Raw genomic sequence first — 57,671 nt, forward strand, 5'->3', positions numbered from 1 at the left:
ATTATTTATATTTTATTAATATATCTTTTGTAATCTATTTACTCTTAATAACTACTGATTTAAATCAGTTTAAATGCTATAATTCACATAAAAAAAGGGTAATAATGGTTAATTTATTAATAGGAATATTTGGTGTATATGTTTTTATTAAAATAATTTTAGAAATTAAAGAAGTTTTATATATAAAAAATGTATTTGGTTTAGGTGCAGTTTTAATGGATATAGATACATATAAAGACGCAGCTATATATTCTATATATAAACATACACTTAATATTTTTAATGCTTTAATTTCACTATTTTTAGTTGTTTTTTGGCTTAGTGGTGGCCTGTTTATTATTAATTTCTTACTATACAAAAGTAATTCTTTGCTTAGTGAGCTTGAAATACTTTTAGCTTTTTTTACTATTAATTATATTTTGACTTTACCAATAAATATTTGGGAAAAGCATATAGATAAAAGATTTGGGTTTAATGTGGCACCTTGGCGTATGTTTTTTGTTGATGAAATTAAAAAAATATTTATTTTTCTAATTTTTGGGGGTGCATTTTTTGCAGGACTTATATATTTTATTGAGAATTTTCAAAACTGGTGGTTATACGGATTTGTATTTACATTCGGTGTAGTAATAATGATTAATCTTTTATATCCCTTTTTTGCACAGATGTTTAACAAATTTACTCCTCTTGAAGATGAAGAGCTTAAAGATGCCATTGAAGAGATGATGGCTAAAGTCGGGTTTAAAAGCAGCGGTATATATGTAATGGACGCAAGTAAAAGGGATACGAGGTTAAATGCTTATTTTGCAGGGTTTGGTAATACTAAAAGGGTAGTGCTTTTTGATACGCTTCTTAAAAAACTTACAAAAGATGAAATTTTGGCAGTTTTAGGTCATGAGCTTGGCCATTTCAAACACAAAGATATATTCAAAAACATTGCAGTTGTGGGAGTGATGCTTTTTGTCCTGTTTGCAATATTTGGAAATCTGCCCGATACTCTTTTTAAAGAACTTATGGTACCTAAAATTGGAGCTAATATAATTATTTTGGCATTGCTTTTCAGTGAAGTGATTTTCTTTGTATTGCAGCCGTTTGTAAATCTTATCAGCAGACACAACGAATTTGCTGCCGATGAAATGGGAAGTGAGCTTGTAAGCAAAAAAGACCTTGCAAGCGCACTTAAAAAACTTGTAAGCGAAAACAAACACTTTCCAAGAGTCAGCAAACTATATTCGTTTATTTACTATTCACATCCTCCTATTTTAGAAAGACTTGAAAAGCTGGAGAATGAGAAATGAAAGTATTGATTACAGGAATTAGCAGAGGGATAGGATACGGACTTGCGAAGTATTATATTGAAAACGGGAATGAAGTTTATGCAATAGGCAGAAAAAATCCCTTTGACGATGCTCTTAGGTTTTACAGGCTAGATGTAAGTGCATTTGAAAAGATACCTCATGCCGTAGCATCTCTTGAAATAGAAGAGCTTGATTTGGCTATTTTAAATGCGGGAATATCGGGTGAGATTAAAGAGATGAAGTATTGGAGTGTTAAAGAGCTTCAAAATATATTTGATATTAATGTGTGGGCTAATAAGGTTTTGATAGACGAACTTGCTCCTTTTACCGAAAAAATAGTGGTAATGAGTAGCGGGGCGGCTGTAAACGGAAATCCTGGCTGGGGAGGATATTCTTTAAGCAAATGTGCGGTAAATATGATGGTAAGTATTTATTCCAAAGAGATTGATTCTAAAATTTACGCTTTAGCTCCGGGAGTTATTGATACGGATATGGTAGATAAGGTAATAAGCGGTGATCATTCCAAATTTCCAAGCCTTGACAGGGTTGAAGCCGGACGTGTAAGTTTGGAAGAAGGAGTTGAAAGAATTGTAAATACTATTGATAAACTTGACGAATTTGAAAATGGCAGTTTTGTGGATGTGAGGCTGGTTTGAAAATAAAAGATTTTTTAAAAAATCCTAACGGAAGCTATATACTTGAAAAAATTTTAAATAAAGATAAAACCTGGCTGTTTTTACATGATGATCTGGAAGTGCCAAAAGATGCAACTCAGATTTTGCGAAAAGTAAAATCAGGGTATCCGATTGAATATATATTTGAGGAAGTCTGGTTTTACGGAGATAGGTTTTATATAAAAGAGGGTGTGCTTATTCCAAGGGATGATACGGAAGTGGTGGTGGAAAGAGCGATAGAGTTAATAAATGAAAAATGTAAAGCGAAAAGTGAAAAGTGTAAAGTAGTGGATTGTTGCACGGGGAGCGGAGTTATAGCAATAGAAATTGCCAAGCATACAAATGCTAAAGTTATTGCAACGGATATAAGCGATACTGCGATAGAAGTTTGTCAAAAAAATATTATATTAAATGGTATGGATAATAAAGTTAAAGTTGTAAAAGCGAATTTGTTTTCAATAAAAAGCAGTGTAAATCAAGAGGAAATAGAGCAGAATGAGATAATAAATATAAATGAAATTGAAAAATTCGGATTTGTAGTTGAAGATAATTTTATAAAAGCCGATATTTTGGTCTCAAACCCGCCGTATGTGGAAAACAGCTGGAAAAAACCTAATGAATTTGAACCGGATCTGGCGTTTTACGGAGGAGATGACGGGCTTGATATTGTAAAAGATCTAATTATTAAAGCAAAAGATCTGAAATACAAAGCTGCGGTAATAGAGATAGGGTATAACCAAAAAGATCTTTTAAGTAAATTTTTAAAAGATAAGGCTGAAAGTTTTGAATTTTTTAACGATTTGGCGGGGAATGTGAGAGGGGTTGAGATTATTTTTTGAGTCTGTTTATAAAAAATATTGAAACAAGCGTTAATACAACCGTAATTTCAAATGTTTTAAATAGACCAATTTTTTCCCCCACAAGTCCTACAAGATAGACTATAATGGAGCTTACTCCGAAATTTATTCCCATGTAAATACTGTTGATAAAAGTCGGTTTGTCTGTTTTGAGATCGTGCACAAACGCCAGCAGAACCGGTGAGGAAGTAAAAAGGAAAAATCCAAGAGGTGCGAGTAAAATCCAAAGTGCGTTTTTGAAAAAAAGTAAAAAGAGAATCAGAAAAAGAGCCGAGCCGATACTTGAGATTATAAGCATATTTACCCTTCCAATTTTATCCGAAAACCTTCCGGCAAAAAAGGCTCCCAAAATTCCGAATCCCTGAAGTACTCCAAAAGCGATACTCGCACTCTCCACACTGTAGCCGTTATGTGTGAGAAACAAAGGAAGGTAAAGAGATATTGCGTATTTTGAAGTGTAGTTGAAAAGAATAAAAATCGTAAGTATTGTAAAAAAGGGCTTTACTTTGTTTAAAACGCTTTTGATTTCACCTTTTTCAAACTTTTTGGCATTAAAAGTTGTTTTGTAGTTTTTGAGTTTAATGTATAGAAAAATGCTTGAGAGTATTCCAAGAGGTGTAAGTTTCCAGATACCCTCAAGTCCCCAGACGGATATTACCCCGGCTGCCAAAATTGGCCCAACGGTTCTTGCACTTTCACCCCCGACCATAAAATAGCTCATTCCCTTACCACTCTCTTTGCCTGAGAATTCTTTTATCATAGTGGGGCTTGGAATATGAAAAAATGCTGCGCTTATTCCTGCGATAAAAAGTAAAAATAAAGCAACCGCGTAAGAAGAGGTAAGGCTCAAAAGCCCCATTGATATCGCGGTAATTGAAGGTGTGAGGATTACAAAATATTTGGCGTCGTTTCTTTCGGCGATAAGACCTAAAAGAGGGTTGAATAGTGAAGGTATTTTTCTTGCGATATCCAAAAAAGACGCCTGTGTAAGGCTGATACCGAGTCTCTCAATAAGAAGCGGCAGAATAGGGGCTAAAAGGGCTGAGAAAATATCGTGTGTAAAATGTGCAAATGTTATTAAAAGGACTTTTGATTTTTGAAACTGTTTCATTTCAGTTTCTCGTTCATTTTAATGTATTCGGGTTTTGTTTCGATACACTGCATGGCGGGTGCGGCTTTTGGATCGTCTCTGAAGACTACTACGCAGTGCATTCTCGGATACCCCTGTGTGTCAAACTCATATACCCTCGGATTGATTCCGCTTGTTTCTATTGTGTAGCTTAGGGTGTTGACAGTTTTTTTAAATACTCCTACTAAACTGTTCCAGTTAAAAGCAAATGAAAAAGTTGCAATAATTGCAAAAATGATCAGTTTTTTCATAACTTCCCCTTAAAAATGTAAATATTTGGCAATTCCGTCAAGCAGCATCTGGACGGAGAGTGAAATTAAAAGCATTCCCATGAGTTTTTCAATCGCACTGAAAACGCGGTTTGGGATTATTTTGGAAAATTTGAGTGAAATTATAATGATTAACGCACTTAATGTCCATGATAAGAAAGAAGCACCTAAAACAGCGCCAATATTATATTGGGATGCGAATAAAATAAGTGTAGCCAAAAGTGAAGGCCCTGCAATCATAGGAATTGCAATAGGGACAAGATAAAGTTCGTTTTCTTTGCCAAACATAGGCTCATTGCTTGGAAAAATCATTTTAAGTGCAATTAAAAAAAGAATTATTCCTCCGGCAATTGAAACGGACTCTTCCCTGAGTCCCAAAAAGTTCATAATGTTTTTGCCGAAGAATATAAAAATAAAAATAACCACAAACGCAAAAATAAGCTCTCTTATGATAATCTGTAGTTTTTCTTTGTCGTTATAGTCTTTAAGTAGTGAGAGTATTATCGGAAAATTTCCAAACGGATCCATAATAAGAAAAAGTGTTACGGCAATATGCAAAATATCCATAATCCGCCTTTAAAATTAGTGTATAATTATACACAAAAAAGGCTGGCATGGACATTAATAAACTCCTCGCTTCAAAAAAGCTCTTAACTGAAATATATTTTGATCTGCAAAAATATTACGACTTAATTTATCCAAATGCCGTTGTATTGATGGAAGTCGGAACATTTTTTGAAACATATGAGGCTGAAGGGGTCGGAAAAGCTAGGGAAATTGCAAATGTGCTAAACATACAGCTCACTAAGAAAAATAAATCAATACCCGATATTGACGTTAAAAACCCTCTGATGGCCGGGTTTCCGAATCATGCTCTTGATCGTTATCTTGAAAAACTGATTGAAGAGAACAAATACACAATCATACTTATAAAACAAAAAGGAACGCCTCCGAATGTAAAAAGGTATCTTAGTGAAATAATATCTCCGGGGGTCAATCTCGAATACAATAAAACACCTGAAAATTACGTAACTTCTATAATTATTGAGAAATATTCGGCATATCATGTGGGGTTTGCGAATGTGGACGTTACGACGGGGAAAAGCTACGTATATGAAAACTACTCCACAAAAGACGATCCTACTTTTGCTTTGGATGAGCTTTTCAGGCTGCTTCAGACGTATAAGTCAAATGAAATTATCCTCACACTTAAAAACGTAGAGTGTGACGAGATTGTAAATTATCTGGAACTTGATGGTAAAAATATTATAATAAACCGCACTAGAATGGATATAAGTTATCAGAATGAAATATTCAAAAGGGTTTACAACATTCAGAGTCTGCTCAGTCCCATTGAAGTTATGAATTTTGAAAAGTTTCCTTTAGTGACGGAGTCTCTGGGGATACTACTTGAATTTGTAATAGCACATAATAAAGAGCTTCTTACAAAACTAAAAGAGCCTGTTTTGATTGAAGATGAAAAGTTCGTCTATCTCGGTAACAATCCGATAAAACAGCTTGAAATTTATAAAGTTTTAAAACTTATAGACAAAACAAAAACTGCAATGGGAAAAAGGCTTATAAAAGAGAGGCTTTTTAACCCGGTGCGTGATGAAAACGAGCTTGAAAAGCGGTATAAATCTGTTAGCTTTATGCTTAACCGTTATAAAGAGTTCGAACCGCTTTTAAGGGATATTTACGACCTTGAAAAGATTGACAGGAAAATAAAACTTAAAAAACTACATCCGTTTGAACTTAGTTTCCTGCTGACATCCCTTGAGGCGATAAGCGAAATTTACATCAAACTCAAAAAAAGAACAACAAAAATAGACAATTTCAGCGATTATATAAAAAGAAATTTTGAGCTTGATAAAATAAACGTAAAACTTGAAGATATTAAAGAGAGCTTTTTTAAACGGGGTGTGGATAAGACGCTTGACGAGCTTATTGATGAAAAAGAGAAATATTATAAAAACCTTTTAAGCATTAAGAAAAAAATCGAAAGCCTGGGGGATGTAAAAGTTGAGATAAACCAGCTTGATAAGGAAGGGTTTTATTTTACCCTTACAAAAAACAGATTCAATATGATAAAAGACAAACTTCATGAAACGTTTATAGATATAGACGGGGAGAAACTCTTTTTTGACGATTTGAGGATTAAACAGCTTACCAACAGCGTGAAAATAAACGGTGATAAAATTGAAGAGATCAGCGATAAAATAATCGCACTTCAAAACAAAATCATAAAAAAAACAACCAAACTTTTTATTAAAAAACTTGAGGAGATTGAAAGGGAGTTTGATTTACTCAATTCCCTTTCCGATGAAATCGCAAAAATAGACGTGGCGGTCAGCAGTGCAAAGGTCGCAAAAGAGTTCAACTACACAAAACCTAAAATCAAAAACGTAAAAGCGAGATTTAAAGACTTAAGGCATCCGCTTATTGAAATAAACCAGGAAAACGGCGTTTATGTTCCTAATGATATCGATTTTAACGAATACGACGGAATGCTTTTATACGGAATCAACAGCTCCGGTAAAAGCTCACTTATGAAGAGTGTCGGAATTGCGGTGTTTTTGGCTCAGGCGGGCTTTTTCGTGCCTGCAAGCGAGATGGAGTTCAGTCCGTATAATGCGATCTTTACAAGAATAGAGGCGAGTGATAATTTAAGCAAGGGGCTTTCAACCTTTGCGGTTGAGATGCTTGAGCTTAAAAACATATTCAACCGAGCAAACGAGAACTCTTTAGTACTTGGTGACGAAATAGCACACGGAACTGAAACCACTTCAGCCCTTGCTATTGTGGCGAGTGCCGTTATCAAACTTGCAAAAAGAAAAATAAACTTTCTCTTTGCCACACACCTGCATCAGCTTATGGATATAGATGAGGTTAAAAACCTCTCAAACGTTGTGGCAAAACACCTTGAAGTGTGGTTTGACGGGGAAAAACTCGTATACGACAGGAAACTGAAAGATGGAAGTGGAAGCAGTGTTTACGGGCTTGAGTTTGCAAAATCGATCTATATGGATAAAGAGTTTATTAAACTTGCTGAAAACATACGTAAAAAACTCACGGATGAATACAGCGAAATAGAGCTTCTTTTGAAAAAGAAAAAAAGCAGATACAACAAAAACCTTTTTGTCACCACATGTGCGATATGCGGCAAGCCGGTGGAAGACGTGCATCATATAAAAGAAAAAGAAAAGGCGAAAGAAGGCTTTATTAATCATATGCCTGTTCATCACAAATACAACCTCATACCTTTATGCAAAAAACACCACAAAATGGTTCATGAAGGAAAAATTATTATAAGGGGATTTGTAACTACCAGTAAAGGAATTGAGCTTCATTATGATGAAGTATAGAAAATTTTTAGTTTTTTTAATCATTTTATTGTTTACTGGGTGTGTTAAAACACCGAATAAACAAGAAAGTTTTAATCTGGAAATAATACACCTCAATGATACGCATTCACACATCGAACCTACAAAAATTAAAATAAAAATAAATAATAAAAACACCTACGTTTTTGCAGGAGGATACGCAAAAATAGCAAATTTTATTATTCATAAGAAAAAATCCAATACATTGGTTTTACATGCAGGTGATGCATTGCAGGGAAGCTTGTATTATATGCTTTTTAAAGGGAAAGCCGATATAGAGATTCTAAATAAAATGAGACTCGATGCTTTTACAATAGGAAATCATGAATTTGATAATGGTGCTTATGAATTTGCCAAAAATTTTGTAATGAAGGCTGATTTTCCGATTTTGGCTTGTGATATAAACGCTAAGAAAAACAAATATTTAAAAAATATTATACAACCTTTCATAATTAAAAAAATAAACGGGGAAAAAGTTGCAATTGTTGGTGATACCATAAATTCTTCGGTTATATCAAAGCCTGGAAAAAGTGTATTATTTAATAATTATCTTTTATCAGCCATGAAAAGTGTTGAAAAATTAAAAAAAATGGGAATCAATAAAATTATTTTTTTGACGCATTTAGGAATAGAAAAAGATAAAATATTAGCCAAAAAAATACCTGACATTGATGTAATAGTCGGAGGGCATTCCCATACGTTACTTGGTGATTTCAGTAATTTGGGATTGCAATCTTATGGTAAATATCCAATGGTCATAGAACATAACAAAACTAAAACGTTGATTGTTACGGCTTGGAAATGGGGGCTTGTTGTTGGGGATTTGAACGTTTCTTTTAATAAAAAAGGTGAAATTGTCTCTTTTAACGGAACACCGGTAATGCTTGTAGATAACAGATTTTTAAGAAAAATTTCTGATAAAAAAGTTGAAATTAAAAGCCCTTCAATATATAAATATATTAAAAAAGCTCAAAATATAAAAATAGAAACAAATAATAATAAAATAGAGGAAATTATAAAAAAATATAAACCAAAAATAGATATTTTAATGAATAAGGTTATTGCAAAATCTAAAACCGATCTTTCAAATCAAAGAGTTCCTAATCACCGCTCTTTTTCAGCTGTTGCCCAGTATGTGGCGTTTGCTTTTTATAATAAAACCAAAAATTTAACTGATTTTGCCCTGATAAATGCCGGTGATATCAGAGGAGAAATACCGCAGGGCAATATTACGCTCGGACAGATTTATAACATTCTTCCATTTAAAAATTCCTTAGTAATATTAGAAATAAAAGGTAAAATCTTAAAAACTACACTTCAAAACGCAGTAAGCAGGGCTATGAAAGGAAACAGCGGTGCTTTTCCTTATTTAGCAAACGCCGAAATGAAAATAAAAAATTCTAAAATAGTGGAATTAAAAATAAATGGGAAACCTATAAAAGATGAAAAAATATATAAATTTGTAACCATATCCTATATTGCAAACGGCGGTGATTATTACAAAGAATTTAAAAACCTCAAAAAAGAAGACACAGGATTTATTGAAGATGAAGTTTTTATTGAGTTTATTAAAAACAAAACATTAAAACCAATTAAAAGTTCTGTTTTAGTTTACTAGACTATATCTTTTACTTCTATTTTGAATTTATTAAACCTGAATTCCGCTTCTTTAAGGTAGTAAAAAAATTTATCTTTTTTTATGCCTTTGAATTTTGTAATAAAATTTTCAAAATATTCCCAAAACATAGGAATATTGATGTTTTGTTTGATTTTGATTATATGGCTTTGGCGAAGCAGTTTTTTGATTTCTTCCGGGTCCATGTTTTCATATACTTTCATATCGTTAAGTAATATGTTGTATATTTTGCCTCCGTAATCTATTGTAAGAAAGTTTTGGGCTTTATATATTGATTTTATGTCTTTTTTGTTGGTTTTTGGGATATATAGATATTCGTCAAATTCGGTTATTTCGTTTTTTTTCAAAAACTCGTCTTCGCAGATCTTTGCCATAACCTCTCTGATATGCTGTATTTCTTTTACAACGCTGGCGTATGCGAAGCCGTATTTTTCGGCAATTTGACTCGGGGTGTATTCCAATAAGAATGCATGCAGTATTTTTGCTTTTCTGTCAATTTTTTTAGGCGAGAATTTTCTTTTGCATTTGGCGCATTTGTAATAGCCGTCTTTTAATTTATACAGGATGTAATGGTCGCAGTAAACACAGCTCATTTTATTCCTTTTAAGTTTTGTTCTAAAATTATATAAGAAAAATTAAAATTTAAGAAAAATTTAAGTTTTTGTGCTATCATTTCAGTGACCCTTTTAGAAAATCCCTCTCTTTGGAGTTATCACATGAAAAAACTTGTTTTGTTAATAGTTGCGATAATTTTAAATGCGAAAGTTATTACCGATTCGTTAAACAGAATTGTAAATATTCCTGATAATGTTAAAAAGGTTGTAGCCGTAGGGCCGGGGGCGTTGAGGCTGGTGGTTTATCTTCGCTCACAAGATAAAGTTGCTGGAATTGAAAAAAGAGAAAAAAAATTTATTTTCGCACGTCCTTACATACTCACACATAAAGAGCTGCTTAAACTGCCTGTGGTCGGAATGGGCGGTCCTAATGTGCAGATTAACTTTGAAAAAATCATTTCATTAAAACCCGACGTAATAATCGCCGGATATATTTCAAAAAGCAAAGCCGATATGATAACGGCAAAAACAGGTATTCCGGTTGTGGTGATAAGTTACGGGAAGCTTGGGACGTTTGCCAATGAAAAACTTTTTAATTCGATTAAAATATTAGGAGAAGTGTTTAATAAACAAAAAAGAGCCGAGGATGTAACAAAGTATATTAAAAATCTTGATAAAGATATCAAAAAAAGAAAATTCAAAACCGATAAAAAGATCTATATCGGTGCCGTGGCATTCAAAGGACTTCACGGTATAACTTCAACCATGCCTAAATTTCCTCCTTTTGAGATGCTGGGTATTAAAAACGTAATAAATTCAGACGCCAAATCACAGATTTTTATAAATAAAGAAACGCTTTTTAAGCTTAATCCGGATGTGATTTTTATAGACGAAAGCGGAATGAAGTTTATTAAAGATAGTTTTATAAAACACCTCAAAGCATATAAAACACACGAAATTTACGGGATACTGCCGTATAATAATTATATGACCAATATAGGAACGGCTTACGCGGATACGTATTATATCGGCAAAGTTCTTGCGCCCGGAAAATTCAAAGATATCGATATTAAACAAAAAACGGATGAGATTTATAAGTTTTTGGTGGGCAAACCTTGTTATAATTCTATGGCCGAATTTTTCGGAGGATTTAAAAGACTATTTTAAAGGGTTTGTTTGCAGGAATATATAAAACTTTTACAGAAAAATATTTTTTTGACGCTGTTTGCATTTATTGTGCTTATTGTTATTTTTATTTTTTCAGTTAAAACAGGAGAAGGTAATTATACTTTTTTCTCTATAATTGACGCTTTTTTTAATAAAAACGACGAATATTTTATAATATATGAAATAAGAATACCAAGAAGCCTTGCTGCAGTGTTTGTCGGGGCATCTTTGGGTGTTGCAGGGCTTGTTATGCAGTATATTTTAAAAAACCCTTTAGCTTCACCTTTTACTCTCGGTATTTCGCATGGGGCTCTGTTTGGAGCGAGTTTAAGTATAGTGTTTTTTAATTCGTTTTATCTTGCTTTGTTTGCTTTTATCGGCGCTAATGTCGTTACTTTTATAATACTTTTTCTTAGTAGACTCAGAGGCTTTACTCCCGAAGTTTTGATTTTAAGCGGTGTAGCTATCAGTGCGCTTTTTGGAAGCGGAAGTATGTTTTTGCAGTATTTTGCCGATGATTTGGAACTTAGCAATATAATTAACTGGAGTTTCGGCGATTTGAGCAAGGCGGAATATTTCAGTATCGGTGTGCTTTTTGCCGTTTTTATGCTTGGATTAATCTATTTTTATATAAAAAAATGGGATTTTAACGCACTTGATATAGTTGAGAGTGAAAACGTGGGGGTAAACGTCAAGCGTTTAAGACTGGTATCTCTTTTAATAGCCACGCTTCTTAGCGCCGTAAGTGTTGCATATTTCGGAATAATCGGCTTTATAGGGCTTATCGCTCCTCATTTTGCGAGGCTTTTAAGCGGGGATTTCAGGTTTTTGCTGCCTCTTAGCGCAATAATAGGCGCGGGGCTTTTACTGCTTTCGGATATTGCTTCAAGAGTTCTTTTATCGCCGGTAGAACTGCCTGTCGGGATTCTTACATCTTTTATCGGAGCGCCTCTTTTTTTGATACTTCTTATTAAAATATATAGGAAATAATATGAGGTTTGTTGTAGATAATTTAAGGTTTTGCTATAAAAGCGATAAAATACTTGATGATATAAGTTTCGAGCTTAAAAGAGGCGAGGTGGTTGCTATATTGGGTGTAAACGGAGCCGGAAAATCAACACTATTAAAAACGATTGCAAAAGTCATTAAGCCAAAAAAAGGAACTGTTTATCTCGGAGAAGAGGATATCCATAAACTTGATTTTTCCGAACTTGGCAAAAAAATAGGATATGTGAATCAAAAAAGTGAGGGAGGATATTTAAACGTTTTTGATACTTTACTTCTTGGTAGAAAGATTTATTTTAAGAGCTCACCTAAAAAAGAGGATTTAAAACGGGTTGAGGATATTTTGGATAAACTTGATTTAAAAAACAAAGCTTTTACGCCTACGAATGAATTAAGCGGGGGAGAACTGCAAAAAGTGGTAATCGCAAGGGCACTTTTGCAGGAGAGTGAGGTTCTGCTTTTGGATGAACCTACAAATAACCTTGATATAAAAAATCAGGTTGAGGTTCTTAAACTTGTAAGAGAATTTTCAAAAGAAAAAAAAATATTAAGTATTCTTGTAATGCATGATATAAATCTTGCGCTTCGTTTTTGTGATAAGTTTATTTTTATGAAAGGTGGTAAAATTGAAGCGGAAGGCGGCAGGGAAATAATTACTGCCGAGCTGATAAAAAAAATATATAATATTGATGTGGATATTTGCAGTTACAGAGGCATTGATGTCGTGGTTTTTAAAAATTAAGTTAATGAATAATCATTTAATCTAAGTTTAAGGTTTCTGTTATAAAATTTCAATAAGCCTTTTAAAAAGTTTCTTCAAGAAGGAAGTTTTCCTTCTTAATTCTCATATAAGTGTCTGGCACCAGAAAGCTATTTGTGTGAAATTCCTTGTTTACTTTTCATTATTTTATATAGATAACGTAGTTGTATTTGTTAGTGTATATGTTAGACGTGATATTGTTATATTGTATGTATGGTGTATCAACTCTAAAACTATTTTTGATGCTTAAATACAAACGGTTTGTTTTATAAATAAAATAGTTAATACATAAATGAATTGCAAATTAAATTATTGTATTTTGTGATGTATGTCGCTGTATATGTTAACTTAAGGTTGTTTTTTGATACTTTTTCAATATTTAATTTAAGTTTTGGTTGTTCTAAGTTTGTATTCTGCATTATAAGTTTAGTGTTTAGATAATCTTAAAAATTTTGTGCTTTGAATGGTAAAAGATAGGAAATATGATTATTGTGAAAAAGAAACAGATTCAATTTTTATTACTTGTATATAAATAGGACTAAAACTTAATTAATTAACCTCAATTTAAGTTCTAAAAATATATAAGAATATAAAAATTTTAAGTTTTCCTTAAAAAACTGAGTTACAATTCATTGTAAAAAAATTTAAAGGAGAAAAAATGCATATTCCTGACGGATACATTTCACCTGTAACTTGTGCGGTAACGTATGCCGTAGCGGCACCATTGTGGTATTACGGGTTTAAAAAACTTAAAGAAAAATTAAACGAAGAGACTCTTCCGACTCTTGCGGCACTGAGTGCTTTAAGTTTTATAATTATGATGTTTAACATTCCTATTCCAGGAGGAACGTCTGCCCATGCAGTTGGTGCTGTAGCGATTGCAATTCTGTTCGGTCCCTGGGTGGGGTTTGTTTCGGTTTCACTTGTGCTATTAATTCAGGCGGTGGTGTTTGGAGATGGAGGAATAAGTGCCTGGGCAATTAATTCTTTATCAATGGGATTTGTTGGAAGTTTTGTAGGTTATTACGTATTTAACGCACTTAAAAAATATAAATTCGCACCTTTCATAGCCGGGTATGTAGGTATTTTGGCTTCTGCACTGGTTGTTGGAATTGTTCTTGGAATTCAGCCTATATTTTGGGTTTCAAACGGGCATCCTGAATATTTCCCGTTCGGGCTAAAAGTTGCAATTCCTGCAATGCTGAGTGCTCATCTAATTATCGGGTTTGCAGAAGGAATACTTACTCAAATAGTATATAAACTTGTTGGCGAAAAAACTATTCAAAGGATTGCGGCATGAAAAAGAAACTTTATATAATGCTTGGGGTTTTAATTGCGCTTGTTCCATTAGGGCTATTGACAGACGCACCTGCATGGGGGGAGTGGGATTGCAGTTATTTTGAAAAAGTATTAGGTTTTATGCCTCAGGGAATTGAGAAAATTGAAAACTCTATTCATATGAAATATATTTTGCCTGACTATTCGCTTCCCGGAGCGAGTGATGTATTGGGCTATTATATAAGTGCGATCGTGGGTGCGGTGCTTGTATTCGCAATTTATTATTTTATTTATCTAATGGTTAAAAGGAAAAAAGCGTGAGAATATTTTTTATTGCTTTTTTCTTTCTTTTTTTATATTTGAAAAATATTGAAGCAATACTCCTTGGAGTTTTGGTTTTATTGGTGATTGATTATAAAAAAATGCTAAAAAGAAGCAAAAGGGTTATTGTTTCAATATTTTTATTTAATTTAGGTGTGAGTGTCGGTTATGTTTTGATGGGATATATTGAAGGTTTTAATCCTTGTGATTATGTGACATATATAAATCTCAAAGTTTTTTTAATGACGTATTTTGTTTTCTGGTTTTTTGAAAGGGTAAATGTTGTTGAATTTTTTTCTTTTTCAAAAGATCTAAGTTATTTGATGACAATGACATTATCACAGATCTTTTCATATAAAAAAACCTTTGAAGATTTCAGGATGGCTTTTAGATCAAGAGTTATTAGTTTAAAGGATAAAGAAAAAGATTTCATAGCAAATACGTTTAAGTTTTTTTTCAAAAAGGCTATGAGAGATTCTAAAGAAAAAGCGCTTGCCATGAGGGCGAGAGGGTTTTTTGAGAGTGAAAAGTGAAAAATTAAAAATGAAAAGTGAAGAAGATGAAAGAAATTATGAGTATTAAAAACGGATATTTTTATTATGAGGATAATTTAGCGCTTGAAAATATAAATTTAGAGGTTAAGGAAAAAGAAAAACTTGTTCTTTTGGGAAACAATGGAAGCGGTAAGTCGACTCTTTTAAGGGTAATCGCAGGACTCTATTTTTTAAACAGGGGTGAATATTATTTTGAAAACGTCCTTATTAAAAAAAGAAAAGTAAAAAAGGAATTCAGAAGCAAGGTAGGCATTCTTTTTCAAAATCCAGACGCTATGATATTTAATCCGACTGTTTATGATGAAATAGCGTTTTCTCTTAAAGAATTCAGATTTGATAATATTGATGATAGGGTTATAGAGATAGCTAAAGAATTCAATATAGAAAAACTGCTTAAGAAGTCTCCGCTTGAACTAAGCGGAGGGGAAAAACAAAAGGTGATGCTTGCTTCCATTATGGTGTATGAACCAAAACTCTTGCTTCTTGATGAGCCGACAGCAGCTATGGATCCGAGAACCACAGGATGGTTTATAGATTTTATTTATGATCTTGACATTACTGCGATTATTGCGACTCATGATCTGGCGGTTGCGTATGAAATGAGTGAAAGAGCTGTTGTAATGGATGAAAGGCATAAAATTGTTTATGACGGGGATATGGAAGAACTTATGAAGAATCTTGATGTGCTGTTACAGGCAAACCTTATACATAAACACAGACACAGACACAAAAAGTTTATTCATTCTCATTATCATTTACACTTCTAAAAGTCCAAAACATATACAAGAAAACCCAGATTTTAAGTTTTTTTTAAATTTTCAGTGTATAATTCAAGTTATGAAGTCGTGAAGTAGTTAAGTTGTTAAGTATATAAAGAATGAAGATTCATTATACCTTATCTACTTCACAACTTAGGCACATAACTACTTAAAATTAAAGGAGTCAATATGGCTGAAATTATCAATGAAGATATTAAAAACAACCCTCAGTTATCACATAAAGTTACCGTAATTGAGAAAATTCTTTCTAAAAACAACGCTATGGCGGATGAAATCAGAAAAACTTTTGATGAACATAAAATAACATGTTTTAATATGATGAGCTCTCCAGGAAGCGGTAAAACAACAACTCTTGAAAATTTAGCAGGCAAACTGCCGTATAAATTCGGAGTAATTGAAGGAGATTTGGAAACGAGTAGAGATGCAGAGAGAATCAGAAACAAAGGTATCTGGTCATTCCAGCTTCAAACAGGAAGAGCCTGTCATCTTGATGCCGGAATGGTAAAACACGCAATGCCTGAATTTCCGTTTGACGATGTGGAAGTTGCGTTTATTGAAAACGTGGGTAACCTTGTGTGTCCTGCGAGTTACGATGTAGGGGCTCATTACAATATGGTATTCGTAAGTGTTCCAGAAGGTGATGATAAAATAGAAAAATACCCTGTAATGTTCAGAAAAGCTGACATAGTCGTTATTACAAAAGCGGATATGGTTGATTATTTTGATTTTGATATCGAAAGAGCAATTGAAAACGCAAGAAAACTAAAACCTGGAGTTCCAGTGGTGCTACTTAACAATAAAACAGGCGAAGGGCTTGATGAAATAATAGATTGGATTAAACAAAAAAGAGAAGAACACTTAAAGTCAATTGAGAATTGAGAATGAAGAATTGAGAAATAAAAGGAGAAAAAATGTGTCTTGCAATACCGAGTAAAGTTTTGAGTATAGATGAAAACAATATAGCAGAAGTTGATACTCTGGGAGTAAAAAGACAGGTTAGTCTTGATTTGATTCAAGAAGAGGTAAAACCGGGAGATTACGTGTTGATTCACGTAGGATACGCAATGGGTAAAATCGATGAAAAAGAAGCCCTTGAAAGCATAGAGGTTTACAAGATGCTGGCGGAAGCCGCAATGGAGGATGATTTTGCGATAGATCCAGAAAAACTGGTCAATGAAGACGGCCCACTTTTATATAAGCCGGAGGAAGAAGAAAAAAAACAATAAACTGAATGGAGCCGAAAATGAGTGATTTAACACTAAAAGATCTGTATTTTAAATTCAGAGACCCAACTGCTATGAAAACTTTGGCTGATCTTATCAGAAAAGAAGCTAAAGGCCTTAAAGAGCCTATGAGGGTGATGGAGATATGCGGCGGGCATACGCATACAATTATGAAATACGGAATCAAGCAGCTTTTGCCTGAAAATATAGAATTCATACACGGCCCTGGGTGTCCCGTGTGTGTAATGCCAAAAGAGAGAATCGATCATGCGATCGAACTTGCTAAACAGGACGGGGTTATTTTGGCAACTCTTGGGGATATGATAAGGGTTCCCGGAAGTAAAAGTTCGCTTGCGAAAGTAAGAGCTGAAGGGGCTGACGTAAGACCACTTCATTCAACTTTGGACGTTCTTAAAATAGCAAAAGAAAACCCTGATAAAAAGGTTGTGTTTTTTGCAATAGGGTTTGAAACGACTACACCTATGACTGCGGCTTTGATGGAGAGGGCGTTTAAAGAAGGTATTAAAAACATCTATTATCATATAAACCATGTGCTTGTTCCGCCTCCGATGAGAGCAATAATGGACAGCGGTGAAGCCAAAATAAACGCTTTTATAGGACCAAGCCACGTAAGTGTAATAATCGGAGCTAAAAGTTATCAGTTTTTAGTGGATAGCTACAATACTCCTGTGGTTGTAGCAGGGTTTGAGCCTGTGGATGTAATGGAAAGTATTTTGATGCTTGTGCGTCAGAAATTAAAAAGCGAGCCTAAAGTCGAAATTCAGTATAAACGTGCGACAACATGGGAAGGAAACGTGTTGGCACAAAAAATGATTGATAAATATATGGATGTTAGAGACACTTTCAGATGGAGAGGACTTGGAGACATTCCGAAAAGCGCATTGAAATTAAGAGACGAATATGTTGAGTTTGACGCTGAAAAAGTGTTTGCGGATATTTTACCAAACGAGCCAATTGACGATCATAAACTTTGTATTTGCGGGCAGATTTTAAGAGGGCTTGCAAATCCAACTGATTGTAAAGTATTCGGAACTGCATGCACACCTAGCACACCTCTTGGAAGCTGTATGGTAAGTGACGAGGGTGCATGTAATGCTTATTACAGATATGCAAGGTAGTGAAAAGTTAAAAATGAAAAGTGAAAAATTATACAAAAAGGAAAACAATGAAAATAACATTGGCATACGGCGGTGGAGGGGAAGAGACAAATAAACTAATAAATGATTTGTTTTATAAAAATTTTTCAAACCCTGTGCTTGAGAGTGCGGAAGATGCTGCTGTTGTGGAAATGAGTGGGAAAACGGCATTTACTACAGATAGTTTTACAGTCAGTCCTATTTTTTTTAATGGCGGTAATATTGGAAAGCTTTCTATTGCCGGAACATGTAACGATCTTGCAATGATGGGTGCTAAACCTGAATATATAACATGCGGATTTATGATTGAAGAAGGACTTGAATTTAGTGAGCTTGAAGAGATTGTAAAAACTATGGCAAAAGAGCTTCAAAAAGTTGGCGCTAAAATAGTTGCTGGGGATACGAAAGTGGTGCCTGCGGGAAGTGTCGATAAGATATTTATAAACACATCGGGAATAGGAACTGTTATTAAACCGGGAATTAGTGCACATAATCTTAAAAAGGGCGATGTTGTAATCGTGAGTCGTGATATCGGAAGACACGGAACTGTCGTAATGGCACACAGATATGAAGTTGAAACGGATATCGAGAGCGATTGTAAGATTTTATGGGAAGAAGTTGAAGCTCTTATAAATGCAGGCATTGATATAAAAGCTATGCGTGACGCCACAAGAGGAGGGCTTAGTGCCGTTCTTAACGAATGGGCAAATGCAAGCGGTGTGGGAATTGAAATAAATGAAGAAAAACTTCCAATTTCAGATGAGGTAATAGGGCTTTGCGAAATATTCGGTTTTGAGCCTATGGATTTGGCAAACGAGGGAACGTTTGTGGTTGCAGTGTCGGCAAAAGATGCTGAAAAAGCGGAAGAGATTCTTAAAAAATTCAATACAAGTGCATCAATCATAGGGCAGGTTACTGATGATAAAAAGGTTATATTAATATCTCCTTGGGGAAGTAAAAGATACATTGAACTTCCAAAAGGAGAATTACTTCCTAGAATTTGTTAATTTTGATAAAATTACAAATGAATAATCATTTAGGAGAAAGCGTGAGCAGACAGGAACAGATAGTCCAAATGTTCGATTCCATTGCGAACAGATACGATTTTGTAAATAGGGTTTTAACATTTGGAATTGATAAAAAATGGCGTCAAAACGCTATTAAAAAGACTTTGGAAATAATTGACAAACCTGAAGTAAAAATTTTGGATGTTGCTTGTGGAACGGGGGATATGATTGAAATATGGCAAAAAGAAGCAAATAAAAAAAATATAAAAACACATATTTGCGGACTTGATCCAAGCAGTGGTATGCTGGAAGTTGCAAAAAAAAGATTTTCAAATCTTAAGTTTTATCAGGCTTATGCTACAGACATTCCTTGCGAAAGTGATACTATAGATGGAGTTAGCATATCATTTGGCATTAGAAACGTGCTTGAAATTAAAAAAGCGATAAAAGAATTTTACAGGGTTTTGAAAAACGGCGGAGTTGTTCTTGTTTTGGAATTCGTTAAAGCTGAAAATCCTAATAAATTAAGAAAATGCGTAGATTTTTACTCTAATAAGTTTTTACCGAAAATAGGTGGAATTCTCAGTAAAAACAAAGAAGCGTATGAATATCTGCCAAATTCGATTGAAAATTTTTACACTCCAAGCCAACTTGTGAATTTATTTGAAGAGTATGGATTTAAAACTTTAAAAAGTGATAGCTTTAATTTTGGTCAAGTAGGAGTTTTTATATTTAAAAAGTAAAGGGTTCTCTTTACAGCTCTTCTATGTTAACCTTTCAAATAATAATGATTCGTTATTTGTTTGATAATAGATTAAATATAACTTTGGTTACAATATGTTTAGATGTTCGGCACTAATAAGACTGAATAATGAAAAGTGGAAAGTGATAAATGGAAAATGTTGCACTGGAGAGTGGAAAATATATAATTAAGGAAAGGTATCAACTAATTGGTATTTGACAAATAAATATTAGAAGATAATTGAAAAAGTATCTGTCATATAAGGTGTAACGTGTTGTATAAAGGCTGTGTTGATATAAAAAGTTTATTTTATATATATTTTTTTGGTTAAATTGGTGTTTGATACCAAATATATAATATTTATGTAACTACTCTTTTAATTTTAATTTATTACTATGTAAACATTAAAACATTGTAAGAAAGTGTGGGTATATTTAATTTAAAAAAAAGGAGTTTATCCTCCCCCTACGAAATTGAGTGCCTCTATTTTATCGTTTTCCTGAAGGGTGTATTTATCCCAGTCGTCTTTTTTTACAATTTTCATATTTACGGCAACCGCCATTGTTTTATCAAGCACTTTCAGATCTTCCAAAAGCTGTTTGATGGTTGTATTTTGTTTGATTTTTTTTTCGTGTCCGTTAATTATTATATTAATTAATTCTTCATTTTTCATTCTCCATTCTCCATTTATAATGTAATTTCTTTGATATCCGCAATATCAAGAAATTCTTTATAAATTGACGCAATAAGGCTTTTTCTGTTGTGTCTTACTTTCTCATCATCGACATTTACCATTACGTTATCAAAAAATTTGTCGATTAAAGGTTTGAGCGATACAAGAAAATCAAGTTTTTCTTCAAGGCTTTTGATTCCTTTTACTTTTTTAAATTCTTCCCAAAGGGCTTTTTCCTCTTCTTTTTCAAACAGGTTTTCATCAACGTTTATAGAATTTAGATCAAAATCTTTTACGATATTCGCAACCCTTTTGAATGTGGTTGAGAGTTCTTTAAAACCTTCTGAATTTACCATTTCGTTAATCAGTTTTATTTTTTTATCTATTTCTCTGAGGTTGCTCTCACCTGTAGCAAGAACACTTCTGATAACCGAAGGGTTTACATCGTAAAATTTATAAAGTCTTTCGAAAATAAAATCAATAAGTGAGTTTGTATCAAAATTTTTATAATTGTCTTTTAGTTCGTTAATGATATCTTTAATATTAAGATCAATATCGTTTTCGTTAGCTATTTTTATTATGTAGTTTGCAGCACGTCTGAGTCCGAATGGGTCTTTGTTTCCTTTTGGAATTTTACCTATGCTGAAAAGCGCCATTAACGTATCAAGGTTTCTTGCGATGTTTAGAAGTGCCGATGTATTATTGCTGGCTTCATCAGTATATTGCTCTTTTATTGCAACTGCTATTTCATCATCAATTCCCGCAGCTTTTGCATAATAATACCCCATAATTCCTTGAAGTTCAGTGAATTCATAAACCATTTCCGTTAAAAGGTCTGCTTTTGCAAGGTTTACGGCTTTTATGAGTTTGTCTTTATCGGCACCAAATTTATCAGCAAGAATTTCGGCTATTTTTTCTTCTCTTTTTACTTTGTCATATACGCTTCCAAGTCCATCCATATAAACGATGTCTTTAAGTCCTTCGATACTCAGTCCATTTTTAAGATCGTTTTCCCAGAAAAAGAGGGCATCAGAGAGTCTTGCTCTAAGCACCTTTTCATTACCTGCAATGATTTTGTCGAAATTATTCGTATATGCATTGCTTACAACCACAAATGCGTTTGTAAGTTTTCCGTCTTTGTATACAGGGAAGTATCTTTGATGTTCTTTCATTGAAGTAATAATAACTTCTGGAGGAAGCACCAAAAATTCTTCGTCAAATTTTCCAAGAAGTGGGGTTGGGTATTCGGTAATAGCCACGATTTCCGCTAAAAGATCTTCGTCAATTTCAACTTTAATATTATTCTCTTTTTCAAGTTTTTCGATTTCCCTTAAAATTTTGGCTTTTCTTTCGTCCTGGTAAAGGATTACGCCGTGTTTATCAAGTTTGCAGAAATAATCACCGACATAACCGATTTCAATATCTTCTTTGAAAATCCTGTGAGGTTTGGTAATATTAGACGATTTTACGCAGTATGCGTCAAATACGATAACTTCATCTTCCAGCATACAAAGAATCCATCTCACAGGTCTTATAAATTCGGCTTCGCATTCTCCCCATTTCATAGTTTTACCGAAATTTAGGGAATTTAGCCATTCGTTTATCATTTGAGGTAGAAGTTCTTTTGCTTCTTTTCCTTTTACTTCTTTTTGGAAATATGCGAATTCTTTGTTTCCTTTTGATTTAAATATAACTTCATTGGGTTGAATATTACATTTTTTTGCAAACCCTTCTAAAGCTTTCGGGTTTTTTTCAATGATTTCTTTAGGTGCACCCCAAATTTCTTCAATTTTATCTTCTTGTTTAACAGGAAATTCCCTATGCCATAATGTTAATCTTCTTGGTGTATAATAAAAACTGAAATTAGCTTTTAAATCATATTTTTCTAAAATAGAGAGCCATTTTTTTTCAATATTAGGAAGTTCTTTTAAAAGCGGAATTGCCGGAAGTTCTTCAACTCCTATTTCAATTAATAAAGGTTTTAACATTAAGTTTCCTTTTTGTTTGTAATTTTAGCAAAATTGTTGTTATAATTTACGAATTAATTTATTTTTAATGTGGAGAAGGGATGAAAATGCGTATTGTTGCGGTGATGTTTTTATTCTTTAGTTGGATTTTAGCTTCTAATCAAACTATTAAAACGCTACTTAACGAAATTGAAAAACAAGAAGATTTATCATTAAAAACTAAACAAGAAAGTGCAGGTATATCATATGTAATCACAAGATATCAACTTGACATGATGCAAGCAAGATATTTAAGAGATATATTAAAAAATACAATAATAGGATATGAAATTAGTAGATATGGTGTTCTCGACCCTTGGAGTGCAAACAATTTACCTTATGCAAGTAATGGAATACGAATTTTTATTGATAATCAAGAAATTACAACTGCAAAATATGATAACGGATTGTTTCTATTTGGTAATATTAATCTTTCTTTTGTAGATCATATAGAAATTTATTATTTAACGCCATCGTATAAAATTACTACAGAACCTGCATATGTAATAATTAAACTTTATTCTAAACAACCACAAAGAGATGAAGGTAAAAAATTTTCTTTTTCATATGGAACATATGGGTCAAACTCTCAGAGTTTTGAAATAGGAAATAAACAAAATTATCTAAACTTTTCAAAAAGCCAAATAAAACATAAAAAAATTAATATAGAAGACACAATACTTTCAAGAAATAATTCTAATTATCATATATTTTGGACTTGTAAAGAAGAAAAAACTAAATATCTTTTGAATATGATTTATCAAAAGCAAGAGCCTTTTATGGGAATAAGCATGGATGGTAAACTTGATGAGGGTTATCAAAAATATAAAGAAGCTCATTTTGGATTTGAACACAAATCGGGCTTGGTTAATATTAAATATACTTTAGATTATATGAAAGATAATGTGTTTTATTATGAAAAAAGTGGTTTATTTATTCAAAAAAACACTTCAACGCTTGTTACAAAAGTATTAGCAAAAGGTAATGATATAGTTAATACTCTGAAAGTAAATACGGAAAAAACTTTTAATTCACAAAATATTATTTACGGGATTAGTTTAAGAAATAAATTAATGAATTATTATAAATTAGAAGTGAATGATAAAAATTACGATTATAATGGTATTAAAAAACAAAATATCATAAATATATATGCTGAAGACAATATTCAAATAAAAAAGAACTTAATTATTACGTTGGGATATGAATTTAGTAGATATTTTAACGACGTTGTTAATGATTATAATTTAAATCAATATAAAATAGTTTCAACTTATTTACCAAATAATGAAAATATATTCAAATTTTCCTTTCATCATATAGAATATTCTGTTCCGCCTTATTTATATAAAACTTTATTTGGCTCAAATTTATTAAAACCTCAAAAAAATGATGTTTTAATTGGTAAATATAAAAAATTATTAAATAAAGATAGTGATATACAATTTGTTGGTTTTTATGGAATAAATAAAAATTTTCCTATTATTCAAAGTGATGGAACATTAACATCTTATAATAAAAATATTTATGTAAAAATGATTGATATTAAATATCATAGAAATTATCATGTAATAAATGATTTAATATTAAACTATATTTATTTAAAATTAGAAAATATTGATTTAAATAGAAGCCATAGAGTCATTTTACTTAATACACATAGATATAAAAAATTTGATTTTTTTGAGAATATTGTTTATCAAAATAATGAATATAAGACAAATGGAGAAAAGACAATAAAAAAAGGGTGTGATATTAGTATAGGTTTAAAATACAATTACAATGAAAATTTAACCTTTTCATTAAAAGGTGAAAATTTATTGAATTCTGCATATAAAAACTCTTTTATAAGAATAGAGAATTTTAATCCTAAAAACATAATAAAAACTGACTTACAGCTTATTGACAGAAAAGTAAGTATTGGTATGGAGTATTGGTTTTGAAAATAGTATTAGGCATAATTATTTCAGTAGTTTTTATTAGTGCTCAAAATATTGAAATAAAACTTTTTTCAAAACTTTTTACCTCTCTTTTTAATAAAAAAGTAATATATATTTATACAGAAAATCCCAAATATAAAAAATTAAATTCTATTTTTTTAAAAAATGTAAATAATTGTAAAAAAGCAGATATAATATTAGGAATAAGTAAAAAATGCATGAATAAACCTCATTTTTTATTAGATTATTATAATTATATACAAGACAAAAATGCTATAGGGGCTTTTTATTGGAGAAAGGGTAGACCTCAGTTAAGGCTTAGAAAAAAGATTATTCAAAAATACGATTTAAATATACTGCCTGAATTTAAGGAATTTTTGGAATGAAAAAAATAGAATTTAAAAATGCAACTACATATGTTTTAGGTTTTTTAGTTGTTGTTATGATTGGTTTTTTATTGTGGGTTTCTAATATGTTTCAAAAAACAGAATATAAAATTAGTGATGATTTATTTAAGTATCAAGTATCGGAAATTACATATTTTACAAAAAATATTGAACGATATATTTATACTAAATATGGCAATAATTTGGCTAAGATATTAAAAACAGATAAAAAAGCAAGACAAGATTTAAATTTGTATTTAAGTAGCTTTTTAACAATAAAAATAAAAAATATATTTATTGTTTATAAACCACAAAATGAACAATTTTTTAGGGTATTAGCCGATGGAAGTCTTGATAAAAGAGATAAATTTACATTTAATGAAAAATTTGAACCATTAAAAACAGAATATTGGTATAAAGTATTAGCTACCAAAGAACCAGTGATCTTTAAACAAAAAATAAATGATATTTGGACAACTTTTTTGTATCCGGTTGTTAAATTTAACAGAGTTAATTATATCATTGTTGTAGATTTTTCAACACTGCCCTTAAATTTAATTAATGATAATTTACAAATATTAAAGAGTAACTTAAAAGTTATATTGTTTGTAATGATTGTTTCTGTTGTTATTTTGGTGTTCTTTTTATTTTATGACTGGAAGAGACAACAAGAAATGCAAAATTTGATTGAAGAATTAAAAGTATTGAATGATACGCTTGAAGATAAAGTTCAAGAAGAAATACAAAAAAATAGAGAAAAAGAAAAACAATTAATTCTGCAATCAAGAATGGCGTTAATGGGTGAACTTTTAAGTATGATTGCACATCAATGGCGTCAGCCCTTAAATGTAATGAGTTTAATTATTTCTAAGTTAAAATTGGGATTTGATTTAGGAGAAATTAACGAAAAAGAAATAAAAGAATCTATCACAAAAATAGAAGAGCTAATCCAGCATTTAAGTAATACAATTGATGATTTTAGAAAATTTTATAGAAAAGAAAATGAAATTAGACCTGTGAAAATGCAAGAGATTATTGAACAGACGCTAAACATAGCAAAAGCTTCTATTGAAAATAAAAACATTAAAGTAGTTTTGGATATTAAATGTAAAAAAGAAATAAATACATTTCCAAATGAATTAAAACAGGTTTTATTAAATATTATAAGAAATGCAGAAGATATTCTTAAAGAAAGAAAAATAAAAGAACCTTATATTAAAATAAAAGTGTTTTATGATTATAAAAAAAGTTTGTGTATAATTGAGATTAAAGATAATGGTGGTGGTATAAGAGAAGATATTATAGATAAAATTTTTAATCCGTATTTCACTACAAAAGATGAAAGAAACGGCACAGGTCTTGGTTTGTATATGAGTAAGCAGATCGTTGAAGAGAGATTAAAAGGTAAATTATATGCTTATAATGATGATGCCGGGGCAGTTTTTAGAATAGAATTAAAGGTGGATAATGAATGATTTACAAAAAGTTATGAAATTTACTAAAAATTTTAATGTTTTGTATGTGGAAGACAATAAAGATGCATTGGAAGAAACTAAATTAATATTTGAAAAATTTTTCAGAAATGTTATTACTGCCAAGGATGGTTTAGAAGGCTTAGAAAAATTTAACTCAAATCAAATAGATTTAATTATTACGGATATCAATATGCCGAAATTAAACGGCTTAGAGATGATTAAAAAAATAAAAGAAAAATCACCAAATATAAATACGTTGGTTGTATCCGCCTATAACGAAACAGAATATTTTATTGAAGCAATTAAACTTGGTGTTGATGGGTTTATATTAAAACCTTTTGAAATTGATCAGTTTGTTGAGATATTAAAAAAAATAACACATAATTTACTTCTTAAAAAAGAAGCAAAAGAATTTGAGAATTTATTAAAACAATATCAAAATATTGTTGATAAAAGTGTGATGGTTGCAAAATTTGATACCAATAAACATTTTACATATGTAAATGGTGAGTTTTGTAAAATTTTCGGTTATTCAAAAGATGAGATTATTGGCAAACAGATTGACTATATGATTTACAATGCTGATAAAATACAAAAAGAAATAGAAGAATTTTGGCGTAATATCATAAATGAAAAAAACTTGTTTAGTGAAATAATAAAATGTAAAGATAAAAATGGAAAAATAGTATACATAAAAGCATTAATAAGTCCAATATTGGATGAATATGGAAACATTATTGAGCTTATTTCGATTTGTTACGATATAAGCGAAATGATGAAACCAAAAAAATTATTATATGATTATTTAGAAAATGCAAAAGATCCATTTGTTGGATTGATTGAAATTGAAAATTTTCAAAGTTTTAGAAATTTTTTTGGTGAAAAAATTGCTGAGACAATAGAGCATAAATTTGAAGATCATTTAAAAAGTTTTTTGCCAGAAGGTATAGATAAAGTTTTTGATTTAGATGAAGGTGAATATGTCATAGTGGCTGATTTGAATGGGAATGAATTTACATATGGAAAATATATTGAAGAACTTAAAAAATTACAAAAACAGATAAATTATTCACAACTTGATATAGGTGAGTTTTTATATGACGTAACAGTTATAATAAGTGTTTCAAAAGGAAAAGAAGCTTTTGAAAATGCAAGAATAGGTATGAATAAAATTAAACATAACAGAGATTCTTTTATAATTGCCGATGGATTGCTTGAAATAGAAAAAGAAATAGCACAGGAGAATTTACAAATTCTTCATATATTAAAAGAAGCAATAGATAATAAAAACATAATCTGTTTTTATCAACCTATAATAGAAAACAGCACACAAAAAATTGTAAAATATGAAACACTTGTAAGAATTCAATATAACAATGAAATTATTCCACCTGCAAAATTTATCGATGTTGCAAAACAGGGTGTTTACTATTCTAAAATTACCGAAATTGTCCTTAGTGAAGCTTTTGATATAGTAAAAAAATTTAAAGATTATGATATTAGTATTAATATTTCCGAAATAGATATAGAAAAGGAAATAGTAAGAGAACTTATTTATGAAATGTTAAGAGATAATAAAGAATTCGCAAAATATGTTACTTTTGAATTGTTGGAAGATGCGGATGTTGAAAAATATGACGTGTTGGAAGAGTTTATTACAAAAATTAAAAATTTGGGTGTAACTATTGCAATAGATGATTTTGGGAGCGGATATTCAAATTTTATAAGACTTATTAATTATAAACCCGACTTTTTAAAATTGGACGGGACATTAATAAAAGACATTCATAAAGATAAATTTTCATATAGTGTCGTTAAATCAATAGTAGAATTCGCAAAAGCCAATAACATAAAAACCATTGCAGAGTTTGTGGAAAATGAAGAAATTTTTAAAAAAGTTAAAGAATTAGGTATCGATTATTCTCAGGGATATTATTTCGGAAAACCTGAAAGATTACAGCTGTAAGGTTATATATGAAACCAAAAGTATATGAAAAAGTAATAAATGTTACTAATAATGATATAGATTTTAATGGGCACGTTAATAACCTTAAATATCTAGAATGGATGATAAATATTGCAATGGAACATTCAACAAAAGAAGGGTTTGGAGTTGAATATTATAAAACTCATGGTGTCAGCTGGGTTGCCAGAAAACACTGCATAGAATATAAACTTCCGGCGTTTGAAGGTGATAAACTTACTTTAAGAACATGGATTGATGAGGTAAAAAAGCTGCTTGTAATCAGAAAGTATGAAATATACAAAAACAATAAACTTATAACAAATGGATTTAGCGAATGGGTTTTTGTTGATTTCAAAACACAAAGGCCTAAAAGAATCCCGGAAGATATTATTGAGAAATTTTTTATAAAATAATTTGCTTGTAATTTTTATATATAGGCTCGTCAACATAAAGTCCGTCAATCGTAAAAGGGCCTTCTCTCTCAAATCTTTCAACTATCATCTTGGCAAATTCTATGTTCGATTCAAATATTTTATTTGCTATTTCGCATTGTGCCGGGGTTATACATCCTATACCCTGCATTCCGAGATTTTTTTGCAGCAGACACCAGTTTTTAAAGCCGTCTAAATCTTTATACTGCTGGTAAACAAATCCGATAGGCGTTATGTTCATATATCTGCATGTAAGGGAAAAGTCGCTTAAAATTCTGTGAATCAAAGGATTGTTAAGCTCAATAACTGAGTGGTTTATTTTCAGTTCGTTTAGAAGATCGTATATTCCTATATAAAATGTAGTAAGTTTTGGATGGGTTAAATCTTTTAAATTAAAAAAAGCTTCTTTTGTTTCAATTGATGCGTGTATTTCTTTATCCGTTAACATAAACACGTCATCAATTTCTTCAACTGAGTTTACTTTTGGGATTCTAAAAGCATTAAAAGAGAATCTGTTTAAAAATTTGATATCTTCAAGTCCTCCTTCGTTTAGAGGATTTACCCTTATTACGATTTCTTTGTTTATGTTTTTTATATTGGACAAAAAAACACCGAGCATTATTCTTGCTATCTCTTTTTTTTCTTGTGGAACGCCGTCTTCAAGGTTAAGCATAATCACATCAGCCGGAAGTTCGTCAATTTTATTTAAATGTTTTACCTGATGTCCGCTTACCATTAACACACTTCTTTTTTTCGTTGAAACTATATTATAAGAGGCTTTTTTTAAAAACTTTTCAGCACTTTGAAAGTCATTGTTTTCCACTATTTTTTGAAGTTCTGAAATGTCGTTGAAAATCATGGCTAATCCTTTGATTTTAAATAAAGAAGAATTGCTTGTATTTCGTTGTCTGTGAGATAGTCGTATTTTGGCATAATGTTTATGTATTTTAACGGGGAATTTGGATGTTTTTTTCTTATCAGTTTTAGATTGTAATTGTGAAATAGGGCTTTTTTTAATTTTTCAAAAGTCAGGTTTTTTAAAGGGATTGTTTTTATTGTCTCTTTTTTGCCTTTTGAGTTTATAAATGATGTTATTATTTTACCTTTGCCTTTTGGGCCATGGCATTTTGCACAGCTGATACCTCTTGGATTATTATAGAGCATTTTTCCGTATTCAAGATTTGTTATAAACCATTCGTCGTTTTTGGCATGAACATTTGTAAATAAAATTGCAGAAATAAAAATGTATTTGGCGGTTAATTTTTTTAGTTTTCCTAAATTAAGAGGATTATTAAATTCATTTTTCACTTCTTTATTGCCTTTTATGTTAAAATTTCAAATATTTCTCATTTTATCAAAAAGGAAAAGTAATGACAATTCTTGATGGAAAAAAACTCTCCGAAAAAATAAAAGAAAATCTCAAAAAAGATGTTGAAGAACTGAAAGCCAAAGGTGTAACTCCGGGCCTTGCGGTTATATTGGTTGGTGACGATCCTGCCAGTCACACTTATGTAAAAATGAAAAGAAATGCATGCCAAAAAGTCGGAATTTACAGCGTTGTGCATGAATTTCCGGAAAGTATAACGGAAAAAGAGCTCCTCTCAACCATTAAAATGATTAATGAGAACCCAAATATCCACGGACTTTTGATTCAACTGCCCCTTCCGAAACATATCGATACCACTAAAATTCTTGAAGCGGTTGATCCAAGTAAGGACGTTGACGGATTTCATCCATATAATATGGGAAGACTTGTTGAAGGGCTTGATACGTTTGCACCATGCACGCCTCTTGGTGTTATGGAAATATTTGAAGAATATAATATTGACCTTAAAGGTAAAGACGTATGTGTAGTTGGTGCAAGCAATATCGTAGGTAAACCTATGTGGGCGCTTCTTGTAAACGCATGGGCTACGGTTGATATATGTCATATTGAAACAAGAGATTTGGCTTCACATACAAAAAGAGCCGATATTGTAATCGTAGGTGTTGGAAAGCCTAATCTAATTACTGCTGATATGGTTAAAGAGGGTGCAATAGTAATTGATATTGGAATAAATAGACTTGAAGATGGAAGATTGGTCGGAGATGTTGATTTTGAAAATGTAAGTAAAAAAGCATCATATATTACACCTGTTCCAGGTGGTGTAGGACCTATGACTATTGCCATGCTACTTAAAAATACTGTAAAAGCTGCTAGAAATTTTGCGAAAGAGGTTAAATGAAGGAAAAATTAAAAAAATTATATAATTGGTCCAATACATGGACGGGGACTATCGTAATAGTCTTATTAATTATTTTCTTTTTAGCCCAGGCGTTTGTGATTCCCAGCGGAAGTATGAAAAGAACGCTGCTTCCGGGCGACGCTTTGTTTGCCAAAAAATTTGCATATGGTGTTCCGATTCCGCATATACCGTGGCTTGAAATACCAATTTTACCTGACTTTAGAGGTGACGGACATTTAATTGACGGACCAAGACCCAAAAGAGGTGATATCGTTATATTCAGATTTCCTGTAAATCCTAAAATGCATTTTGTAAAAAGATGTGTAGCCATTGGCGGTGATAAACTGATGGTAAGAAATAAAAATTTATATTTAAGGGTTCAAAACAGCGATAAACAAACAATAGAATTTGCAAGAAAAATGAATGCCGCTGTTGTTGATATAAATGGTGAAAAATGGGTTTTAAATCCGTATATGAAAGACCATCCGGGCATTCATCACGACCCTCATGTTGATTTTCCTGAAGAAGTAATAAATTACGGACCGATAATAGTCCCAAAAGATAATTATTTTATGATGGGGGATAATAGAGATCATAGTAATGATAGTAGATTTTGGGGGCCTGTTCCTTATAAACTGATAGTGGGTAAACCTTGGTTTATTTATATGAGCTGGGTTATGCAAAAAGAAGGCGAGGATGAAGCTGAAAACTGCCCGAATTATACAATCAGATGGAACAGAGTAGGAAAGACTATTGATGAGATTGAAGAAGAATTAAGAGAAGGTAAAAAGCCATACCTTACAGCCGGATGTAATCCAAAAGCAAATGAATAGTGAAAAATGAAAAATTAAAGGTTTAAGTTGGAATTTTTTATTATTAAATATCTGGCATTGGGTTTAGCATTTATTATTGCAATTGTAGGGCATGAAATTATGCACGGACTTGTAGCAAGACATTATGGGGATATGACAGCAAGTAACGAAGGCAGACTAAGTATAAATCCCCTAAAACATATAGATCCTTTTGGGAGTATTGTTTTTCCAATTATACTTTTTGTTTCACAAAAACTAGCCGGTGTTGCGGATCCCATCGTTTTTGGATGGGCAAAACCGGTGCCGGTAAATATTTTTACCGTTGTAAACAGAGGCGGATATATAGGTGCGTTTAATGTATCGGTTGCAGGTGTTGTGTATAATATGACTATGGCCGTAATTGCATCGTCACTTATAGGAATAGTAGGAAAACCAGAAGGATTCGTAAGCCTCTTTTTGTATATGTTTTTAATGTATATGGTTTTAATCAATGTAATTTTAGCCGTATTTAATATGTTTCCGATTCCGCCGCTTGACGGGGCAAATGCACTAAAATATCTTGCTTTGCAGTTTAAATGGTATAAACTGGTTGAATTTTATAATAAAATAGAACCATATGGAATGATTATATTAATGATAGTTCTTTTTACGCCTCTTAGTAATTATTTTTTTTATCCGGCGGAGATTTTAATTAAGATATTGTTATGAAAAAGCTTATTGAACTTCCTAAAGAAAAATTGATAGAAATTATTGAAAAATTTTATTTAAATTTAATTAAAGAGCCTAAATACAATATTTATTCAAAAGCTTTTTTTGTTGAATATTTTAAACAGACATTCGAAATTTATAAAAGATATAAAAATTTAAAAATAAGTATTTTGCTTTTTAAATTTGATGCCGACCGCATAAAATTAATACAGAAAAATTTAAGAAAAAGCGATTTGGTTGCAAAATATGACAACGCTTTTGTAATTCTTTTATTTGAAACTGGTGAAATGGGAACATATAAGGTTAAAAATAAACTTGAAAAAATATTATCACAAAAAGGGATAGCAGTTAAAATAAGTTTATCAGAGAGTGTTAAAGATATAATAGAAGAAATAGAAAGTAAAATTAAGATTTATTAAGTTTATTGAACCATCCTTTTACTTTGTCTATTGCTTCTTCTAAAATATTTTTGTGCTCTTTTATTTCGCCGCCGAAACTTTTATGTAATTTTTCAAGAAGTTCTTTTTGTTCGTCTGTGAGTTTTTTAGGATATACGATTTTCAGGATTGCGATTAAGTCGCCTCTGTATCCTGTGTTCGGATCGGCTATTCCCTCACCTCGGAAGATAATTTTTGTGTTGTCTTTTGTATGAGGTTTGATTTCTATTTCTTTTTCTCCACTTAATGTCGGGATTTTAACATTGTCACCAAGAATTGCACTTGTAAAGAAAATAGGAACTTCAACAATTAAATTATTGCCTTTTCTTTTAAATATTTTAGATTCTTTTACATTGAAAATTAAGTATAAATCGCCTCTGTATCCGCTTATATCCTGATTTCCGTGTCCTTTTATACGCATTCTCATTCCGGTGTCTATTCCGGCAGGAATATCAATTTTTACTTTTTCTTTTTCTACGATATAACCTTTACCACGGCATTCATTACATATTTTTTTGGCTATAAATCCTCTGCCGCTACATTGTGGACATGTTTGGGAAATTCTCATAAATCCGTTGCCCATTACAATTGTTCCTCTTCCATGACAGCTTGGGCATGTCTGTTTTTCTTCGGCACCGCTGCCTTTACATTTAGGACAAAGTTTGAAATAACTTATTTCGATTTCTTTGCTTACGCCATATACGGCTTCTTCAAATTCAAGTGTAACTTCGACAGCTTTATCTATATCATAAGGCATTTGAACTTCCGGTTTGGATCTGCCAAAACCCCCTCCGAATATATCGTTAAACATATCAAATATATCACCGAAATCAAAATCAGTCTGATATCCTCTGCCTTCTAATCCTTCTTTTCCATATCTGTCGTAAATTGCTCTTTTTTCGTCATCGCTTAATACCTGATATGCTTCGTTTATTTTTTTAAACATCTCCTCAGCTTCTTTATCGCCCGGGTTTTTATCCGGATGGTATTTCATGGCGAGCTTACGGTATGCTTTTTTTATTTCTACTTTAGTAGCAGTTCTTTCAACTCCTAATATTTCATAATAATCCAACTGCCCCTCCTAAATTTTTGTTGAAATTATATCAGTTTAGTAGGTATGTTGTGAAGCGGTTAAGTCGTGAAGCTATAAAAAGTTTAATAAATGTATGAATACCTTAATTACTTAACAACTTACCCGCTTATCAACTTCACAACTTATATATGGTATAATTTCTTTAAAAAAAGGTATATTATGGCATATGAGATTGATAAGAATCAATTAAATGAAGTGCTTGAGAAACATAAATTATCATGGGAAGATTATGAACATATTAAAAAAATACTCGGACGTGAGCCCAATTTTGTAGAACTTGGTGTATTCAGTGCTATGTGGAGCGAACACTGCTCATACAAATCAAGTAAAGTATATTTAAAAGGCTTTCCTACAAAAGCGCCGTGGGTTATTCAGGGTCCCGGTGAAAATGCAGGTGTGATTGACATAGGCGGTGGAATGGCAGCGGTATTTAAAATGGAATCTCACAATCATCCTTCCTTTATTGAGCCATATCAAGGTGCTGCAACAGGTGTCGGTGGAATACTTAGAGATATATTTACAATGGGTGCAAGACCTGTTGCTAATCTCAATGCTATAAGATTTGCACATATTAAAGGAGATGATGATATCGCAAAACTTCACAGACATTTATTAAACGGCGTTGTGGCAGGAATAGCCGGATACGGAAATTGTATAGGAGTGCCTACAATCGGTGGTGAGACTGCGTTTGAAGAGTGTTATAAAGGAAATATATTAGTTAATGCGTTTTCACTCGGAATATGTCCTCAGGATGAGATTTTCTACGCAAAAGCTGAAGGTATCGGAAACCCTGTAATTTACGTAGGATCTAAAACAGGTCGTGACGGGTTAGGAGGGGCTGTTATGAGTTCGGACAGCTTTAAAGAAGGTGATGAAGATCAAAGACCTACAGTTCAGGTAGGGGATCCGTTTACTGAAAAACTTCTTATGGAAGCGTGTTTAGAACTTTTCAAAACTGACTATATCGTAGGTATTCAAGATATGGGTGCCGCGGGACTTACTTCTTCAAGTTTTGAAATGGCTGGAAAGAGCGGAAGCGGGCTTGTAATGCATCTTGATAAAGTTCCGATGAGAGAAGAGGGAATGAATCCTTATGAGCTTATGCTTAGCGAATCACAAGAAAGAATGCTTATCTGTGCGAAAAAAGGATATGAAGATAAAGTTATCGAAATATTTAAAAAATACGACCTTGACGCCGAAGTAATTGGTGAGGTTACGGATACCGGAAGGGTTGAATTATTCTGGTATGGTGAAAAAGTAGCTGATATTCCTGTTGATCCTATTACTGAGGAAGCACCAGAACTCGTAAGACCTGTAAAAGAGCCTGAATACCTTAAAGAAATTAAAAATGTTGAAATTCCTGAAATCGACCCTCAAGTTGCGTTTGAAAAATTAATGGCTGAGAGTGAAGTAGTTGATAAAGCTTGGATTTATGAACAATATGATTCAATGGTCCAAACAAATACTGTGGATACCAAAAGAGCTGACGGAAGTGTTATAAGAGTAAAAGAAAACGGAAGATATTTAGGAATGGCTTGCGATTGTAACGCAAGATTTAACTATATCGATCCAAAAAAGGGAGCAGCTGCTGCTGTAATGGAAGCCGGAAGAAACGTGGCTGTTAAGAAAATCAGACCCCTTGCGATTACAGACTGCTTGAATTATGGAAATCCTCTAAATCCTGAAATTATGTGGCAGTTTAAAATGGGTTGCGAAGGAATCAAAGAAGCTTGTGCGGCACTTAATACTCCGGTTGTGAGCGGTAACGTTTCACTTTATAATGAAAATGAGGGTGAGGGTGTATATCCAACGCCGGAAATTGCAATGGTCGGTGCGAGTGATGATTTTAGAACCACGGACCTTAAAAAAGAAGGCAATAGCATATATATTTTAGGTGAAACAAAGCCGGAATTTGGCGGAAGTCTTTATCTTAAAGTTTTCGGTGGTATTGTAGCAGGTGAGCATCCTGAAGTTGATTTTGAAAAAGAACTAAAACTTTGGGATATTTTACAAAGTGATCTGATAGAAAGCGCAAAAGACATATCAACCGGTGGTGCGGCTATTGCGGCATACAAATGGGCGTGTGTTAGCGATAAAGGGCTTGAACTTAATATAAGCGTAAATTCTCCTAAAGACATATTTGCTGAGACACTTAGCAGGGCTTTTGTGGAAGTTAAACCTGAAAATGAAACAGAATTTGAAAAATTATGTAAAGATAAAGGTATTTATTTTGAAAAAGTCGGAAGTGTAGGCAGTGATAAAATTAAAATAAACGATGTTGAAGTTACTCTTGAAAAAGCAAAAGATATCTACTTCAATACTTTCCCTAAAATCCTTAAAAACGAAATTATTTAATAAAAGGGATTAAAGATAAATCTTTTCTCCCAATTCCACTATATGGGCTTTTTTGTTGAAGTATGAATTGATTACGGCTTTGAAAATTGTCTGTTTGTCTTCTTCTCCGTGTATTAGAAAGATTCTATCAAGTCTCTCAAATTCACTCATCCATTCAAGCAGTTCTCTTTGATCTGCATGTGCCGAAAAGCCGTTGATTGTATGCACTTTTGCTTTTACTATTATTTCTTCATGAAATATTTTGATAAATTTAGCACCATCAATTATATCTCTTCCGAGTGTCCCTTTTGCCTGATATCCTACAAAAAGAAGTGAGTTTCTCGGATTCCAAAGGCGGTGTTTTAGATGGTGCAGGATTCTTCCGCCGTTACACATTCCGCTTCCGGCTATAATAATAGCACCTCTTTCTATTTTATTAATCGCTTTACTTTCTTCCACATCTTTAACCAAACGCAGCTGTTTAAATTCAAAAGGGTGGGATTTATATGATTTACATTTATCAGTTAATAATTTATCCCATTTTTTATATACAGCCGTAACTTTTGTAGCCATTGGTGAGTCAAGGAAAACTTTCGCACTTTTTGGAAGGGATTTTTCTTCGCTCATTTCTTTAAGTATGCATAAAATCTGCTGTGCCCTTTCAATGGCAAAAGTCGGAATTAAAACGTTTCCGCCGTTAAGCAGGGTGTCGATGATTACTTTTTTAAATTCCCTTATACTTTCATCTATACTTTTATGGTTTCTGTCTCCGTATGTGGATTCTATAAATAAAGCGTCTGCAAAAGTAGGTTTTTGAGGTGTTGGAAGTATGCCGTTGTTTTTGTTGCCAAGGTCGCCACTGAATACTATTCTTTTTGGTATGTTGAATTCATTAAAATCAATTTCCACAAAACTGCTTCCTAATATATGCCCCGCATCTTTGAATGTAGCTTTTATGTCTTTTGTAATCTTAATTTTTTTATTGTATTCTATTTTGTTTTTATTCATTTTTTTGAATATTTCTTTTATATCGTCCTTGGTATAAAGAGGTTTTCTGACTTTATTTTCTTCACCTCGCCTTTGTGCTTTTTTGTATTGTGTTTTGTATTCTTCTTCCTGTAATTTTGCCGCATCCATCAAAACGATTTTTGCAATGTCAAAAGTAGCGGGATGAGCGAACACTTTACCTTTAAATCCGCCTTTATATAAAAGAGGAATCCTTCCGACATGATCAAGATGTCCATGTGTGATTATGAGCGCGTCTATCTCTTTTGGATCAAACCCTAAAGGTTCATAGTTTAAGTGTTCGTTAAGTCCCTGAAACATACCGCAGTCAATTAATATTTTACTTTTTCCCGTATCAAGAAGATGAGCCGAACCAGTTACAATTTTAGCGGCTCCAAAACTTTGTTCGTATGCTTGTTTTTCCATGTCGATCCTTTAAAGTTATTAAAGTTTTTGAAATTGTTAAGGTTATTAGAGTTGTTAAAGTTAATTAAGGCTTTTATGGTTATTAAAGTTAATTAAAGTTTTTATGGTTGTTAAAGTTAGTTACCTTAAAAATTTTATCAACTTCATTAACCTTAATAACTTGACCAACCTCAACTAACTCCAATTAACTCTAACTAATCTCAACTAACTTATTTATTTTCCATCTCCGCAATGTCTTTTATGATTTTTAAAACACTATCGGGATTTAAACTCATACTTTCAATTCCGATACTTACTAAAAATTCTGCAAATTCCGGATAATCACTTGGTGCCTGACCACAGAGGCCTGAATATTTTTTGTTTCTTTTAGCGCCTTCTACAGCCATTTTTACCATTTTTTTAACGCCTTCATCCCTTTCTTCATAATCAAAAGCTACGATTTGTGAATCCCTGTCAACACCCAATGTAAGCTGTGTAAGGTCGTTTGTTCCTATGCTGATTCCGTCAAACACTTCTAAAAATTCGTCTATTAAAATTACGTTATTAGGAATTTCACACATCATATATGTTTCAACGTCACCAAGTCCGTATTTGATAAGCAGCTCTTTGACTCTTTTTGCTTCTTCCACACGTCTGCAAAACGGAATCATCAAAACAATATTTTCAAATCCCATATCAAAAATAGCTCTTTTCATGGCTTTGCATTCAAGTTCAAACCCTTCTTTATAGTTTGGATGTGTATATCTTGCAGCACCCCTGAATCCTATCATCGGGTTTTCTTCTATCGGTTCAAAATGTCTGCCTCCTAAAAGATTTGCATATTCATTTGATTTAAAATCACTCATTCTAACTATACATTTTTTAGGATAAACCCCGGCTGCAAGAGTAGCTACACCTTCACTTAGTGTTTTTACGAAAAAGTCTTCCGCATCTCCGTCAAACGGAAATGCAAGTTCGTCTATAAGAGCTCTTTCCGTTTCGCTTAAAATATCAGGGTGTTTAATGGCCATAGGATGAGCTTTAATGTATGTATTTATGATGAATTCCATTCTCGCAAGTCCTATTCCGTCCACCGGCAATTTTGCAAGAGAGAAAGAGAGTTCCGGATTTCCAAGGTTCATCATTATTTTTGTTTTAGGACGGGGCAGCTTGGAAATATCCACTTTTTCTATTTCAAAATCAAGTATTCCCTCATATACTTTTCCTACTTCACCCTCCGCACAGCTGACCGTGACTTCTTGATCATTTTTGAGTATTTTTGTTGCGTTTTTGGCTCCTACGATTGCCGGTTTTCCGAGTTCACGGCTTACAATCGCCGCGTGACATGTTCTGCCTCCCGTTTCCGTAATGATTGCACTTGCTATTTTCATTACGGGCTCCCAGTCGGGGCTTGTGGTGGTGGCTACTAAAACATCGCCTTTTTCAAACTTGTCGGCTTCCGCCATGCTTTTTAATATTTTTACCCTGCCGACGCCTATTTTTTCACCGACTGCGTTACCGGTAAGAATTACATTTGATTTTTCTTTGAGTTTATAAATTTCAAATTCGTTTACGCTTTCCTGTGAATGAACGGTTTCCGGTCTTGCCTGAACCATATAAAGATTTCCATCAATTCCGTCTTTTGCCCATTCCATATCCATAGGCGTATAATGGCCGTTAACTTCAGTATAATGGTCTTCAATTTTTATAGCCCATTCGGCAAGTTTTAGAACGTCTTCGTCGGTAATGGCAAACTGCTTTTTCTTTTCAATAGGCGTTCTTATGTTTTTTGTAAACTGCTCTGCAAGATTTGTAGTTTCTTTTTTTTCGGAAAAGATCATCATTTTTTCTTTATTTCCGAGTTTTCGTTTTAAAACGGCTTTTTTGCCTTTTTTAAATGTCGGTTTATGAACGAAAAAACTATCAGGATCAATTGTCCCCTGAACCACGTTTTCACCAAGTCCCCATGCCGCGTTTATAAACACAACGTCTTTAAATCCGGTTTCGGTGTCTATACTGAACATTACACCGCTGCTGCCTTTATCGCTTCTAACCATTTTCATAACCACAACGGCCAGATAAACTTTCAAAGGATCGAAATTATGGGTATATTTATAACTTATGCTTCTGTCGGTAAAGTTACTTGCAAGACACATTTTATAGGCATTAAGAAGGTTTTCTTCACCTTTAATGTTTAAGTACGTTTCATTCTGTCCGGCAAATGAAGCTGTTGGCGAATCTTCAGCCGTAGCTGAACTTCTGACCGCTAAAGATACGTCGTTTCCGTACTCTTTTTTAAGCTCTTCATAACCTTTTAAAATTTCTTCTTTTAAATCTTCCGGTATTTCGGCATTCGTAATCATTTCTCGGCATAATTTGCCGACTTTTTTTAATTCGTCTATATTTTGTGGATCAAAATTTTTAAAAATTTCGGCAAATTTTTCATCAAGTCTGTTATATTTTAAAAAATATCTATAAGCGCTTGCTGTTACACCAAATCCGTTTGGAACTTTTATTCCAAGGGGGGTTAATTTGTTATACATTTCACCAAGACTTGCATTTTTACCGCCGACTTCGTCAACATCTTTTATTGAAAGTTCTTTGAAAAATTTTATGTAGTTCATGGGAGTCCTTTTTCATAAACTTATTAAGAGTATTATAGAGGGTTTTTACTTAAAAGATTCTTAAAAAAAGTAAATTCCTGCAAAAATTGTTGATATTCCAAAAAGTATAAGTATAATTGATGATAAAGAAGTGTTTTTTCTTCCAAAATAAATGGCATAAATTGCTTTTAAAATATTATTACTTCCTGTAGCTATAAAAATTGCTTTTAAAAGCAGGGATTTTGAAATAAGGTATTTTCCTGTAAGAAGTGAAAGTATATACGGGTCAATGTCTGTAAAACCTATAATAAATGATAAAACCTGAAGTCCTGTGTTTCCGTAATGTAAAGTAATATATTTTGTAATTATCATCATTGCTACAAATAAAAATGCAAACAAAAAAGCCGTTTGCAATTCAAGTGGGTTTTGGTCGCTTACGTAATCGGATGCCGCATCTTCTTTATAAAAAACAAAAGCAAAAATTATTATAACGGCTGCAAATCCTAAATAAAAAACACTCATTGATTTTGCAATATCGGTATTGAAAATAAATGCTATTGCAAGTATTCTTATATACATCATAGCAGTAGCTATAATAATTGCGCTGTTTAAAATGGAAGAATTTATCTCTTTTGCTTTTTTAGATAGCACTACGGTGGTAGCCGTTGAAGAGTATAATCCCCCTAAAATTCCAGTAATAAGATAGCCTTTGTTTTTGAAAAAATATTTCTGAAGTATATAGCTGAAATATGAAATACCGGAAATTATTACTACCGCCAGCCATATTTTAAAAGGTGAAATATCAATAAAATGTAGGTTGTTTTTTGGTAAAAGAGGAAGTATTACGGCACTTAAAAGAATAAATTTACCGAGTGTTTCAAACTCTCTTGTTTCAATATTTTTTGTAACACTTTGAAGATGTGTTTTGGAATTTAAAATAAATACAACCAGAACAAAAATAAGCGAAGGCATCCAAATGCTGTATTCTATGCTGATAGGACCTAAGGAATATACAATTTCCGCAAGTAGAAATACTATTATGCTTGATTTGTTCTGTTTTAGTTTTTGATAATAAAAAAGGGAAAAAAGAATTGTAAAACTCAACAGCCCAAGAAGATAGACAAAAAGGTTTATTTTATAAAAAACAAATCCCAAAATTCCTAAAAAGGTATATGTCCTGACAGAGCCTATCAGGCTGTTTTCTTTGTTTTTTTCTTCTTTATATGTTTTTAGTTCAAGTCCTATCAAAAAACTAAACGCCGTCGTAATAATCAGATGTATCAAATCTGGATTCATATTACTTCTATTCCTTTAACTTTTCTGTAATATCTCAATACTATGATTTTAACAAAATCATTTACTACAAACCAACTCAGTGCATATATCCACATAAATATTGCCCATTCCCAGCCTATTGGCGTCATTATTCCAAATCCATAAACCGCAATTATTGTTCCTATTATTCTTGTTGAAAATGTAGCTGAAAATAGAATTAAAGAAGGATATGGTTTTTTGAAAAACCAGTCGTCAATTCTTGTATTATAAATAGTCCCGTGTCCTGCGATTACCATTTTTGCAAAAAACAACGACTGAACAAACGCCAAAAACGAACTTTTGTCTTCAAAGTGCACCCATTTAGGGATATCTGGAAGTATTACAGCGCTTTCAGGATGTGATTGAAGGTATATCATTACAATGTAAAAAATGGTAAAACTGCTTATAACACCTGCAACCCCAAGCCAGGATGACAGGACAAGCATTTCATGCATATCCCATCTAACAGGTTTTTTCCTTAGTTTAGTATTATCGTATGCAATAGCGAGAATAGGTATATCGTTTAACAACGCCAATACAATAATCATAATAGATGTTAAAGGATAAAAATTAAAAACAATAATTGAAAGTGTCATAAATATTACTATTCTTATGGTTTCAGCAATTCTAAAAATAGTATAGCTTTTCATTCTCTCAAATGTGATTCTTGCTTCTTTAATTGCGTCAATTATGACTTTAAGTCCCGGAGTCAAAAGAACAATATCCGCAGCCGCTCTTGCCGCATCCGTAGCACCGCTTACCGCTATTCCAGTATCAGCTTTTTTAAGTGCCGGTGCGTCATTAACGCCATCACCCGTCATTCCAACAATATGATCGGCTTTTTGCAGTTCGTCAACTATAAAATATTTGTCTTCCGGGAAAACTTCCGCAAACCCGTTTGCTTCTTCTATTATTTTAATAATTTCGCTTTCATGCCTTTTAACGGTGCCTTTTGTAAGGGAAGTGCTTACTTCTTTTTTTACGAGTGATACGATTTCATTCACTTTTTTTTGTATCTCTTCTTCATTAATGTCAAGTGTTTTTAGCAGGGCTTTTGAAATAATTTCAGCCAATTTTACATATTCGTCGTGTGTTTCGTTTTTAAGCTCTTTTATAGAGTAAATTTTTTCACCAATTCCCAATATTTTGGCTATATATTTTGCAACGGCCACATTGTCGCCCGTTACCATTTTAACTTCAACGCCTTTTGCTTTTGCTTCAGCTATTGCGTCTTTTGAATCGACTCTTGGAGGGTCATATAATGGAATTAATCCTAAAAAGTGAAATTTAGGTTCGTTTTCCTGTTTATATGCAACACCTAAAGTTCTAAATCCGTCGTTTGCAAATTCTTCTACTTTTTTATATGCTTTTTTCTTTTCTTCTTCATTTAGATCGCAAAGTTCTATTATTACCTGTGGTGCACCTTTTGTGGCTATTATTTTTTTGCCGTTTAAAATAATTACACTTTCGGTTCTTTTTCTGACAGGATCAAAAGGAATAAATTTTTCAAGGGTGAATTTTGGTAATTTTATGTTGTAATTTTGGGCCCATTCAAAAATAGGTTTTTCTATAGGATCGTTGTTTTCTTTTTTACTGGCATATATGGCATATCTGATAACTTCTTCGGTTGTGTGATCATCAAACGTAAATATTTCGCCGACCGTCATTTTGTTTTGTGTAAGTGTCCCTGTTTTATCGGAACATAATATATCCATTCCGGCCATTTCTTCGATTGCGGCAAGACGGCTGACAATAGCCTGTTTTTTAGCCAGGTTCATAGCACCTACTGCCATTACCACTGTTAGCACGGTTGGTAGTGCTACCGGAATTGCTGCAACCGTTAATACAAGTGCAAAAGCTAAAAGTTCCCATAAATCTTCGCCTCTTTGGATTCCTACAAATACGATAAGCGCTACCAGAATAACGGTGATGATTATTAAGAAGTTTCCGACATTGATTACCATTTTTTGGAAATGGCTTCTTTGATTGGCCTGTGCTTTTGCAACAAGACCGACTGTTTTTCCGAAATATGTATTAAGTCCCGTTCCTATTACAAGAGCTATCATTTCGCCCTGTTTTATAATGGTGTTGGAATATGCAATATCTCCTGGTTTTTTATCAACAGGCAGGCTTTCACCTGTAAGTGCCGACTGGTCAACCGATAAAAAATCGCTTCCTTTTATAAGTTTAACATCAGCCGGTATAATGTCACCAATTTTGATTTTTATAATATCCCCTGGCACCAGCTCTTTTGCAGGTATTTCTTTCCACTCTCCGTCTCTTAAAACGGTGGCTTTTCTTGCAAGTTTACTTTTTAATACTTCAATTGCGTTAAGTGCTTTGTGTTCCTGATAAAAATCCAAAAAAGCGTTTGTAAAAAGCATGATCATTATAATTGTAAAATCTTCCCATCTGTGAACGGCAGCACTTAATATTGCAGCCACTTCAATCATCCAGGGAATTGGACCCCAAAATCTTCTGAATATTCTGTGCCACAGAGGCTCTTTATATTCCGGAAGTTCATTATATCCGTATTTTTTAAGTCGTTTTTGTGCCTCTTCGCTGTTTAATCCAATGTTTATATTTACGTTAAATTCACTTGCAACTTTTTCAATGGATATATTTTTGTAATCATCTGTTTTCATCTTAATCTCCTTAACACTCTGTCAATTGCTTCACTATATGTAGGATGTGGGAATGTGACTTTTTTAAAAGTTTTAATATCCAATTCGGCTTCAACGGCCGTTGTAATTATTCCTATCAGTTCTTCTGCATTTGGTGCCAGAATATCCGCACCGGTTATGAAATTTTCCTCATCCGTATAAAGAATGACTATTCCGTTTTCGTCACCAAACATACTACCTGAAATTCCAAGATAAGAAAGAGGGAAAACAGCCTCTTTTTCACTTTGAATCCCTACGCTTGCATATGAAAGAGGTAACGTATAAATAAATTTCGGAATGTTGTTAAGATTTAATTTTTCTTTTTTTCCAAGTATCTGATCGGCAACGTTTAGAGCCTGGGCTCTTGCCGCATGTGCTAAAAGAAGTTTTCCGTTACAATCCCCGATTGCGTAAACGCCGGGCATTGATGTTTGGAAATATTCATCAGTTTCAATTCCTTTTGAAATCCTGATTTTATCCGTTTTAACCACATCTGTATTCGGCACCCTTCCTACGGCTACCAAAAGATATTCAGTGGATATGGTTTTATCACCGCTTTGAATAATTACCTCATTATTTTTTACAAAAGCTTTTTGAATAGGAAAATCGGATATAAGATTAATCCCGAGAGCTTTTAACTGGTTTTCCAGTTTTTCCATAATTATTTGCGGGAATTTTTTCGAAATATGTTCATGACGAAAAATCAGATTAACTTTACTGCCAAGAGAAGCAAATAAACTTGCCATTTCAAGCCCTATGGCACCGGTTCCATAAATTGATATCTCTTTTGGGATATGATTTAAATTCAATGCTTCATCGGAAGTGATAATTTTTTTTCCGTCGTATTCTATACCTTCAGGTATTCTCGGATAAGATCCGGTTCCTATTATTATATATTCGCTTTTTAAAATTTCTCCGTTTACCTCAACACCTTCATCGGTTACGAAAGCTTCACCTTCAATCAGGTCAACTCCTGCCGCTTTGCATTGCGAAGTAACGGCTTTGGTGCTTTTTTCTATGCGGGTTTTAATTTTTTCCTGCAGTTTTTGAAGGTTTATATGTGCAGTTTTATTAAAAACATCCTCTTTGCTTTCAAGTTCAGTTTTTGCCCTGTGAAGCAGGTTTTTTGAGGGAATGCATCCGTTGTGAAGGCACGTTCCACCTAAATGTTTAAGGTTTTTTTCGATAAGGGCAACATTTTTTCCCGCTTTACTTAACACTATTGCGGCGGCGTAGTTTAACCCGCCGCCTATTAATACAACATCATACATTTTTCATCTCCTCTTTAAAACTGTTTACAAAAAGTGCTGCGTCAACTCCGTTTAAAATTCTGTGATCAAACGTAAAATTTACTTTTATTTTCCCTTCGTTTAGTTTTCCAAATGCGGCAATACCGGCATCTTTGTCATTTATTAGAGCCGTAAAACTTTCAATACCGAACATTCCGAGATTACTTATCCCAAAAGTCGATCCGCTTATATCTTCAAGGGTTAGTTTTTTGGTTTTGATCTTTTTTAGCCATTCATTGATTTCGTTTAAATCTTTATCTTCTACGTTTTTAATTACACACATATAAAGCCCGTCATTTCTGCTTACCGCCACGGAAATATTGGAAGCGGGGAAAGTCAGCAGTGTGTCGTTTTGCAATATTGTGCGGGTTAGGGGATGTTTTTGCATAGCGTTTGCCAAAGCCTTTATTATTTGGGCCGTAATTTTAATACCATATTTTTTTGTTGTTTCTATTTCTTCAAAAATAAAAAAAGTAGGTTTAGTCAACGAATTTTGAAGGTTTTTAATAACGGCAGTCTGATTTGGGGTTAGGGGAGTTTTTTTAGGAATATTGTTTTGCTTTATATAATTTAACACTTCTTCTTGAGTGATTTTATGGTTCAGTTTGAATTCATCCGGTGATATTTGGTAATCGTTTAACATTTTCAATGCTTTTGGCGTAAAATATCTTTTTAATTTCAGCTCTTTAATGTCTTTTAAATGTGCAGGTTTAGGCAAAGTTCCGTTTTGTTGTAATTTTTCAATGTCGATCCCTAAATTTGCAGCTTCTTTTTTAGCTACCGGTGAGGCCGTTCCTTTGATTTCTTTTTTCGGTTCTGAAATAATCGAATTTATTATATCGTCTAAATTGATTTCGTTTTTTTCTTCGGGTTGTTTCGGCTTTGGTTTTTCATTTTCAGGCTCTTTTTTTTCTTCATTTTCTACTTTTAATTTTTCACTTTTTTCATTCTCAATTCTCAATTCTCCATTCTCAATTATCGCTATTACGCTTTTTACCGGAACTTCTTCCCCAACTTTGGCAAGTATTTCTTTTACAACACCTTCTTCAAAGCTTTCAATATCCATAACCGCTTTGTCGCTTTCCACTTCACAGAGTTTATCACCTTTTTTTACGTAATCCCCGACTTTTACATACCACTTTGTAATTTTACCTTTATCCATGGTATCGCTTAGAATCGGCATCGTTACCTTATATTCCATTTTGAGCCTTCCACTTTAGAATTTCTCGAACTATTTTTTCAGGTGTCGGGATTGATGCGAGTTCGAGTTTTCTGTTGTATGGGATAGGCACATCGGCACCGGCTATTCTTAAAACAGGTGCATCGAGATCGTAAAAACATTTTTCCATTATCTGTGCGGCTATTTCGGCACCCATCCCGCCTGTTTTGTGATCTTCTTCGACTATCACGGCTTTTTTTGTTTTTTTGATTGAATCGGCTATTGTGTCTATATCAAGGGGTCTTAGAGAGTTTAAATCTATTATTTCCGCATCTATTCCGGCTTTTGCGAGTTCTTTTTCAGCTTCAATTACATCGTATCTCATTTTGAGATAGGTTATAATACTCAGATCTTTACCTTCTTTTACGATTTCAGCTTTAAAAGGATCAAAGTTATTAATTTCTTTAAACTCCATATCCATAGGATAGAGAAGTTCATGTTCTAAAAATATTACCGGGTCGTTGCTGAATATTGCCCATTTTAGCCCATGGTATGCATATGCGGCATTACTTGCGCTTAAAACTATAAGTCCGGGAATTGACGAATAGAGCGTTTCATAGTTTTCGCTGTGTTGTGCGGCAAGCTGTCTTGAAACACCTCCAGGCATTCTTATGGTGAGAGGCAATGTCATTTTTCCGCCGCTCATATATCTGAATTTAGCAGCGTGGTTTACTATCTGATCCATTGCAAGGAGTGAAAAGTTTACGGTCATTATTTCCGCTATGGGTCTAAGGCCTGCAATTGCCATACCTATTGCATTTCCTACTATGCTGAGTTCAGCAATCGGTGTATCAATTACTCTTTTATCTCCATATTTTGCAAAAAGTCCTTCACTGACCCTGTAACTCCCTCCATATCTTCCTACATCTTCACCCAAAATTACTACACTACTATCAGCCGCCATTGCTTCATCAATGGCTTTGTTTAACGCACTACGGTATAACATTTTCACACTCCTTGCAAAATACATCCTCAAAAAGCTCTTCAATTTCCGGGTCGGGTGAATTTTTTGCAAATTCTACGGCTTCGTTAATTATTTGTTCTACTTTTGCATCTGTTTCCTGAAAATATTTTTCTTCAACAAGCCCTTTTTGCAAAGCCTCTTTTTTAAGGTTTTCTATAGGATCTCTGCTTTTAAAAATCTGCAGTTCCTCTTCGCTTCTGTATTTACCTGCGTCACTCATGCTGTGACCTTCATACCGGTAAGTTTCAGCTTCTATAAAATAAGGACCAAGTCCGTTTTCGATATACTCTTTTGCCTCGCTTACGGCGTCATATACTTCACACACATCCATTCCGTTGATTCTTCGAGTGGGCATGTAATTTTTTGCTTTATTGTAAAGTTCCGTAAAAGGGCTGACCCATGAAATGTGTGTTCCTATTGCGTAATAGTTGTTTTCTACGAAAAAAATAATCGGAAGTTTCCAGGCGCTTGCGATGTTTATACTTTCAAAAAAAGCCCCCGCATTACTTGCCCCGTCTCCAAATATTGCAAAAACGCCGGCGTTTTCACCCTGTATTTTTCTTGCATATGCACATCCAGTGGCTATCGGAAGATGCCCGGCAACTATCGCATCACCTCCGTAAAAGTCAAGATTTGGATCAAACAGGTGCATAGAGCCGCCTTTTCCGCGGCTAACACCGGTTTTTTTACCGAAAAGTTCGGCCATTATAAGTTTTGGATCCATTCCTCTGGCGATTGCCAGGACATGTTCTCTGTAATGTGTAAACACGTCCCCTTTGTCAAAAGCCTGCATGCTTCCGACACTAACGGCTTCCTGTCCGATATCAAGATGTAAAAAACCTGCAATATTCCCATTCATATATTCGCGTTTTGCCGCAAGTTCAAATTCACGTCCGAGTTTCATTAAATAATAAAACTTTTTAACTCTTGCACTATTCATTGCCGAACTCTTCTATGGCTTTGAAAAGCGGTGTAAGATACATAAGTGCAGGACCTCCATGCATTAAAACCGCCTGCATTGCCGCTTCTACGATTTCTTCTTTGGAAGCACCGAGCTTAAGGGCGTTTTGAGTATGAAAAGCAATGCACCATTCGCACTGGGCGGCTACGGCGAGGGCAATATTGATAAGTTCTTTGTTTTTTGCGCTTACAGCGCCGTCTTTTTCAACGCTTTTTAAAAATTCAAAAAAATTTTTAGTCTCTTCCGGAGCATTTTGTTGTAAATTTTTGATTAACTCCTGAATTTCCTGCAGTTTTTCTTTCATCATGAGAGACTCCTTTTTATATATTTATTAAATATTATAACTCTCTTAGCTTTAAAAGAAGCTTAAAAAATTAAAATTTAGAGAATTTTCGCAGCTTCTTCAAGTGAGTTAAAGTATAATTTTCTTGATTTGTTTAATATTTTACATGCACTTATAAATGAACGTTTTCCTAAAAATATAGGAATTACATTGTCATATTTAATTAAAATTTTGGCTATCTCTTCGGAATCGGTCATAAACTGGGGTGTTACTATTACATAAATTAATTCGGAAACTTGACGGAGAATTTTTAATGTTTCGTCATATCTCTTTGCCGTGGCGTCACCAATAATGTCTATCGGATTATTATGAGACCAGGTATTTGGAAGGACGCTGTTTAATGCATTAATAATAGTATTATCAAGTGATACCAGCTTTTTATATCTGCTTACAAGGTCGGTAAGTATCGCACCGGGTCCTCCCGCGTTTGTTACGATCAACACTTCTTTAACATTTAAATATTTAGGTGAAAATATAAGGCTTTCTGCCGAGTTTTTGATAAATGCACCCGCGTTTTTGCTTAGGTTTATTATCATTTCATAATTACCTGCTATATTACCGGTATGCGAAAATGCGGCTTTTTTGGCTTGTGCGCTTTTTCCCGATTTAAATAGAAGCACGGGCTTTTGTGAGTTTCTGATTGCTTTTAAAAACTCTTTTCCGTATTGTAATCCTTCTGCATAAATAGATATTACTTTGCAATTTTGTTGCTTATTCAGTTCGTTTATTGCGTGTGCAAAGTTAAAATCAGCCATGTTTCCCATGGAAATAATATGGGAAAATCCTATTTTTTCATGCGAGGCTTTATCAAGCAGGGCTGTTAACACGGCGCCCGATTGTGATATCAGTCCGATGTTGCCCGAATAAATTTTACTTTTTGCAAATGTCAGGTTTAATTTCATTTCATCATTATAAATACCAAGGCAGTTCGGACCTATAATGTTTAAATTAAATTCACGGGCGAGGTCTTTTAACTCTTTTTCGGCTTCGATGTTTCCGGTTTCTTTGAATCCGGCACTTATTACAATGAAATTTTTACATCCTTTTTGGGCCAGGGTTTTGATTGTTTCAATTACGTATGAAGGAGGGATTGCAATTACCGCTGTGTCGATTTTTGGAAGTTTTTTTAAATCGTTATATACTTTTTTGCCGAAAAGTTTTTTAAGCCTTGGGTTTACGAAATAGATTTTTGCTTTTGATTTAAGTGCGTTTTTGGCAATTGCGTATCCTACTTTTTCTTTTTTATCAGTTGCACCGATTATTGCCACTTTTTTGTTAATAAAAACAGATTCGCTCTTAGGTTGAAATTCTTTTTTTTGCTTTTGTCCTTTTTTGATTCTCGCATCCACAGCAACAAGGCCATTATCGGTATAAAGCATGGGATTTATGTCAAATTCCAAAATATCTTCATTTTCAAACATTTTTTGAAATTTTCGTATTGTGTTTACCACAAGGTTTATGTCATATTGCTTACCTCTGAATTCAGGGAAGATTTTGGATATTTTTGTTGTGTGAATTGAAGTTTTGATTTCGTTTTCCGATGCATTTGTGTCAATGTAACAGATGTCTTTTTCTATTTCTATTAATGTTCCGCCTTTTCCGAACAGCAGAACTTTTTCGAAAATTTCGTCATAAATTCCGCCTATAAAAAGTTCAAGTCCGTTTAATTCCTCTTCCACGATAAATTCGTCTTTTTCGTCTAATGCAATATTATGTTTTTTAAGCGAAGCCAAAATTTTCTTTTTTGCCGCGTTTAAACTTCTGTTGTTTGTTATTCCGGTAATCACACCGCCTACGTCCGATTTATGAGAAATTTTGTTTGAATGGATTTTTATAACACACGGAAACGTGTCAAAAACAATCTTTTCGTCTAATCTGAAAAGTTTGTATTTCGGGTGGCTTATTTCGTATTTTGCCAGAATTTCATAAATTTGCGCTTCTTTCATTTCATACCCTTCCCATAAGAGGTGCCGCTATTTTAAGCATTTCTTTGTCGAGTTCGTATTTTGAATTTATAATTTCGTCAAGGTCTCTTAAAATAAAGCTGTCTTTGTAACTTGTAACTATTTTATTCGGTGTCGTTTGAATATTATCAAGCGCTTTTACTATAAATTCAGAAGCCATAAGTCTCTCTTTTACGCTCGGGCTTCCGCCTCTTTGAATATGTCCTAACACCGTGCTTCTTGATTCAAATCCAATTTCGCTTTCAAACCAGTTTTTTATTTTATCGGTTATTTTCAAACCTTCCGCCACAATTGCGATAAAATAATTCCTGCCGTTTTTAATTTCATTTAAGTATCTTTTTTTAAGATTTTGCAGATTATATTCAACTTCCGGAATAAGACACATTTCAGCCCCGTTTGCCACGGCACTTGTAAGAGCTAAGTATCCGCATTCTCTTCCCATTACTTCAATTACAAAAGCCCTCGCAAAAGAACTTGCGGTGTCTCTTATTTCATCAATGGCGTGACGGATTACGTTTAATGCGGTGTCAACGCCGATTGTGTAGTCGTTTAAAGGAATGTCGTTGTCGATTGTTGCGGGAATTCCCATAAAAGGCATTTGAAATTCTTTGTAAAATACGTCAAGCGCTCTAAAACTTCCATCCCCGCCTAATATAATCAATGCGTCGATATTGTGTTTTTTTAGGTTTTCATATCCCTGTTTTCTGTAATTTTTATCAAACCATCTTTTGCTTCTGCTGGATCTGATAATCGTCCCGCCTCTAAAAATTATACCTGATACGTCTTTGTATTCGGCTTTTTTTATTTTTCCATCAATCAGTCCTTCAAGTCCTTCATAAATAAAATAAGGCGTATAATTTTTACTGAAAGAATATTCCACAAATTTTTTAATAGCAGGGTTCATTCCGCTGCTGTCGCCTCCGCTTGTAAGAATTGCTATATTCATTTTCTTCCTTTAAAGTTTGTCGGCGTAGTAACTGCTTCTGACAAGCTCACCGCTTGCGACGGCTTTAAATCCGAGGTTTAACGCCATATTTTTAAGTTCATTAAATTCATCGTTTGTATAATATTTGATTACCGGATAATGTTTCGGGCTCGGGCTTAGGTATTGTCCTATTGTAAGCTGTGATACGCCTGCGTTTATTAAATCTTTCATTGTGCTTTCGATTTCTTTAATGTTTTCTCCGAACCCTACAATTATGGAAGATTTTGTAAGTTTGAATTTCGAATAATATTCCAAAACTTTAAGGCTTAAGGTGTATGAACTTTTAGGTTTCAGTTTTTTATGTAGTCTTTGAACGGTTTCAATATTATGTGCGAGTTTATATACCGGTGAGAAAATAATGTCGTTTAATGAATCTACACTTCCCTGAAAGTCAGGTGTGAGGGCTTCAATTTTTGTGCTTGGGTTTATTTTATTTATCATCTTAACTACTTGTGCAAAATGAGAACTTCCAAAATCATCCAAATCATCCCTGTCAACCGAAGTTATAACCGCATATTTCAAATTAAGTTGTTTTACCGCCTTTGCTACTTTTATCGGTTCATGAATGTCGAGTTTTTCGGGTTTGCCTGAAGTTACGTTGCAAAATCTGCAGTTTCTCGTGCAGACATTTCCCATTATCATAAACGTTGCTGTTTTTCTTTTAAAACACTCTGAAATATTGGGGCATTTTGAAGAATAGCACACGGTATTTACCGAGAGGTCGTTAATTATATTCAGTGTTTGTTTAATGTATTCAAATGAGGGGGCTTTAACTTTGGGTTTCATCAAATACCTCTTTTATTATTTCTTTTAATATGTTTTTAGACTGATCAAGAGAAATTGTTACACCTTCATTATACAATGAAGTTGCTTTAATACCGCTTAAGTTACACGGATTTATTTTATTGAAATTTTCAAGATCGGGGTTTATATGTATTGATATGCCGTGATTAGAACGTCCGTTGATATAGCTAAACCCCATTGAAGCGATTTTTCTGTTTTGAATGTAATAACCGGGTTTTGTTTTGTCATAATGAATAGCAAGGGCAAACTCTTTAAAAAATATATCAAGAACGCGTCTTATCTTTTTAAAAAAGTTGGGGGGACTTTTTACGTTAAAAATAAAATACACCATTAAAGTTCCCTCATCAAAGTATGTGACGCTTCCGCCCCTTTTAACAGGCACGGCAAAAGGAAATTTTTCAGCTTCGGTTTCTCCTACGCTATATACCGGAAAGTGTGTGGCAAAAAGAACGATGTTTTGTTTTAAATGTGTAAGTTCTTTTTGTATTTCTAAAAATTTTTCATATTCAATAAGTCCTAAATTCTTAAAAATAATTTGCATTTTTATCCTTTTATAAATTATAGTAAAATTTCAATAAAAAAGGAAAAAAATGGCAAGAGCGTTATTAAGCGTATCTGACAAAACGGGTATAGTTGATTTTGCAAAAAAGCTTACAGGTTTGGGATTTGAGATAATCTCAACTGGCGGAACTAAGAGAATTTTACAGGAAAACGGAATAAACGCAATAGATATCAGTGAAATAACTAAATTTCCGGAGTGTTTCGGCGGAAGGGTAAAAACGCTTAATCCTTACGTTCACGGCGGGATTTTATACAGAAGCGGTATTGATGACGAAGAGGCTGAGAAACTCGGAATTACAAGAATAGATTTGGTTGCTGTAAACTTGTATCCTTTTAAAGAAACTATTGAAAGAACTGATGATTTTGAAGAAATAATCGAAAACATTGATATCGGTGGACCTACAATGGTAAGAAGTGCCGCTAAAAACTTTAAAGACGTTTTAATAGTAACAGACCCTAATGACTATGATATGGTTGTTGAAGCTATAAGAGAAAAGAAAGATACATATGAGTTTAGAAGAGATTTGATGATAAAAGCATATGAGCATACGGCCGCATACGATAGTATGATTGCGAACTATATGAACGAAAGATTCAATGGCGGATTCGGAAACAAAAGATTTATCGTAGGAGAGAGGGTGTTCAATACAAGATACGGAGAAAACCCTCATCAAAGAGGTGCGCTTTATGAATTTGAAGATTTTTATAAAGGTCTTAACATTATAAAAGGTGAACCAAGCTTCAATAACCTTACAGACATTAATGGAGCCGTTAAAATTGCAGCGAGTCTCGGTGAGGGTGCCATAAGTATCATTAAACACGCGAATCCTTGCGGGGCTGCAAAAAAAGATGACCTTGTAATAACCTGGCAAAAAGCTCTTGAATGTGACCCGATAAGCGCATATGGAGGAGTTGTAGCGGTTAACGGGGTTGTTACGAAAGAACTTGCGGAAGAGATTAACAAAATTTTCGTAGAAGTTTTGATTGCAGGGACTATTACGGATGAAGCGGTAAAAGTATTTGAAAAGAAAAAAAGAATCAAACTTTTCGATTTAAGAAAACCTAAACTTGAAATTCCGGGAGATGTTTGGGATTTCAAACATATTGAAGGCGGATTTGTATTCCAGGATGCGGATGTGGTAACAGATGATGAGGTTGCCGAGGCTAAGTGCGTTACTAAAGTATGCGCTGAAGATAAAAAAGATCTTGAAATGGCGTGGAAAATTGCGGCACTTACTAAATCAAACTGCGTTGTGTTCGTAAAAAATTCCCAAATGGTGGCAATCGGAATGGGGATGACCAGCAGGGTTGATGCAACAAGATGTGCTGTTGAGAAAGCAAAATCACTTGGACTTGATATTACCGGAAGCTCACTTGCGAGTGAAGCGTTCTTCCCGTTTAGAGACAGCGTTGATTATGCGGCTGAGGTAGGGGTGAAAGCCATTATCCAGCCGGGTGGTTCTATTAGGGATGATGAAGTGATTCAAGCGGCTGACGAAGCCGGAATCGCTATGTATTTTACGGGTAAAAGGCACTTTTTACATTAATCATTAAGCCCTTTAGGGCCGGGGAGAATATGAAAAAAGAAGTTTTAATTTTAGGACTTGTCAGTTTTTTTACGGATATGGCAAGTGCCATGATAACCACTACTTTTCCTCTTTTTTTGGTTTATGTTTTAAAAAACGGAGTGGATAAATTAGGGTTTGTAATAGGCATTGCGACGTTCGTATCTTATTTTTTCAGGGTGATTTTCGGTGTAATAAGCGATAAATACGGGATAAGAAAACCTTTGGCGGTCAGCGGATATATAATATCGGCCGTGTCCAAGCCTCTTTTTTATTTTGCCTCGTCTTGGCAGCATATAGCGATATTCAGAAGTCTTGACAGATTTGCAAAAGCAATGCGTAGCGCCCCTAAAGATACCCTTTTAAGCGCATACGGAAAAGAAAAGGGTAAGATCTTCGGATTTCATAAAATGCTTGATGTTGCGGGTGAGATGAGCGGGGCGTTGATTGTTTTTTTGATGTTTTATTTTTATTCGGCAAATGAAGAAACTTTCAAAAACATATTTTTGCTGACAATTTTTCCGGGAATTGCCGCAATAATTCTCAGTTTTTTTATAAAAGATATAAAAAACAAAAAAGAGTATAAATTCGATATAAAAAAGGATTTGAGTTTTATAAAAGAGCTGGTTGTTTTAAATATTCTGCTTATATTTGTAATTAGTGAAAGCTTTTTTATTGTAAGGGCAAAGGAAAACATAGACTATCTTTTCATTCCGCTTTTTGTAATTCTGCTAAATTTAACGCAGACGCTTTTTAGTTATCCTTTCGGAGTAATGATAGAAAGATTAGGTGAAAAATTCTATTATCTTTTGGCTGTGTTTCATATTTCGGCTGTAATGATGCTTAGTTTTTCATTTTTAATTCCGGCTTTTATATTTGAAGGACTTTTTTTGGTCGGATTTTTTAATTTTTTCAGGATACTTATTTCGAAAAAAGCGTATAATACCGCTACAATTTACGGGATTTTTTATTTTTTAGTGGCGGTTTTGGGAGGAGCGGGAAGTGTGGTTATCGGTATCATCTGGAAAACGTTTGGGTTTAATTATGCCGTGCTTGTATCGGTTTTGGGTATCTTGTTAAGTTTAATAATATGGAGGGTATATGTTAGAAGCTATAATTAACCATCAAAAAGAACTAAAAGAGATATATAAAAAAATGGATTTTTTAAGGGAAAATTTTATACCCGGGCAAAATGCATTTTTTGAAGAGCTTAAGGATCTTGCAAAAGAGATGAAGAATGAACTTGAATACCATTTTAACCTGCAGATTCATTCCGTAGGGAGCAATCCCAAAACGGAATATCTGGTTAAGGAAAACCTGCTTGTGAGGGATATTCTTTTTAGAATGCTTGATTTTATGATAAATAAAGCCAACGAAAACTCAATGGACGCTTTTATAAAGTTTGACGATTTTGAAGAGATTTTCAGAGCTTATCTGAAAAAAGAAAAAGGGCTTTTTATGCAAAATATAAAGTCACATCTTAGTGAAAACGAAATAAGTGAAATTGAAGAGAAATTAAAAGCTCTCATATAACTTGCAAAAAAAATTATTTTATGATAAATTGCGGCAAAAAAGGAGAAACCATGGATTGGTTTGATGAAAATAAAACACCAAAAGATAAATTTTTTGAAATTATGTATCACGCTAACAGAAACTTGGTAATTGAAGAACTTGAAGATGTGTTTAAAAGACTTGCCGCTCTTGAAATAATTGCGGAAGAGTGTCTTGGAGATGAAGTCGATCAGAAAATAAACGAAATCGTTTTTACACGTTCAGGCGATCTTGAAGCTGTTGAGACGGATTTTTATATTCATACGATGTCGAATATTTTAACGAAAAATGAATAAGTTTTTTATTCTTTTTTTTCCTTTTATTCTGTTTGCCGAGTTTTGGAATTTTCCACATACCATAGAATTAAAAAAAGACGAAACCATAAGTTTTGACGTTTATTATTTAAACAGAGTTTATCCTTTAAAACTAAGATGGACGTTATATACAAACGATATTTTAACCCTACTTTACAGATATGATGATTTTCCGCGGCAGATAACCCTTTATAAAGATCCTCCGTTAAATACGTTTAAAATACCCATTGCCAAAATACCTGAAAAATTTCCTTATTTTTATATTGAGTTTAAGGATTATAATGGTAAAATAGCAACATTTGATATTTATTTGAAAAACGGGGCTGGGGTAAAAGTAGATTATAAAGGTGTAAAATGAACTATTTTGAAATAATGGATAAGATGTTTAGCGAATTTGAAGAATACAAGGATATTCAAAAAGGCAAAGGAATAAGAGGTAAACTAATAACAATAATTGACCCAACCGCCCAAAAACTTGCCGCAGTGGTAGAATCTATTCATCTTGCAAGTTTGCTTCACGATGACGTAATAGATGAAGCTGATACAAGAAGAGGTGCAGCTTCGATAAATGCTAAATATGGCGATCATACTGCGGTAATGCTTGGGGATATTGTCTATTCAAGGGCATTTTACGAACTAATTGATTTTGGAAAAGAGATTGCAAAAATTGTATCAAATGCCGTATATCTGCTCTCTCAAGGAGAGCTTGAAGACGTAAAACTTTCAAATTCAATCAATCTTGATAAAGAAAAATATATGGAAATGATCTATAAAAAAACTGCTTCTTTAATAGAAGCTGCATGCAGTGCCGCCGCAATCAGTGCAGGGCTTGATAAAGAGAAATTTGCATTATACGGGAAAAATATCGGTATTGCATTTCAG

General features: G+C 33.2%; 55 protein-coding genes (1 of these 55 running past the window's edge). 33 read left to right on the plus strand and 22 right to left on the minus strand.

The features are described from left to right. Window positions 1–104: 104 nt before the first annotated feature. Genes ACYQ19_RS00005 through ACYQ19_RS00015 form a run of 3 tightly spaced genes read left to right on the plus strand, consistent with a single transcriptional unit; the run spans window position 105 to window position 2,811 of the window. Complete coding sequence (locus ACYQ19_RS00005; RefSeq protein WP_459977118.1) at window positions 105–1,298, plus strand: M48 family metallopeptidase; 1,194 nt, start codon at window positions 105–107, stop codon at window positions 1,296–1,298. Continuing rightward, a complete protein-coding gene (locus ACYQ19_RS00010) occupies window positions 1,295–1,954 on the plus strand; it encodes an SDR family NAD(P)-dependent oxidoreductase (protein ID WP_459977120.1) in 660 nt (219 codons plus the stop codon). The genes ACYQ19_RS00005 and ACYQ19_RS00010 overlap by 4 nt, the downstream gene beginning before the upstream one ends. Further along, a complete protein-coding gene (locus tag ACYQ19_RS00015) occupies window positions 1,951–2,811 on the plus strand; it encodes a N5-glutamine methyltransferase family protein (protein ID WP_459977122.1) in 861 nt (286 codons plus the stop codon). Before ACYQ19_RS00010 ends, ACYQ19_RS00015 begins: the two co-directional genes overlap by 4 nt. Here the strand turns inward: ACYQ19_RS00015 and ACYQ19_RS00020 are convergent. The 3 genes from ACYQ19_RS00020 to ACYQ19_RS00030 are packed head-to-tail and all read right to left on the minus strand — an operon-like array spanning window position 2,801 to window position 4,794. Further along, window positions 2,801–3,940, minus strand: a complete 1,140-nt coding sequence (locus tag ACYQ19_RS00020; RefSeq protein ID WP_459977124.1) for an MFS transporter — start codon at window positions 3,938–3,940, stop codon at window positions 2,801–2,803. The two genes, ACYQ19_RS00015 and ACYQ19_RS00020, sit on opposite strands and share 11 nt — an antisense overlap. Beyond that, the gene (locus ACYQ19_RS00025) at window positions 3,937–4,209 is read right to left on the minus strand and encodes a hypothetical protein (protein WP_459977126.1); all 273 of its coding nucleotides are present in this window, start codon (window positions 4,207–4,209) and stop codon (window positions 3,937–3,939) included. The genes ACYQ19_RS00020 and ACYQ19_RS00025 overlap by 4 nt, the downstream gene beginning before the upstream one ends. A 9-nt stretch (window positions 4,210–4,218) precedes the next feature. Continuing rightward, window positions 4,219–4,794 carry a MarC family protein gene (locus ACYQ19_RS00030; RefSeq protein WP_459977128.1) on the minus strand — a complete coding sequence of 192 codons (576 nt, stop codon included), beginning with the start codon at window positions 4,792–4,794 and terminating at the stop codon, window positions 4,219–4,221. Window positions 4,795–4,841: 47 nt separating this feature from the next. On the opposite strand from ACYQ19_RS00030, the gene ACYQ19_RS00035 reads away from it, so the two are divergent. Together ACYQ19_RS00035 and ACYQ19_RS00040 are read left to right on the plus strand one after the other, a co-directional pair. Next, window positions 4,842–7,592, plus strand: a complete 2,751-nt coding sequence (locus ACYQ19_RS00035; RefSeq protein WP_459977129.1) for a MutS-related protein — start codon at window positions 4,842–4,844, stop codon at window positions 7,590–7,592. Next, window positions 7,579–9,228 (plus strand): bifunctional metallophosphatase/5'-nucleotidase, encoded by a 1,650-nt coding sequence (locus ACYQ19_RS00040; protein WP_459977130.1) that lies wholly within the window; start codon window positions 7,579–7,581, stop codon window positions 9,226–9,228. Before ACYQ19_RS00035 ends, ACYQ19_RS00040 begins: the two co-directional genes overlap by 14 nt. Here the strand turns inward: ACYQ19_RS00040 and ACYQ19_RS00045 are convergent. Next, window positions 9,225–9,839, minus strand: a complete 615-nt coding sequence (locus ACYQ19_RS00045) for a hypothetical protein (RefSeq protein ID WP_459977132.1) — start codon at window positions 9,837–9,839, stop codon at window positions 9,225–9,227. The genes ACYQ19_RS00040 and ACYQ19_RS00045 overlap by 4 nt on opposite strands. Window positions 9,840–9,962: 123 nt before the next feature. On the opposite strand from ACYQ19_RS00045, the gene ACYQ19_RS00050 reads away from it, so the two are divergent. From ACYQ19_RS00050 to ubiE, 12 genes are all read left to right on the plus strand, one after another. Then, a complete protein-coding gene (locus tag ACYQ19_RS00050; protein ID WP_459977133.1) occupies window positions 9,963–10,967 on the plus strand; it encodes an ABC transporter substrate-binding protein in 1,005 nt (334 codons plus the stop codon). 9 nt (window positions 10,968–10,976) lie between these two features. After that, a complete protein-coding gene (locus ACYQ19_RS00055; protein ID WP_459977134.1) occupies window positions 10,977–11,957 on the plus strand; it encodes a FecCD family ABC transporter permease in 981 nt (326 codons plus the stop codon). A 1-nt stretch (window position 11,958) separates the two neighbouring features. Then, on the plus strand, window positions 11,959–12,714 hold the full coding sequence (locus ACYQ19_RS00060) for an ABC transporter ATP-binding protein (RefSeq protein WP_459977136.1): 756 nt from the start codon (window positions 11,959–11,961) through the stop codon (window positions 12,712–12,714). Between the two features lie 676 nt (window positions 12,715–13,390). After that, on the plus strand, window positions 13,391–14,032 hold the full coding sequence (cbiM, locus tag ACYQ19_RS00065) for a cobalt transporter CbiM (protein ID WP_459977138.1): 642 nt from the start codon (window positions 13,391–13,393) through the stop codon (window positions 14,030–14,032). Continuing rightward, entirely contained in the window at window positions 14,029–14,331 is a 303-nt protein-coding gene (locus ACYQ19_RS00070; RefSeq protein ID WP_459977140.1) for a PDGLE domain-containing protein, read from the plus strand. Before cbiM ends, ACYQ19_RS00070 begins: the two co-directional genes overlap by 4 nt. 38 nt (window positions 14,332–14,369) lie before the next feature. Then, window positions 14,370–14,864: an energy-coupling factor transporter transmembrane component T gene (locus ACYQ19_RS00075; RefSeq protein WP_459977142.1), complete on the plus strand. Its 495-nt coding sequence runs from the start codon at window positions 14,370–14,372 to the stop codon at window positions 14,862–14,864. A gap of 26 nt (window positions 14,865–14,890) precedes the next feature. Beyond that, window positions 14,891–15,652 carry an energy-coupling factor ABC transporter ATP-binding protein gene (locus tag ACYQ19_RS00080; RefSeq protein ID WP_459977144.1) on the plus strand — a complete coding sequence of 254 codons (762 nt, stop codon included), beginning with the start codon at window positions 14,891–14,893 and terminating at the stop codon, window positions 15,650–15,652. A 180-nt stretch (window positions 15,653–15,832) separates the two neighbouring features. Continuing rightward, on the plus strand, window positions 15,833–16,543 hold the full coding sequence (gene hypB, locus ACYQ19_RS00085; protein WP_459977146.1) for a hydrogenase nickel incorporation protein HypB: 711 nt from the start codon (window positions 15,833–15,835) through the stop codon (window positions 16,541–16,543). Window positions 16,544–16,575: 32 nt separating this feature from the next. Next, complete coding sequence (locus tag ACYQ19_RS00090) at window positions 16,576–16,890, plus strand: HypC/HybG/HupF family hydrogenase formation chaperone (RefSeq protein WP_459977148.1); 315 nt, start codon at window positions 16,576–16,578, stop codon at window positions 16,888–16,890. A gap of 17 nt (window positions 16,891–16,907) precedes the next feature. Next, window positions 16,908–18,026 carry a hydrogenase formation protein HypD gene (hypD, locus tag ACYQ19_RS00095; protein WP_459977149.1) on the plus strand — a complete coding sequence of 373 codons (1,119 nt, stop codon included), beginning with the start codon at window positions 16,908–16,910 and terminating at the stop codon, window positions 18,024–18,026. A gap of 47 nt (window positions 18,027–18,073) precedes the next feature. Beyond that, on the plus strand, window positions 18,074–19,051 hold the full coding sequence (hypE, locus tag ACYQ19_RS00100) for a hydrogenase expression/formation protein HypE (protein WP_459977151.1): 978 nt from the start codon (window positions 18,074–18,076) through the stop codon (window positions 19,049–19,051). Window positions 19,052–19,092: 41 nt separating this feature from the next. Then, entirely contained in the window at window positions 19,093–19,794 is a 702-nt protein-coding gene (gene ubiE, locus ACYQ19_RS00105) for a bifunctional demethylmenaquinone methyltransferase/2-methoxy-6-polyprenyl-1,4-benzoquinol methylase UbiE (protein WP_459978223.1), read from the plus strand. 453 nt (window positions 19,795–20,247) lie between these two features. On the opposite strand, the gene thiS is transcribed toward ubiE, so the two are convergent. Both thiS and glyS read right to left on the minus strand, forming a co-directional pair. Then, the gene (gene thiS, locus ACYQ19_RS00110; protein WP_459977153.1) at window positions 20,248–20,466 is read right to left on the minus strand and encodes a sulfur carrier protein ThiS; all 219 of its coding nucleotides are present in this window, start codon (window positions 20,464–20,466) and stop codon (window positions 20,248–20,250) included. Between the two features lie 14 nt (window positions 20,467–20,480). Beyond that, on the minus strand, window positions 20,481–22,454 hold the full coding sequence (gene glyS / locus ACYQ19_RS00115; RefSeq protein WP_459977155.1) for a glycine--tRNA ligase subunit beta: 1,974 nt from the start codon (window positions 22,452–22,454) through the stop codon (window positions 20,481–20,483). Window positions 22,455–22,534: 80 nt separating this feature from the next. Here glyS and ACYQ19_RS00120 point away from each other — a divergent pair, with 80 nt between their 5' ends. The 5 genes from ACYQ19_RS00120 to ACYQ19_RS00140 are packed head-to-tail and all read left to right on the plus strand — an operon-like array spanning window position 22,535 to window position 28,652. Further along, the gene (locus ACYQ19_RS00120; RefSeq protein ID WP_459977157.1) at window positions 22,535–24,415 is read left to right on the plus strand and encodes a TonB-dependent receptor; all 1,881 of its coding nucleotides are present in this window, start codon (window positions 22,535–22,537) and stop codon (window positions 24,413–24,415) included. Further along, complete coding sequence (locus ACYQ19_RS00125; RefSeq protein WP_459977159.1) at window positions 24,412–24,798, plus strand: hypothetical protein; 387 nt, start codon at window positions 24,412–24,414, stop codon at window positions 24,796–24,798. The genes ACYQ19_RS00120 and ACYQ19_RS00125 overlap by 4 nt, the downstream gene beginning before the upstream one ends. Next, complete coding sequence (locus ACYQ19_RS00130; protein ID WP_459977160.1) at window positions 24,795–26,273, plus strand: sensor histidine kinase; 1,479 nt, start codon at window positions 24,795–24,797, stop codon at window positions 26,271–26,273. Before ACYQ19_RS00125 ends, ACYQ19_RS00130 begins: the two co-directional genes overlap by 4 nt. Next, a complete protein-coding gene (locus tag ACYQ19_RS00135) occupies window positions 26,266–28,239 on the plus strand; it encodes an EAL domain-containing protein (RefSeq protein WP_459977162.1) in 1,974 nt (657 codons plus the stop codon). Before ACYQ19_RS00130 ends, ACYQ19_RS00135 begins: the two co-directional genes overlap by 8 nt. 8 nt (window positions 28,240–28,247) lie before the next feature. Continuing rightward, window positions 28,248–28,652, plus strand: a complete 405-nt coding sequence (locus tag ACYQ19_RS00140; protein WP_459977163.1) for an acyl-CoA thioesterase — start codon at window positions 28,248–28,250, stop codon at window positions 28,650–28,652. Here the strand turns inward: ACYQ19_RS00140 and ACYQ19_RS00145 are convergent. Continuing rightward, a complete protein-coding gene (locus ACYQ19_RS00145; RefSeq protein WP_459977165.1) occupies window positions 28,642–29,529 on the minus strand; it encodes an HpcH/HpaI aldolase/citrate lyase family protein in 888 nt (295 codons plus the stop codon). The genes ACYQ19_RS00140 and ACYQ19_RS00145 overlap by 11 nt on opposite strands. A 2-nt stretch (window positions 29,530–29,531) precedes the next feature. Then, a complete protein-coding gene (locus ACYQ19_RS00150) occupies window positions 29,532–29,978 on the minus strand; it encodes a c-type cytochrome (RefSeq protein WP_459977166.1) in 447 nt (148 codons plus the stop codon). Window positions 29,979–30,040: 62 nt separating this feature from the next. Here ACYQ19_RS00150 and folD point away from each other — a divergent pair, with 62 nt between their 5' ends. Genes folD through ACYQ19_RS00170 form a run of 4 tightly spaced genes read left to right on the plus strand, consistent with a single transcriptional unit; the run spans window position 30,041 to window position 32,834 of the window. Then, window positions 30,041–30,895, plus strand: a complete 855-nt coding sequence (folD, locus tag ACYQ19_RS00155) for a bifunctional methylenetetrahydrofolate dehydrogenase/methenyltetrahydrofolate cyclohydrolase FolD (RefSeq protein WP_459977167.1) — start codon at window positions 30,041–30,043, stop codon at window positions 30,893–30,895. Then, a complete protein-coding gene (gene lepB / locus ACYQ19_RS00160; RefSeq protein WP_459977169.1) occupies window positions 30,892–31,728 on the plus strand; it encodes a signal peptidase I in 837 nt (278 codons plus the stop codon). Before folD ends, lepB begins: the two co-directional genes overlap by 4 nt. A gap of 27 nt (window positions 31,729–31,755) precedes the next feature. Beyond that, on the plus strand, window positions 31,756–32,415 hold the full coding sequence (locus tag ACYQ19_RS00165) for a site-2 protease family protein (protein ID WP_459977170.1): 660 nt from the start codon (window positions 31,756–31,758) through the stop codon (window positions 32,413–32,415). Then, complete coding sequence (locus ACYQ19_RS00170; RefSeq protein ID WP_459977171.1) at window positions 32,412–32,834, plus strand: hypothetical protein; 423 nt, start codon at window positions 32,412–32,414, stop codon at window positions 32,832–32,834. Before ACYQ19_RS00165 ends, ACYQ19_RS00170 begins: the two co-directional genes overlap by 4 nt. On the opposite strand, the gene dnaJ is transcribed toward ACYQ19_RS00170, so the two are convergent. Beyond that, window positions 32,821–33,924, minus strand: coding sequence for a molecular chaperone DnaJ (gene dnaJ, locus ACYQ19_RS00175; RefSeq protein ID WP_459977173.1), 1,104 nt, complete (start codon window positions 33,922–33,924; stop codon window positions 32,821–32,823). The two genes, ACYQ19_RS00170 and dnaJ, sit on opposite strands and share 14 nt — an antisense overlap. A 180-nt stretch (window positions 33,925–34,104) precedes the next feature. On the opposite strand from dnaJ, the gene purL reads away from it, so the two are divergent. Continuing rightward, on the plus strand, window positions 34,105–36,300 hold the full coding sequence (gene purL, locus ACYQ19_RS00180; RefSeq protein ID WP_459977175.1) for a phosphoribosylformylglycinamidine synthase subunit PurL: 2,196 nt from the start codon (window positions 34,105–34,107) through the stop codon (window positions 36,298–36,300). A gap of 9 nt (window positions 36,301–36,309) precedes the next feature. Here the strand turns inward: purL and ACYQ19_RS00185 are convergent, their stop codons facing one another. The 13 genes from ACYQ19_RS00185 to ACYQ19_RS00245 form a co-directional block, all read right to left on the minus strand. Further along, window positions 36,310–37,710 carry an MBL fold metallo-hydrolase RNA specificity domain-containing protein gene (locus ACYQ19_RS00185; protein ID WP_459977177.1) on the minus strand — a complete coding sequence of 467 codons (1,401 nt, stop codon included), beginning with the start codon at window positions 37,708–37,710 and terminating at the stop codon, window positions 36,310–36,312. Window positions 37,711–37,919: 209 nt separating this feature from the next. Then, the gene (gene ppsA / locus ACYQ19_RS00190; protein WP_459977179.1) at window positions 37,920–40,313 is read right to left on the minus strand and encodes a phosphoenolpyruvate synthase; all 2,394 of its coding nucleotides are present in this window, start codon (window positions 40,311–40,313) and stop codon (window positions 37,920–37,922) included. A gap of 60 nt (window positions 40,314–40,373) precedes the next feature. Beyond that, on the minus strand, window positions 40,374–41,588 hold the full coding sequence (locus tag ACYQ19_RS00195) for an MgtC/SapB family protein (protein WP_459977180.1): 1,215 nt from the start codon (window positions 41,586–41,588) through the stop codon (window positions 40,374–40,376). Beyond that, on the minus strand, window positions 41,585–44,251 hold the full coding sequence (locus tag ACYQ19_RS00200; protein WP_459977182.1) for a plasma-membrane proton-efflux P-type ATPase: 2,667 nt from the start codon (window positions 44,249–44,251) through the stop codon (window positions 41,585–41,587). The genes ACYQ19_RS00195 and ACYQ19_RS00200 overlap by 4 nt, the downstream gene beginning before the upstream one ends. Continuing rightward, complete coding sequence (locus tag ACYQ19_RS00205) at window positions 44,248–45,540, minus strand: dihydrolipoyl dehydrogenase family protein (RefSeq protein WP_459977184.1); 1,293 nt, start codon at window positions 45,538–45,540, stop codon at window positions 44,248–44,250. The genes ACYQ19_RS00200 and ACYQ19_RS00205 overlap by 4 nt, the downstream gene beginning before the upstream one ends. Beyond that, complete coding sequence (locus ACYQ19_RS00210) at window positions 45,533–46,759, minus strand: 2-oxo acid dehydrogenase subunit E2 (protein WP_459977186.1); 1,227 nt, start codon at window positions 46,757–46,759, stop codon at window positions 45,533–45,535. Before ACYQ19_RS00210 ends, ACYQ19_RS00205 begins: the two co-directional genes overlap by 8 nt. Next, entirely contained in the window at window positions 46,749–47,723 is a 975-nt protein-coding gene (locus ACYQ19_RS00215; protein WP_459977188.1) for an alpha-ketoacid dehydrogenase subunit beta, read from the minus strand. Before ACYQ19_RS00215 ends, ACYQ19_RS00210 begins: the two co-directional genes overlap by 11 nt. Beyond that, window positions 47,710–48,681 (minus strand): thiamine pyrophosphate-dependent dehydrogenase E1 component subunit alpha, encoded by a 972-nt coding sequence (locus ACYQ19_RS00220; protein ID WP_459977190.1) that lies wholly within the window; start codon window positions 48,679–48,681, stop codon window positions 47,710–47,712. The genes ACYQ19_RS00215 and ACYQ19_RS00220 overlap by 14 nt, the downstream gene beginning before the upstream one ends. Further along, on the minus strand, window positions 48,674–49,006 hold the full coding sequence (locus tag ACYQ19_RS00225; protein WP_459978224.1) for a carboxymuconolactone decarboxylase family protein: 333 nt from the start codon (window positions 49,004–49,006) through the stop codon (window positions 48,674–48,676). The genes ACYQ19_RS00220 and ACYQ19_RS00225 overlap by 8 nt, the downstream gene beginning before the upstream one ends. A gap of 77 nt (window positions 49,007–49,083) precedes the next feature. Continuing rightward, entirely contained in the window at window positions 49,084–50,991 is a 1,908-nt protein-coding gene (locus tag ACYQ19_RS00230) for an acetate--CoA ligase family protein (protein WP_459977192.1), read from the minus strand. Window position 50,992: 1 nt separating this feature from the next. Continuing rightward, window positions 50,993–51,955, minus strand: a complete 963-nt coding sequence (locus tag ACYQ19_RS00235) for a 6-phosphofructokinase (protein ID WP_459977194.1) — start codon at window positions 51,953–51,955, stop codon at window positions 50,993–50,995. 9 nt (window positions 51,956–51,964) lie between these two features. Beyond that, entirely contained in the window at window positions 51,965–52,780 is an 816-nt protein-coding gene (locus ACYQ19_RS00240; RefSeq protein WP_459977196.1) for a lipoyl synthase, read from the minus strand. Then, window positions 52,764–53,339 carry a lipoyl protein ligase domain-containing protein gene (locus tag ACYQ19_RS00245; RefSeq protein WP_459977198.1) on the minus strand — a complete coding sequence of 192 codons (576 nt, stop codon included), beginning with the start codon at window positions 53,337–53,339 and terminating at the stop codon, window positions 52,764–52,766. Before ACYQ19_RS00245 ends, ACYQ19_RS00240 begins: the two co-directional genes overlap by 17 nt. A 49-nt stretch (window positions 53,340–53,388) precedes the next feature. Here ACYQ19_RS00245 and purH point away from each other — a divergent pair, with 49 nt between their 5' ends. The 6 genes in view from purH to ACYQ19_RS00275 are tightly spaced (at most 50 nt apart) and all read left to right on the plus strand, a layout consistent with a single transcriptional unit that may run on beyond the window. After that, window positions 53,389–54,906, plus strand: coding sequence for a bifunctional phosphoribosylaminoimidazolecarboxamide formyltransferase/IMP cyclohydrolase (gene purH / locus ACYQ19_RS00250; protein ID WP_459977200.1), 1,518 nt, complete (start codon window positions 53,389–53,391; stop codon window positions 54,904–54,906). A gap of 29 nt (window positions 54,907–54,935) precedes the next feature. Further along, window positions 54,936–56,045 (plus strand): MFS transporter, encoded by a 1,110-nt coding sequence (locus ACYQ19_RS00255; RefSeq protein ID WP_459977202.1) that lies wholly within the window; start codon window positions 54,936–54,938, stop codon window positions 56,043–56,045. After that, window positions 56,026–56,457: a phosphoribosylaminoimidazolecarboxamide formyltransferase gene (locus tag ACYQ19_RS00260; RefSeq protein WP_459977204.1), complete on the plus strand. Its 432-nt coding sequence runs from the start codon at window positions 56,026–56,028 to the stop codon at window positions 56,455–56,457. The genes ACYQ19_RS00255 and ACYQ19_RS00260 overlap by 20 nt, the downstream gene beginning before the upstream one ends. Before the next feature lie 50 nt (window positions 56,458–56,507). After that, window positions 56,508–56,771 carry a DUF2018 family protein gene (locus tag ACYQ19_RS00265; protein ID WP_459977206.1) on the plus strand — a complete coding sequence of 88 codons (264 nt, stop codon included), beginning with the start codon at window positions 56,508–56,510 and terminating at the stop codon, window positions 56,769–56,771. Further along, window positions 56,764–57,147 (plus strand): hypothetical protein, encoded by a 384-nt coding sequence (locus ACYQ19_RS00270; protein ID WP_459977208.1) that lies wholly within the window; start codon window positions 56,764–56,766, stop codon window positions 57,145–57,147. Before ACYQ19_RS00265 ends, ACYQ19_RS00270 begins: the two co-directional genes overlap by 8 nt. Beyond that, window positions 57,144–57,671, plus strand: the 5' portion of a protein-coding gene (locus tag ACYQ19_RS00275) for a polyprenyl synthetase family protein (RefSeq protein WP_459977210.1). Its footprint extends 336 nt past the window's final position; the window shows 528 of its 864 coding nt (coding positions 1–528); its start codon is at window positions 57,144–57,146; its stop codon lies beyond the right edge, outside the window. Before ACYQ19_RS00270 ends, ACYQ19_RS00275 begins: the two co-directional genes overlap by 4 nt.

The sequence above is a fragment of the Nautilia lithotrophica genome, from assembly GCF_054656815.1.

Bases quoted from the DNA above. Each gene is read 5' to 3' on its own strand.
- ACYQ19_RS00005 (WP_459977118.1), top strand. From the start codon at position 105: ATGGTTAATTTATTAATAGGAATATTTGGTGTATATGTTTTTATTAAA.
- ACYQ19_RS00010 (WP_459977120.1), top strand. From the start codon at position 1,295: ATGAAAGTATTGATTACAGGAATTAGCAGAGGGATAGGATACGGACTT.
- ACYQ19_RS00020 (WP_459977124.1), bottom strand. From the start codon at position 3,940: ATGAAACAGTTTCAAAAATCAAAAGTCCTTTTAATAACATTTGCACAT.
- ACYQ19_RS00025 (WP_459977126.1), bottom strand. From the start codon at position 4,209: ATGAAAAAACTGATCATTTTTGCAATTATTGCAACTTTTTCATTTGCT.
- ACYQ19_RS00030 (WP_459977128.1), bottom strand. From the start codon at position 4,794: ATGGATATTTTGCATATTGCCGTAACACTTTTTCTTATTATGGATCCG.
- ACYQ19_RS00035 (WP_459977129.1), top strand. From the start codon at position 4,842: ATGGACATTAATAAACTCCTCGCTTCAAAAAAGCTCTTAACTGAAATA.
- ACYQ19_RS00040 (WP_459977130.1), top strand. From the start codon at position 7,579: ATGATGAAGTATAGAAAATTTTTAGTTTTTTTAATCATTTTATTGTTT.
- ACYQ19_RS00045 (WP_459977132.1), bottom strand. From the start codon at position 9,839: ATGAGCTGTGTTTACTGCGACCATTACATCCTGTATAAATTAAAAGAC.
- ACYQ19_RS00050 (WP_459977133.1), top strand. From the start codon at position 9,963: ATGAAAAAACTTGTTTTGTTAATAGTTGCGATAATTTTAAATGCGAAA.
- ACYQ19_RS00060 (WP_459977136.1), top strand. From the start codon at position 11,959: ATGAGGTTTGTTGTAGATAATTTAAGGTTTTGCTATAAAAGCGATAAA.
- cbiM (WP_459977138.1), top strand. From the start codon at position 13,391: ATGCATATTCCTGACGGATACATTTCACCTGTAACTTGTGCGGTAACG.
- ACYQ19_RS00070 (WP_459977140.1), top strand. From the start codon at position 14,029: ATGAAAAAGAAACTTTATATAATGCTTGGGGTTTTAATTGCGCTTGTT.
- ACYQ19_RS00080 (WP_459977144.1), top strand. From the start codon at position 14,891: ATGAAAGAAATTATGAGTATTAAAAACGGATATTTTTATTATGAGGAT.
- hypB (WP_459977146.1), top strand. From the start codon at position 15,833: ATGGCTGAAATTATCAATGAAGATATTAAAAACAACCCTCAGTTATCA.
- ACYQ19_RS00090 (WP_459977148.1), top strand. From the start codon at position 16,576: ATGTGTCTTGCAATACCGAGTAAAGTTTTGAGTATAGATGAAAACAAT.
- hypD (WP_459977149.1), top strand. From the start codon at position 16,908: ATGAGTGATTTAACACTAAAAGATCTGTATTTTAAATTCAGAGACCCA.
- hypE (WP_459977151.1), top strand. From the start codon at position 18,074: ATGAAAATAACATTGGCATACGGCGGTGGAGGGGAAGAGACAAATAAA.
- thiS (WP_459977153.1), bottom strand. From the start codon at position 20,466: ATGAAAAATGAAGAATTAATTAATATAATAATTAACGGACACGAAAAA.
- glyS (WP_459977155.1), bottom strand. From the start codon at position 22,454: ATGTTAAAACCTTTATTAATTGAAATAGGAGTTGAAGAACTTCCGGCA.
- ACYQ19_RS00120 (WP_459977157.1), top strand. From the start codon at position 22,535: ATGAAAATGCGTATTGTTGCGGTGATGTTTTTATTCTTTAGTTGGATT.
- ACYQ19_RS00130 (WP_459977160.1), top strand. From the start codon at position 24,795: ATGAAAAAAATAGAATTTAAAAATGCAACTACATATGTTTTAGGTTTT.
- ACYQ19_RS00135 (WP_459977162.1), top strand. From the start codon at position 26,266: ATGAATGATTTACAAAAAGTTATGAAATTTACTAAAAATTTTAATGTT.
- ACYQ19_RS00140 (WP_459977163.1), top strand. From the start codon at position 28,248: ATGAAACCAAAAGTATATGAAAAAGTAATAAATGTTACTAATAATGAT.
- ACYQ19_RS00145 (WP_459977165.1), bottom strand. From the start codon at position 29,529: ATGATTTTCAACGACATTTCAGAACTTCAAAAAATAGTGGAAAACAAT.
- folD (WP_459977167.1), top strand. From the start codon at position 30,041: ATGACAATTCTTGATGGAAAAAAACTCTCCGAAAAAATAAAAGAAAAT.
- lepB (WP_459977169.1), top strand. From the start codon at position 30,892: ATGAAGGAAAAATTAAAAAAATTATATAATTGGTCCAATACATGGACG.
- ACYQ19_RS00170 (WP_459977171.1), top strand. From the start codon at position 32,412: ATGAAAAAGCTTATTGAACTTCCTAAAGAAAAATTGATAGAAATTATT.
- purL (WP_459977175.1), top strand. From the start codon at position 34,105: ATGGCATATGAGATTGATAAGAATCAATTAAATGAAGTGCTTGAGAAA.
- ACYQ19_RS00185 (WP_459977177.1), bottom strand. From the start codon at position 37,710: ATGGAAAAACAAGCATACGAACAAAGTTTTGGAGCCGCTAAAATTGTA.
- ppsA (WP_459977179.1), bottom strand. From the start codon at position 40,313: ATGAACTACATAAAATTTTTCAAAGAACTTTCAATAAAAGATGTTGAC.
- ACYQ19_RS00195 (WP_459977180.1), bottom strand. From the start codon at position 41,588: ATGAATCCAGATTTGATACATCTGATTATTACGACGGCGTTTAGTTTT.
- ACYQ19_RS00200 (WP_459977182.1), bottom strand. From the start codon at position 44,251: ATGAAAACAGATGATTACAAAAATATATCCATTGAAAAAGTTGCAAGT.
- ACYQ19_RS00205 (WP_459977184.1), bottom strand. From the start codon at position 45,540: ATGTATGATGTTGTATTAATAGGCGGCGGGTTAAACTACGCCGCCGCA.
- ACYQ19_RS00210 (WP_459977186.1), bottom strand. From the start codon at position 46,759: ATGGAATATAAGGTAACGATGCCGATTCTAAGCGATACCATGGATAAA.
- ACYQ19_RS00215 (WP_459977188.1), bottom strand. From the start codon at position 47,723: ATGTTATACCGTAGTGCGTTAAACAAAGCCATTGATGAAGCAATGGCG.
- ACYQ19_RS00220 (WP_459977190.1), bottom strand. From the start codon at position 48,681: ATGAATAGTGCAAGAGTTAAAAAGTTTTATTATTTAATGAAACTCGGA.
- ACYQ19_RS00225 (WP_459978224.1), bottom strand. From the start codon at position 49,006: ATGAAAGAAAAACTGCAGGAAATTCAGGAGTTAATCAAAAATTTACAA.
- ACYQ19_RS00230 (WP_459977192.1), bottom strand. From the start codon at position 50,991: ATGAAAGAAGCGCAAATTTATGAAATTCTGGCAAAATACGAAATAAGC.
- ACYQ19_RS00235 (WP_459977194.1), bottom strand. From the start codon at position 51,955: ATGAATATAGCAATTCTTACAAGCGGAGGCGACAGCAGCGGAATGAAC.
- ACYQ19_RS00240 (WP_459977196.1), bottom strand. From the start codon at position 52,780: ATGAAACCCAAAGTTAAAGCCCCCTCATTTGAATACATTAAACAAACA.
- ACYQ19_RS00245 (WP_459977198.1), bottom strand. From the start codon at position 53,339: ATGCAAATTATTTTTAAGAATTTAGGACTTATTGAATATGAAAAATTT.
- purH (WP_459977200.1), top strand. From the start codon at position 53,389: ATGGCAAGAGCGTTATTAAGCGTATCTGACAAAACGGGTATAGTTGAT.
- ACYQ19_RS00255 (WP_459977202.1), top strand. From the start codon at position 54,936: ATGAAAAAAGAAGTTTTAATTTTAGGACTTGTCAGTTTTTTTACGGAT.
- ACYQ19_RS00260 (WP_459977204.1), top strand. From the start codon at position 56,026: ATGTTAGAAGCTATAATTAACCATCAAAAAGAACTAAAAGAGATATAT.
- ACYQ19_RS00265 (WP_459977206.1), top strand. From the start codon at position 56,508: ATGGATTGGTTTGATGAAAATAAAACACCAAAAGATAAATTTTTTGAA.
- ACYQ19_RS00270 (WP_459977208.1), top strand. From the start codon at position 56,764: ATGAATAAGTTTTTTATTCTTTTTTTTCCTTTTATTCTGTTTGCCGAG.